42 protein-coding genes (2 of these 42 only partly in view) are annotated in these 57,671 nt (G+C 41.8%); 16 read left to right on the plus strand and 26 right to left on the minus strand.

Annotated features, from left to right (window positions below; translation table 11 throughout):
* The 3 genes from sufC to K0S23_RS14825 all read left to right on the plus strand — a co-directional run.
* Positions 1–35, plus strand: partial view of a Fe-S cluster assembly ATPase SufC gene (gene sufC, locus K0S23_RS14815; protein WP_300358945.1) — the 3' end only. The gene continues 718 nt to the left of window position 1, outside the view; only the last 35 of its 753 coding nucleotides appear in the window; its start codon lies off the left edge, out of view; its stop codon occupies positions 33–35.
* Between the two features lie 14 nt (positions 36–49).
* On the plus strand, positions 50–1,318 hold the full coding sequence (gene sufD / locus K0S23_RS14820; RefSeq protein ID WP_300358947.1) for a Fe-S cluster assembly protein SufD: 1,269 nt from the start codon (positions 50–52) through the stop codon (positions 1,316–1,318).
* Between the two features lie 110 nt (positions 1,319–1,428).
* Positions 1,429–2,160, plus strand: a complete 732-nt coding sequence (locus K0S23_RS14825; protein ID WP_300358949.1) for a TlyA family RNA methyltransferase — start codon at positions 1,429–1,431, stop codon at positions 2,158–2,160.
* 142 nt (positions 2,161–2,302) lie between these two features.
* On the opposite strand, the gene K0S23_RS14830 is transcribed toward K0S23_RS14825, so the two are convergent.
* From K0S23_RS14830 to K0S23_RS14845, 4 genes are all read right to left on the minus strand, one after another.
* A complete protein-coding gene (locus K0S23_RS14830; RefSeq protein WP_300358952.1) occupies positions 2,303–4,303 on the minus strand; it encodes a S8 family serine peptidase in 2,001 nt (666 codons plus the stop codon).
* A 238-nt stretch (positions 4,304–4,541) separates the two neighbouring features.
* Complete coding sequence (locus K0S23_RS14835) at positions 4,542–5,918, minus strand: hypothetical protein (protein WP_300358955.1); 1,377 nt, start codon at positions 5,916–5,918, stop codon at positions 4,542–4,544.
* Between the two features lie 2 nt (positions 5,919–5,920).
* Positions 5,921–6,439: a sigma-70 family RNA polymerase sigma factor gene (locus K0S23_RS14840; protein WP_300358958.1), complete on the minus strand. Its 519-nt coding sequence runs from the start codon at positions 6,437–6,439 to the stop codon at positions 5,921–5,923.
* Positions 6,439–7,092 carry a hypothetical protein gene (locus K0S23_RS14845; RefSeq protein WP_300358961.1) on the minus strand — a complete coding sequence of 218 codons (654 nt, stop codon included), beginning with the start codon at positions 7,090–7,092 and terminating at the stop codon, positions 6,439–6,441. The genes K0S23_RS14840 and K0S23_RS14845 overlap by 1 nt, the downstream gene beginning before the upstream one ends.
* 98 nt (positions 7,093–7,190) lie before the next feature.
* On the opposite strand from K0S23_RS14845, the gene K0S23_RS14850 reads away from it, so the two are divergent.
* From K0S23_RS14850 to fabF, 4 genes are all read left to right on the plus strand, one after another.
* Complete coding sequence (locus K0S23_RS14850) at positions 7,191–8,426, plus strand: cysteine desulfurase (protein ID WP_300358964.1); 1,236 nt, start codon at positions 7,191–7,193, stop codon at positions 8,424–8,426.
* Between the two features lie 13 nt (positions 8,427–8,439).
* On the plus strand, positions 8,440–8,859 hold the full coding sequence (locus K0S23_RS14855) for a SufE family protein (RefSeq protein ID WP_300358966.1): 420 nt from the start codon (positions 8,440–8,442) through the stop codon (positions 8,857–8,859).
* Positions 8,860–8,862: 3 nt separating this feature from the next.
* Positions 8,863–9,168, plus strand: a complete 306-nt coding sequence (locus tag K0S23_RS14860; protein WP_300358969.1) for an SUF system Fe-S cluster assembly protein — start codon at positions 8,863–8,865, stop codon at positions 9,166–9,168.
* Positions 9,169–9,346: 178 nt separating this feature from the next.
* The gene (gene fabF / locus K0S23_RS14865) at positions 9,347–10,588 is read left to right on the plus strand and encodes a beta-ketoacyl-ACP synthase II (protein ID WP_300358972.1); all 1,242 of its coding nucleotides are present in this window, start codon (positions 9,347–9,349) and stop codon (positions 10,586–10,588) included.
* Positions 10,589–10,622: 34 nt separating this feature from the next.
* Here the strand turns inward: fabF and K0S23_RS14870 are convergent, their stop codons facing one another.
* From K0S23_RS14870 to dacB, 15 genes are all read right to left on the minus strand, one after another.
* Positions 10,623–11,459 (minus strand): prolyl oligopeptidase family serine peptidase, encoded by an 837-nt coding sequence (locus K0S23_RS14870; protein ID WP_300358975.1) that lies wholly within the window; start codon positions 11,457–11,459, stop codon positions 10,623–10,625.
* A gap of 29 nt (positions 11,460–11,488) precedes the next feature.
* Positions 11,489–12,364, minus strand: coding sequence for a DUF2279 domain-containing protein (locus tag K0S23_RS14875; protein ID WP_300358978.1), 876 nt, complete (start codon positions 12,362–12,364; stop codon positions 11,489–11,491).
* Between the two features lie 56 nt (positions 12,365–12,420).
* A complete protein-coding gene (locus tag K0S23_RS14880; protein ID WP_300358981.1) occupies positions 12,421–13,959 on the minus strand; it encodes a YceI family protein in 1,539 nt (512 codons plus the stop codon).
* A 157-nt stretch (positions 13,960–14,116) separates the two neighbouring features.
* The gene (locus K0S23_RS14885) at positions 14,117–14,860 is read right to left on the minus strand and encodes a CpsB/CapC family capsule biosynthesis tyrosine phosphatase (RefSeq protein ID WP_300358983.1); all 744 of its coding nucleotides are present in this window, start codon (positions 14,858–14,860) and stop codon (positions 14,117–14,119) included.
* A 3-nt stretch (positions 14,861–14,863) separates the two neighbouring features.
* Complete coding sequence (gene rfbB, locus K0S23_RS14890; RefSeq protein ID WP_300358985.1) at positions 14,864–15,922, minus strand: dTDP-glucose 4,6-dehydratase; 1,059 nt, start codon at positions 15,920–15,922, stop codon at positions 14,864–14,866.
* 317 nt (positions 15,923–16,239) lie between these two features.
* Entirely contained in the window at positions 16,240–19,302 is a 3,063-nt protein-coding gene (locus K0S23_RS14895; RefSeq protein ID WP_300358987.1) for a T9SS type A sorting domain-containing protein, read from the minus strand.
* A 139-nt stretch (positions 19,303–19,441) separates the two neighbouring features.
* Entirely contained in the window at positions 19,442–21,070 is a 1,629-nt protein-coding gene (locus K0S23_RS14900) for a hypothetical protein (protein WP_300358989.1), read from the minus strand.
* Between the two features lie 61 nt (positions 21,071–21,131).
* A complete protein-coding gene (locus K0S23_RS14905; protein ID WP_300358991.1) occupies positions 21,132–24,650 on the minus strand; it encodes a PKD domain-containing protein in 3,519 nt (1,172 codons plus the stop codon).
* A 171-nt stretch (positions 24,651–24,821) separates the two neighbouring features.
* On the minus strand, positions 24,822–26,123 hold the full coding sequence (locus K0S23_RS14910; RefSeq protein WP_300358993.1) for a nucleotide sugar dehydrogenase: 1,302 nt from the start codon (positions 26,121–26,123) through the stop codon (positions 24,822–24,824).
* A complete protein-coding gene (locus K0S23_RS14915; RefSeq protein WP_300358997.1) occupies positions 26,101–27,141 on the minus strand; it encodes a Gfo/Idh/MocA family oxidoreductase in 1,041 nt (346 codons plus the stop codon). Before K0S23_RS14915 ends, K0S23_RS14910 begins: the two co-directional genes overlap by 23 nt.
* An 84-nt stretch (positions 27,142–27,225) precedes the next feature.
* Positions 27,226–27,795 carry an acyltransferase gene (locus K0S23_RS14920; RefSeq protein WP_300358999.1) on the minus strand — a complete coding sequence of 190 codons (570 nt, stop codon included), beginning with the start codon at positions 27,793–27,795 and terminating at the stop codon, positions 27,226–27,228.
* Positions 27,796–27,901: 106 nt separating this feature from the next.
* Positions 27,902–28,900 (minus strand): UDP-glucuronic acid decarboxylase family protein, encoded by a 999-nt coding sequence (locus K0S23_RS14925; protein ID WP_300359002.1) that lies wholly within the window; start codon positions 28,898–28,900, stop codon positions 27,902–27,904.
* A 1-nt stretch (position 28,901) separates the two neighbouring features.
* On the minus strand, positions 28,902–30,218 hold the full coding sequence (locus tag K0S23_RS14930) for a UDP-glucose/GDP-mannose dehydrogenase family protein (RefSeq protein WP_300359005.1): 1,317 nt from the start codon (positions 30,216–30,218) through the stop codon (positions 28,902–28,904).
* Between the two features lie 3 nt (positions 30,219–30,221).
* On the minus strand, positions 30,222–31,355 hold the full coding sequence (locus K0S23_RS14935; protein ID WP_300359007.1) for a DegT/DnrJ/EryC1/StrS aminotransferase family protein: 1,134 nt from the start codon (positions 31,353–31,355) through the stop codon (positions 30,222–30,224).
* A 173-nt stretch (positions 31,356–31,528) separates the two neighbouring features.
* On the minus strand, positions 31,529–33,052 hold the full coding sequence (dacB, locus tag K0S23_RS14940; RefSeq protein ID WP_300359010.1) for a D-alanyl-D-alanine carboxypeptidase/D-alanyl-D-alanine-endopeptidase: 1,524 nt from the start codon (positions 33,050–33,052) through the stop codon (positions 31,529–31,531).
* Positions 33,053–33,265: 213 nt separating this feature from the next.
* Here dacB and K0S23_RS14945 point away from each other — a divergent pair, with 213 nt between their 5' ends.
* Genes K0S23_RS14945 through uvrA form a run of 7 tightly spaced genes read left to right on the plus strand, consistent with a single transcriptional unit; the run spans position 33,266 to position 43,011 of the window.
* Complete coding sequence (locus K0S23_RS14945; RefSeq protein ID WP_300359013.1) at positions 33,266–34,444, plus strand: glycosyltransferase; 1,179 nt, start codon at positions 33,266–33,268, stop codon at positions 34,442–34,444.
* Positions 34,434–35,204, plus strand: coding sequence for a polysaccharide biosynthesis/export family protein (locus tag K0S23_RS14950; protein WP_300359016.1), 771 nt, complete (start codon positions 34,434–34,436; stop codon positions 35,202–35,204). The genes K0S23_RS14945 and K0S23_RS14950 overlap by 11 nt, the downstream gene beginning before the upstream one ends.
* Positions 35,205–35,259: 55 nt before the next feature.
* Positions 35,260–37,563 carry an exopolysaccharide transport family protein gene (locus K0S23_RS14955; RefSeq protein WP_300359018.1) on the plus strand — a complete coding sequence of 768 codons (2,304 nt, stop codon included), beginning with the start codon at positions 35,260–35,262 and terminating at the stop codon, positions 37,561–37,563.
* Positions 37,564–38,112, plus strand: coding sequence for a dTDP-4-dehydrorhamnose 3,5-epimerase (gene rfbC, locus K0S23_RS14960; protein ID WP_300359021.1), 549 nt, complete (start codon positions 37,564–37,566; stop codon positions 38,110–38,112). It begins immediately after the preceding gene.
* Positions 38,113–38,117: 5 nt separating this feature from the next.
* Positions 38,118–39,182 (plus strand): MraY family glycosyltransferase, encoded by a 1,065-nt coding sequence (locus tag K0S23_RS14965; protein WP_300359023.1) that lies wholly within the window; start codon positions 38,118–38,120, stop codon positions 39,180–39,182.
* A 34-nt stretch (positions 39,183–39,216) separates the two neighbouring features.
* A complete protein-coding gene (locus K0S23_RS14970) occupies positions 39,217–40,140 on the plus strand; it encodes a lytic transglycosylase domain-containing protein (RefSeq protein ID WP_300359026.1) in 924 nt (307 codons plus the stop codon).
* A gap of 24 nt (positions 40,141–40,164) precedes the next feature.
* On the plus strand, positions 40,165–43,011 hold the full coding sequence (gene uvrA, locus K0S23_RS14975) for an excinuclease ABC subunit UvrA (protein WP_300359029.1): 2,847 nt from the start codon (positions 40,165–40,167) through the stop codon (positions 43,009–43,011).
* A 55-nt stretch (positions 43,012–43,066) separates the two neighbouring features.
* Here uvrA and K0S23_RS14980 read toward each other — a convergent pair whose 3' ends face one another.
* The 4 genes from K0S23_RS14980 to K0S23_RS14995 all read right to left on the minus strand — a co-directional run bounded on the left by K0S23_RS14980 (position 43,067) and on the right by K0S23_RS14995 (position 52,512).
* Positions 43,067–43,447, minus strand: coding sequence for a DUF5684 domain-containing protein (locus K0S23_RS14980; protein WP_300359032.1), 381 nt, complete (start codon positions 43,445–43,447; stop codon positions 43,067–43,069).
* A 122-nt stretch (positions 43,448–43,569) separates the two neighbouring features.
* Positions 43,570–45,771 carry an OmpA family protein gene (locus K0S23_RS14985; RefSeq protein WP_300359035.1) on the minus strand — a complete coding sequence of 734 codons (2,202 nt, stop codon included), beginning with the start codon at positions 45,769–45,771 and terminating at the stop codon, positions 43,570–43,572.
* Position 45,772: 1 nt separating this feature from the next.
* Entirely contained in the window at positions 45,773–46,705 is a 933-nt protein-coding gene (locus K0S23_RS14990) for a type IX secretion system membrane protein PorP/SprF (protein WP_300359037.1), read from the minus strand.
* A 134-nt stretch (positions 46,706–46,839) separates the two neighbouring features.
* The gene (locus tag K0S23_RS14995; RefSeq protein ID WP_300359040.1) at positions 46,840–52,512 is read right to left on the minus strand and encodes a gliding motility-associated C-terminal domain-containing protein; all 5,673 of its coding nucleotides are present in this window, start codon (positions 52,510–52,512) and stop codon (positions 46,840–46,842) included.
* A 383-nt stretch (positions 52,513–52,895) separates the two neighbouring features.
* Here K0S23_RS14995 and K0S23_RS15000 point away from each other — a divergent pair, with 383 nt between their 5' ends.
* The gene (locus tag K0S23_RS15000) at positions 52,896–53,579 is read left to right on the plus strand and encodes a TIGR00730 family Rossman fold protein (protein WP_300359043.1); all 684 of its coding nucleotides are present in this window, start codon (positions 52,896–52,898) and stop codon (positions 53,577–53,579) included.
* 143 nt (positions 53,580–53,722) lie between these two features.
* On the opposite strand, the gene K0S23_RS15005 is transcribed toward K0S23_RS15000, so the two are convergent.
* From K0S23_RS15005 to K0S23_RS15015, 3 genes are all read right to left on the minus strand, one after another.
* On the minus strand, positions 53,723–54,928 hold the full coding sequence (locus tag K0S23_RS15005; protein ID WP_300359046.1) for a glycosyltransferase N-terminal domain-containing protein: 1,206 nt from the start codon (positions 54,926–54,928) through the stop codon (positions 53,723–53,725).
* Positions 54,929–55,687: a hypothetical protein gene (locus K0S23_RS15010; RefSeq protein ID WP_300359048.1), complete on the minus strand. Its 759-nt coding sequence runs from the start codon at positions 55,685–55,687 to the stop codon at positions 54,929–54,931.
* A gap of 86 nt (positions 55,688–55,773) precedes the next feature.
* The gene (locus tag K0S23_RS15015) at positions 55,774–57,480 is read right to left on the minus strand and encodes an FtsX-like permease family protein (protein WP_300359050.1); all 1,707 of its coding nucleotides are present in this window, start codon (positions 57,478–57,480) and stop codon (positions 55,774–55,776) included.
* Here K0S23_RS15015 and K0S23_RS15020 point away from each other — a divergent pair.
* Positions 57,479–57,671: the 5' portion of a DUF1343 domain-containing protein gene (locus K0S23_RS15020; protein ID WP_300359053.1), read on the plus strand. It continues 1,100 nt past the right edge of the window; 193 of the gene's 1,293 nt are visible here — the first part of the coding sequence; it begins with the start codon at positions 57,479–57,481; its stop codon lies beyond the right edge, outside the window. The two genes, K0S23_RS15015 and K0S23_RS15020, sit on opposite strands and share 2 nt — an antisense overlap.

The following is a 57,671-nucleotide window of genomic DNA, read 5'->3' on the forward strand; positions in this document are numbered from 1 at the left end:
GTTACGATTGGATCAAAGCAGAATTTGCTAATTAATATAAATCATGCAGATGCAAACCATTGAAAAAGAATCGGCAGCAAGTGTGAATTGGCAATTAAACGGCTCTTTTCTGTTACATCCCGAATTGCGAAAAAAAGCACTTGATGTATTAGATAACACTGCTTTCCCTACGACTAAAACAGAAGCATGGAAATATACACGTGTTGCTAAAATCAAGAACAGTCATTTATCTGTCCAGGAAAATCCGGTTTCTCTAATCGGGAATTACGGTTTGTCCGCGGATCATATTCAGTATGTTTTTATAAACGGACATTTTTCAGAGGAGCTTTCTTCCAAATCATATCCGGAAGGCATGAAAATTCTTCCGCTCTCTAAAATGGATGAAGCTGAAGTTCGTGTTCTGGGTGGAAATGTATTATTGGATGGAGAAGTTTTTTCTGCAATCAATACGGCTTATGCAACGGATGGATTATATGTTCATGTTTCTGCCAAAATGCAGATCGAACCGGTAATTGAAATCATTCAAATTAATACCGAAAAGAATATCCTGACGAATTTACGTCACGTATTGGTTTCTGAAGCATTCTCGGAAGTTAAATTCATTCAGCGATCTCTTTCTGTTGATGGTTCGGATAATTTCACGAATGTAATTTCAGAAATTCATGTCGGAAAGAATTCAAAAGTGACGATTGACAAACTGCAGGAAGAACACGAATCCTGTTTTCAGATTTCAACTGAATTGGTTAATCAGCACCAGGATTCCAATTTCACGATCAATACTGTTACTCTAAACGGTTTATTGGTTCGCAATAATTTAACGATTGAGGTCGATGGCCAAAATTGTGAATCAAATTTGAATGGCGCCTATATTCTGAATGGAAATCAACACGTTGATAATCATACGGTAGTAGATCATAAAGTAGCAAACTGCGAATCCAACGAATTATATAAGGGTGTAATCGACGGAAAAGCAACTGCCGTATTCAACGGAAAGGTTTACGTTCGTAAGGACGCTCAAAAAATCAATGCCTTCCAATCCAACGCAAATGTATTGCTGAGCGATGACGCAACGGTTAACAGCAAACCTGAATTGGAAATCTATGCAGATGACGTAAAGTGTTCGCACGGATCAACCACCGGTCAGTTAGACGAGGAAGCCGTTTTTTATCTGCGTGCAAGAGGTTTGAGTGAGGCGAGTGCAAGACAATTAATGGTAGGTGCTTTCATCGAAGATGTTATCCAAAAAATAGAAAACGAAGTATTTACCGACCGTATTCATACTGTACTGAAAGAACGTTTCAATTGGGTTATTGAATAATCCAATCCGAATATTTTGAAGATCCAGTGGCAAAAACTACTGGATTTTTCATTTTACATTCACCCCACTGTGAGGAACACAATTCGCAATTAATAAATTACTTTTGCATTATGGAAGAACGTTTGGATAAAATATTGGTCGACCGGGGCTTGGTAACCTCCAGAACACGTGGTGAAGAGCTGATAAAAAACGGGGACGTCCTTGTAAACGGTATTTCAATAGAAAAACCCGGGAAGAAAATTTCGGTGGATTCCAAGATCTTACTCTTAAATGAAGAATTAACCTGGGTTTCAAGAGGCGCACTAAAGCTGCTCAAGGCTATCGAACATTTTCGAATCCCGGTTGCGGATCTCACGTTCATTGACCTGGGCGCTTCAACGGGTGGTTTCACCGAGGTTTTGTTGAGTAAGGGTGCACAACACGTTTTTTGTGTAGATGTTGGCCACGGGCAATTGCACGAACGAATCCGGTCAAATCCTGCCATAACAAATATTGAAAAAACGCATATCCGCGAATTAACTAATGCACATATTCCCGAAACGGTAGACGGGATCGTGATCGATGTTTCATTTATTTCCCTGGAAAAAGTACTTCCCTTCACCGGAAATTTTGTAAAACAGGGTGGAGTTTTGGTTGCTTTGATCAAACCGCAATTCGAATTGGAAAAACGCTTCCTTAACAAACACGGTGTCGTTAAAAGTGCTGCTGTTTACCCAGAGATCTTAAAACGAATCGAAAAATCGGTGCATGATTCACATTTTGAAGTACAGGGCATCATAGATTCCCCGATCATCGGCGGAGACGGAAATAAGGAGTTTTTGTTGTTCGCAACGAAGAAGTAATAACCATTTCCCGCAGAACGCTTACGCCTTAGCTTCAGCGTTGGCGCATTGCGCGGATTACGCAAATTTTAATGGAATAAAAAAGTCCATTCGAGAAGCGAACAGACTTTTAATAAAAATTACTCCAGAAAGAAAGCAGGTGTTATCTCACCAATTTTGAATTAGCACTCAAAGTACCTTTTTCATATAAATTGAGAATATACATTCCATTGCTATAATTCTCAAGTGAGATTAGTGTAGTTGTCGAATCTAAAGTTCCGGTTTCCCAAACCAATTCTCCCAAGGTATTGTATAATTTCAAATTTTGATTCCCTGTAAGTTTATCCATCTTCAATTCATATAAATGTTCACCTACTCTGGACAAGATTAATTGATCCAAGTCAACTTCCGGTAAACCTACCACTTCATTTAAAGAATTTATGCAGCTAACTCTTCCGTAGAACATGTAAGGGTCATATCCAGGCGTGCTTGGGAAAAAATTATAATCATATACTCCCGTTGGAGAGGGCAATGCGTGAACCTTTTCAGCTCCATCACGAAGTACCTGAGTGACTTGTGCACTTGTTAAATTCGGATTTTTCTCCAAAATCAGTGCGGCAATTGATGCAACTATTGGACTAGATACTGAAGTTCCTGTTTTAATAACATAATCACCTGAATTATCACCATTATTTCCTTGAAGATCGATAGTTTGAATTAATGTGCCTGGCGCAACAACATCATAACCATATGAAGGATCACCACCAATAGAACAATATTCAAAGGTTCCAGACCAATCGTTAACCAAATAAGTGGCTACCATTAAATCGTCTGGGTTAGTCATCCCAACTCCAATAACACCTAATTGATTTGCTGGGAAATTACTAACATAACTATTGGTATTGTCTGGGTCATTTCCAGTTGTGGCAACCATTATGATGCCTAAAAATCCGCCATTACCATCCGGTCTCCCAACCAAACGTGCATTGTTCAATTCATTCACAATGTTTGAACTATACTCAATTACAAAGCTCATATTAATAATGTCAACCTCATCCTCAATTGCCTTTTGCAAAGCAATTACTATTTGAGCAGATGAGATTTCAGTCCCAACAAGATATGGATGAATCTCTGCGTCAAATGCCACTCCAACCGCTATTTTTTCTCCCGTATCATGATTATTAGGAGTTGCTCCAATAACACCAGCGACTGACATCCCATGCCCATCGTAATCGGAATACGTATTGGTAGTAAAATAAGTTCCGTTATTCATAATACAATCATAACCTGGTGCAAGCGTGCTTAGATCCGGATGGTCATATTCAAATCCTCCCACATCAATAATTCCAATTTTAATCCCTTCACCCGTAAATCCTTCTTGCCAACATTCACAAATATCTGCATCTGCATCTGCCGTTCCATTCATTCCATTCCATATTAACCCACCACTATTGTCAATATGCCAGGTTCCATGGGTCGAATTGGGATTTAGTGATGTTTCAACAACCAATTCACAGTCCATCGGCTCACCACCAATAATGTTGGGTTGAGCAATCTTTACGTATGCCTGTTCATACATATAAAGCATGTTAGCCAAAAGCATACTATTCATAATTGTATCCGGTTTCCCGACCATTTTAAAAATATAGGTCCAGCTTACATCATCATTTAAATTTGGAGATGGTCTATGGACCAATTCCAAACTATATTCACTCATCAAACTATCTATAACTAAAGAATCGATCAAAGGATTATGAAAGGTTACCAATATCTGGTCATCCGTCCGGTAGTAAAGCTGTTGCACATTCGGATCATAGGGATATTGTGTTAAAACGGGGGCGAAAATGCTTAGCTGTCCCGAATTAATAATCGAGTCTTTGATAGCTAACAGATCCTGAAGTGTTGCATTGCTATTGAACAAAATCTCATTAAAATTCACGAGATCATCAAAATCAAAATTTAGTTCTTCAATTACAACTGTGTCTAAGTATCCCGTATAAGCACTATCATTCTGACATCTGAACAATAGTACATCCGGCTGAAGATACCACCAACTCTTGGTTCCATCTTCATTGTAATAAAAAACGCTGTCTATATTTTGAGAGAATCCAAAATTGGAATTACCAAAAAGAAAAAGCAGGCTGATAAGAATAGTTATTTTCATGTGATTCGTAAATAGTGTTTATTGATTACGAATATAGTAACAAATGTGTGAAATACAAATTTTACAAAAATAAAAAAGAGGACCTAAATCCTCTTCTTTTTCAAGCCAGTTCTACCTTGCCTCGACTATTTCGTTATCGCTTGAGTTGTAGTAATTTTTCAAACTCCTTTGGAGAAGTTGACAACGAAATAAATATCTTTCTACCTCCTAGATGACTTACTTATTAAAAGGTTGGAAATTAAAATGAATATTTTATTTGGAGCTTCACTCCCTGGATATCATCAAACACCGCATTCTCACTTTTTAGCCTGGAAACAAACTGATACTGAATACCCAAGCCTAGTGCTGTTCTATTCTTAAACGGCGTAAAATGGTAATCTATTCCCGCTGTTGCTCCCAGCTGAAGTTTATTTGAATTGTATACATTTGTAATGGCTGTTCTGCTTTCTTCGTAACCATTCAGTAAACGATTCAATGCAACTCCTCCGTAAACGGTCAGCCCGCCTTTAAAGGTATAACCCACAGAAGAACTCAGGTGGATCGTATTCAATTTTTGGTTTGAACTGGTGTAACGGCCATTGACATAACTTCCGTTCGACTGTGCATACTGACTAAATCCAAGATCCTGTGTAAATCTCACTTTTCCTAAGTAAGCATGATACTGGAAATCTCCGGCAATTCCCATGGAAGGGATTGAACTTGAGAAGGCGCTTCGGTTCTTCTCGTTGATAAAGGCAAACTGTCCGCCCACCAATACACTGAATTTCGGTCTGAATACCGGCTTATAAGGTAAGAATGTAAAGTCTCCGATCACACCCGGAACAAAAGGAATCTCTTTCCGTGCAAGCACATCCAAATCGGCTTCATCCGTATCAACAGGAATCAGTGTCTGCTCATTAGAGGTATTTACAAGCTCCTTGTTCTGAACCAAATTCGGGTTGACATTCAACTCACTGCTATGCAGACCAATTTCATTGTTCTTAACAACTGCAAAATCTTCCGGTTCCTTGTTTGTAACAAGCAATTCCTTCTGAACGTTTTGCTGAATTTGCACTTTATTCAATCCCGGATTTTCAGAAACCATCATTATTTCCTCGTCAGCAGAAGCGTTGTTTCCAGCTGGATTCGAGGATGCAATAACTTGATCTTTATTTTCCCCGGAAACAGTTCCGTTTTCAGCAGTGTTGAAAGCAAAAGAAGTTCTCTGCTCCTTATTCGAAACCATGTAATGATCCGTATAGAATGCGAGGAATACAAAAATTACCGAAGCCGCTGCCATTTTCATCCACGGAATCCGTGTAGATACCGGGTAACTTAATGTGCTGTTCAATCGGTTCCAGACACGCTCCCTGGAAAGCTGTTCTTCGAGTTTCGACCAGCCATCACCGGAATTATTCGGCGACCAGTTTTCATAAGATTCCACTAAGCCTTTGTCTGCGGAACTTCCGCTTGCCTCCAGGCTTTCATCCAAACGGTCCCAAACAGCGGAAACAGCCAGATCGGCCTCCAAATTTTCCCAGACATCAGAAGACGGTATACCCGCATCCCAATTTTCAAAGGATTTTTGAAGAGACTGAAACTCCCGGTTTGAATTATTTAGATTTTCCAAAGACATCTTTAAGAAACCAATTTTTGTTTTAGTACGGAACGCGCATAATTTAATTGAGACTTGGAAGTCCCTATCGAGATTTCCAGTTCCTCAGCAATTTCAGAATGCGACCATCCTTCCAATGCGTATAATTTCAATACCAAACCTGCTTTGGTCGGCAATAAATTAATTTCTTCGAGCACTTTCGCAAAAGGAATTCCTGTTTCCAGTTCGCTTTCCTCCTGATCCACGAAAGGAATATCTCCCAATTGGGTGAAATTCTTTCTTTTTCGCAGTGTCTGAAGACAGCAATTCACAGTTACTCTTCTCATCCAGCCCTCAAAGGAGCCAGTAAAGGTATAAGAGCCAATATTTTTGTAAATATGCATGTACGCATCGTGCAGCATGTCTTCCGCGTCCTGTGTATCGGAGCCGTATAACTTGCAGACTTTGAACAAATCCTTGGAGAAAAGACGATACAAACGTTCCTGTGCAGATCGTTCCCAATTTGCACAGCCTTCAATGATATCTTTATACTCCGCAGACATTATTCAACTTTTAACACCAATGCATTTGGAATTTGTTCGGTGATTTTGTTAAACATCTGAACGTTATAATCCTTACTAATTACCACCGTTGGGGTACCATTCTGGTTCGGCTTTGCCGGATCATTTGACAAACTACTTGGAATAGTTGAAAATAGTTTATTTATGTCAAATCCAATGTAAACCTGGTAATTTTTCTTCTTTTGAAGGAAGAATGGATTCAGTATTTTGAAATTCAAATCATCCAAATCCGTCCATTCAATTACCATAGGAAAAGTTTCACTTCCTTTTATATAAATTCCTTCTAAACGAATTGATGGGTTATTCGATTTATCTATAATCGTTTTCAATGAAAATTCGGTGTAGTCTCCCATCGGAACATCCAGGGAAATTGCCAGGTTATCCTGGGTTGAAAATTGGACCTTCTGAACAGGTAAACTTTTGGTGATCTCTACTGCAGAACCTTTCTCCCGTATCCCTGAAACAGTGAACTCCTTGGAGTAAAAGAACCCTTTGTTTATGACATAATTCCCCTGACCATTGCAAACAGAGTGAAACCTCCAGTTCAGGTTCAGGTAAGCAGGCTGTTTGAGGTTGTATTTTTCACAACCTGTGCCAACGGCCACCAATATCAGTAATAGGTATAAGACCCTCATTTGTAATCAATTTAAAGCTAAGATACAGCTAAAATAAAAAGGTTGGAAATTAATCTTATTTAGAACCTGTACAAATAGCATTTAACTATCTTTGTATTATGGAAAATGCATCAACAAGAAAATTCAATGTGCGTGAGATCCGCCAGGACTTCCCTGCCCTTCGTCAACAAGTATATGGAAAGAATCTCATTTACTTTGACAACGGAGCAACATCTCAGAAACCGCAAATGGTATTGGATGCAATTAACCAGTATTACAGCATGGACAATGCGAACATTCACCGTGGTGTCCATCATTTAAGCCAGAAAGCTACTTCCGAATACGAAGATGCCCGCGAAACGGTTCGCCGTTTTATCAATGCTGAAAAAAAGGAGGAAATTATTTTCACCAAGGGAACAACAGACGGAATTAACCTGGTTGCGAGTTCTTTCGGGGAATTATTGAGTGCCGGGGATGAAATCATCATTTCGGCAATGGAACATCACTCGAACATTGTTCCCTGGCAAATGCTTGCTGAACGTAAAAAACTGATTTTAAAAGTAATTCCGATCAATAAACGCGGTGAGTTACTTTTGGAAGAATATCATAAGCTCCTTTCACCGAAAACAAAACTGGTTGCCGTAACACATATTTCAAATAGTTTGGGAACGGTGAACCCGGTGGAACAAATCATTGAAGCGGCTCATGCTGTCGGGGCAAAAGTACTGATCGATGGAGCTCAGAGCGTTCAGCATACCAAAGTCGATATGCTGGCTATGAACTGCGACTTCTTTGTCTTTTCGGGACATAAGGTTTTCGGACCGACGGGGATCGGGGTGCTTTACGGGAAAGAAGCGATCTTAGAGGAAATGCCGCCTTACCAGGGTGGTGGTGACATGATCGCGAAAGTAACTTTCGAACGGACAACTTATAATGAATTGCCTTTCAAATTCGAAGCCGGAACACCGCACATTGCCGGAGGTATCTGTTTAGGTACTGCTTTAAATTATCTGAACCAGTTCGATCCGAAAGAATTAGAGGAATACGAACGCGACTTAACGGAATATGCCCAGGAAATGCTGGAAACTTTCGAGAATATTACTTTGATCGGGACTGCAAAGAACAAAACTTCCGTGGTTTCTTTCGGTGTTCAGGGAATTCATCCTTTTGACATCGGAACGCTATTGGATAAACAGGGAATTGCTGTGAGAACCGGGCATCATTGTACGCAGCCTTTAATGGATTTTTACCAGGTACCCGGAACGATCAGGGCTTCTTTTGCATTTTACAATACACGTGAAGAAATAGACCAATTTATAGCGGCAGTCGAGAAAAGTATTTCGATGCTGGGTTAGGAGAGAATAGATCATGACAATCGAAGAAAAACAACAGGAAATTATTGACGACTTTGCCATCTACGATGACTGGATGGAGAAGTACGAATACATCATTGAACTTGGAAAAGATTTGCCATTGATCGATCCGGACAAAAAAACGGAAGACCGACTGATTGAAGGTTGTCAGAGCCGTGTTTGGTTGGATGCAACGATCGATCAGGACAACAGAATAAGATTGACAGCTGATTCCGACGCGATCATTACAAAAGGAATTATTGGTTTGCTGATTCGTGTTTACGATAACGAAAAACCGGAAGATATTGTAAGAAGCGATCTGTATTTCATTTCGGAAATCGGACTGCAGGAACATCTTTCACCAACCCGGGCGAATGGCTTGTTGAGCATGGTTAAAAAAATCAAATTACTGGCATTGTCCGCATTAGCAAAATAAAAAATGGAACATTTAGAAGATAAAATAGTTGACATATTAAAAACCATATTCGACCCGGAAATTCCTGTTGATATTTACGAATTGGGCTTGATCTATGAGGTTCGGATTTCGAAAGAAGGTGTTGTTGAAATCGATATGACCCTGACTTCTCCGAACTGCCCGGTTGCGGAATCTTTACCGAAAGATGTGAAGGAAAAGGTAGAAAGTGTTGAAGGAGTGACAGAAGCTCATGTCAATATTGTATTCGATCCGCCTTGGGACAAAGATATGATGAGCGAAGAAGCTAAATTGGAACTCGGATTCTTATAAGAATTGAAAATGGGACTTCGACTACGTTCAGCCTTCTTTTCAATTTAAGATTTTCTGAACGAAAAGTGATCGAATCAGCCGCAATAGAAACCCATTGAACTTTTCAACAAAAGGTGACTGAGCGGAGTAGAAATAACCTTTTTAGAATAAATTTATACTATTAATCGAAACATTTGTTATGACAAGAAGAGTTGTGATTACCGGTTTGGGAGCCCTTACACCAATCGGGAATAACGTTCCTGATTTTTGGAACAACATAAAAGCAGGTAAAAGCGGTGCAGCACCGATTACTAAATTCGACACCTCAAAATTCAAGACAACTTTCGCTTGCGAAGTGAAAGGATATAATCCCTCAGAACATTTTGATGTAAAAGAAATCAGGAAATACGATCCTTTTTCTCAATATGCACTTGTAGCCGTTCGGGAAGCTGTTGCGGATGCAGGAATAAATTTCGAGGAACTGAACAGGGACCGTATCGGGGTTATTTGGGGTTCCGGAAATGGTGGGATTCAAACTTTCCAGGACCAGATGAAAGAATATTCAGCCGGAGACGGAACTCCGCGTTTTACTCCTTACTTTATCCCGAGAATCCTGGTTGATATTGCTTCAGGGATCATCTCAATGGAATACGGTCTTCGCGGAATCAATTATTGTGCGGTTTCGGCCTGTGCAACTTCCAATACGGCAATGATCGATGCTTTTAACTATATCAAATGGGGAAAGGCTAACATGATCATCAGCGGAGGTTCTGAAGCAGCAATTACCGAATCAGCAATGGGCGGATTCTCTTCTGCGCAGGCTTTATCCAAACGCAATGACTCTCCTGAAACGGCATCCCGCCCGTTCGATATTACCCGCGACGGTTTCGTTATGGGTGAAGGCGCTGCAGCATTGATTTTAGAGGAATACGAACACGCTATTGCCCGTGGAGCGAAAATCTACGCAGAGGTTGTCGGTGGCGGAATGGCTGCGGATGCTTATCATTTAACAGGAACTCATCCGGAAGGTGACGGTGCTGTACTTGGAATGGAAGAAGCGCTTCGCGATGCGGAGATCACTCCGGATCAGATTGATTATATCAACATGCATGCAACTTCTACTTCCCAGGGAGACAACAGTGAATTAATCGCTTTGAGACGGGTATTCGGAGAAAGACAATCGTTGAGTGTTTCCGGAACGAAATCCATGACAGGTCACTTATTGGGGGCTGCAGGAGCTGTTGAGGCAATTGCATGTATCCTGGCAATCCGGGATTCCGTTGTCCCTCCTACCATCAATACCACAGAGATCGAACCTGATTTCAAAGATCTGTTTGATTTTCCATTGCAAAAAGGGAAACCACAGGAAATCAAATATGCTATGAGCAACACTTTTGGGTTCGGCGGGCACATTGCCACGGTGATCTTTAAGAAAATATAAGACAGTAAGGGCGGAAAATTTTCCGCCCTTACTGTTAACCCACAGTTTTCATCCAATCCACCACCTGTTCACAGAAGAACCGCAGTTCTTCCGAATCTCGTTTCATGGGGTGTGCGGTATTCAATGTATGTCCCGTATTTGGAATCGGCAGAAATGCATTTAACGGATTATTTTTATAAACCCAGGAGAAAATGGTTCTGCCATGCTCAAAAGGCACTGCTTCGTCATCCACCGCATGAGCCACAAAACAGGGAATTGAAAGCTTTTCCATTACTCTTTCCATATTGCAGGTCGTATCACTTGCCAATGTTTCGGCTAAGAATTCCGGACCTTGGGGCAGATCTTGCTTCGTACGCATATTCGGTCTGAAATAAACTCCCTTTGCTTTCCATTCTTCCATGATTTCCGGAGTTCTTACATCCAGTGTTCGGAGTGAATTCAATAAAATAATTCCTGAGAGTTCTATCCCGGCTTTTCTAATAGATTGAGAAGCAAACACCGCCGAAAAACCACCCATGCTATGACCGAAAAGAAACAACTTCTCCGGTTTATGAAATAACGAATTGCTCGTTATTTCTTTAGCCATGAAAGTCAGGTCTTCTGCTTCCAGTCTCCGGCAATTGGTTTTGTATTTGTCCAGGTCATTGAAATAATCACCGTCATCTGAAATACCGCAGTGGGAATAATTAAAGGCAACAGAAGAAATTCCGTTCTCGGCAAAATAATGCTGAATAGTAGGAAACATACCGAAATGGTAGAAACCATTGTGACCGCAAGCCATTAATACAATCGGGGAATCGGTCCCGCAGGAGACGGATTTTCCTCTTAATATCCCGTTCGGACTCTCGATCTGAAAAAGGTCAGTTTCCATGTTTCATTATTTGGTAAGCAGTAATTTACCTAAAACATTCCGAAATAACAGACTCCGTTTCTCCAAAACACAGCCGGCAAAGGTATTTTAACAGCATTTAAGGGCTTCAGCAACTTCTTTAACCAGGGTTTTCTAATGGGAAGCTGCGACCAGTCCAAATCCAATGAAAGGGCGTACTCCTGTTTGGCAAAGTAGCTTTTCCCGGTATTCGGATCCTGGTAGGTATTGGATTCTCCGTTTAGTTTTGCATCGATGCTGTAACCAAACCCGATCTGGATCCATTTGGGAAATTTCGATTCTTTGAAAAAAGTTCCGGGGGCTACACATAGCCAGTAACTTTGGGCGTTGTAATCTTTCAATAATCTTTCAGGAAAATTGGAACCTAAGGTGTTTGGCCGGATTTGAGCATAGGGTGATGGTTTGTACCCGAACTTCAGTTGAAAGCGCTGCTCATCCCACCCCAGTTGCTGGCCGATAAACAAACCCACTCCGGCAGTATTTGCCGTCAGATCTGCCCAGGAAAAACCCCATTCGGCACTGAAACCATCCAGGACTTCCACCGAAAGCTGATAGGTCCAGGCAATTCCGCCGGAAAGGAAAATTGCTTTTCGTTTAGGCATTCTTGCCCAGCGCCAGGCAGCGTAATTCACCGTTGACAATTTATAAGCTGTATAGGAATGTCCCAGTTTATCCATGTAAAGCCATTCATTCGAATCATCGAACGAATGGAATGTTGATTTCGGATATTCCTGGTACCAAACTGCGGAAAGTAAAACTATGCTTCCACCTCCTAATGCAAGATTAGTTCCACCTACCAGGTAGGATCGCTTGTTCCAGGTGGTATCTGTTAATTGGGCAGAAACACCGAAGGCAACAAAAAAAAGACAGTAAAGGAGCACTTTCACGCGGGAAAAATACAACTTTCTGTCTTTACAATTCCGGGAAGGGATATAAAAAACACTTATCGGGACACCGCAACTTCAAATGTTATATCCACCAAATCGCCTATTTTCGAATCGGATGTCATGCCGTGTTTTGTTCTATCCACGACAGATTTACCTACAAAGACCAGGACTTCGTTTCCGTCTTTATTCACCTTTGAAACAAAGCGCAGATTCAGGATTACTTCAGCCTTCTCTCCCGCGAATTCCAGGTCGCCGCTTATTTTATAATCTTCACCCGTTTTTTGAATTTCCCTGGAACGGTAAGTTATTTCGGGATATTTCTCACATTTTATAAATTCATCACTCAAAACAGATTCATCCCGGATATCATTGAAGGTTGTCAAACTGTTACTTTTCATTTTCACATCCAGGCTTTTCAAAACTCCCACCTTATCCAACTGAAGATCAACACTGAAATCCTTGATTGCTCCTGCAGTTCGGCTGGCGGGCGGACCTACTTCGAATTCCAATTTTGAGTTTGCAGCGATACTTTTCCAGGCTCCGGCATCACCCGCAGAAAGTGCAATTGCCGGTATATCCATCACATCTTTTCTCGCAGTGGATTGATTGTTCGAATTATCCAAAAGTGTTTCCACTTTCAATTTCTCGCGCTGGAATATAGAATCCACCGGATTTGTAAACCCGATCAGAATTAGTGGAAGCAGCATCCCATGAAAAGGTTTTTCAGTACCCGGCTCCTGTTCGATAAGAGCTAGTGCCAGTGAAGTCCCGATAATTGATCCCAGCATTGTAGGCATACCCCCGAAATTCTCATTGATAAATCCGAAACTTACCAGTATTCCGATAACCAGCAGGGGAATAAATAAGCTTATGAAAATCCGTGCCTTCTCTCTTTTAATGGATTTACACGCCCACAAAGAACCTAATCCGGCCAGAATTCCCATCCATAAATTCCCTTTCAGGAGTGAATCTGAAATCCCATCCAATGAATTGAGGGAAAAGAAGACCCAGACTACTGCGAAAAGTAAAATCCCCAGTTGTAAACCGGTATTTGAGCGCAGCCCCATATTAGCTGCAAAATATCCGGTAGCAAGCAAGATTACTCCAAAGGTTGATACAAAAAATGAAGCCGCGAAGACAAAGATTCCCAAAAAGATAAGAGAAACTGCGGTGTTAAATTCAGATCCGTCAGCACCAAACCAACGCACGGCAAACCAGTCCTTTATTTTGGCAAAAAGAGGAATCAGTGAACCGACAATCGCAAAGGAAGCTACTTCCATCGTCCAATCAACATCAAAACCCTGGAAGTTTGCCTTTGCTCCGATTGGAATTACGGCCAGGAAACCGACAAAGTAAGGTGCCACCTTTCGAACCTTTTCGGAAAGCAGGGAAATCAGGTATCCCAAAGCAATGATTCCAATCAAAGTAAAACAGATCATTTCCAGTGAAGAATCTGGTTCAAATCCACTGGTCAAAGTAACAATTAAACAGATGATTGCGATGCTCAGCGAAGTTTTAAAGAGAAATGCCGAACGCACTAAAAAGGCGGTTATAATTGCAATAATTCCTACGCCCATTCCCAGATAATTTTCCATAATAGCATTTTTACAAGGATACAAATAACCTATTTACCGTGGTATGTATTTCTTTTGAAATTATTCCGATCCTTATCTGTATAAAGGGAAAATTTAAATTAAAAAAACGAGCTTTCCAAAGAAAGATAGAATCCGCTAAGATTTGAGGGCTCTCCTTTTAGATATATGTGGGGTTTTTGACCTTTAGTTCCATTAATTGATGGAAGACCGCTTCCTTCAAAGAACTTTCCAATAGTTCAAGATGTTGGATCCGGTGGCAATCACTTCCCAAAATATCAATCAAACCGGCTTTTAAAAGCCTGAGTGCTTGATTTTTCACATCCGGACCATAATGTCCGGTAAAGGAATTCAGATTCACCTGGATATAGCAACCACGTTCCCGAAGCGATCTGGCAACTTCGACGGATGAATGAAAATAGACGTACCGCTCAAAATGAGCCAGAACAGGTTGGTAACCAGCAGATTTCAATTGAAAAACGACCTCTTCCACCTGAAGAGGTTGATTTCTGAAGGAAAATTCAAACAGGATGTGGTTCCCCTGAAATGGTAACAGGTCCTTATTCCGGATACGTTCAAACAAGGTCTCATCGAAGTAATATTCTGCGGAAGCTTCCAGGATTAAGTTTAGCCCCAAATCCGCACTTACCTTTTTTACTTCTTCCAGTTTACTCAGAATGATTTCGGAAGTGTTATTGTAAACTCCCGACATAATATGTGGGGTCATGATCAGTTTTTGGTAGCCCAATGCTTCAAACTTTCGGAGCATCCCGATCGTATGATCCATCGTTGGGGCACCATCGTCTATTCCCGGCAGTAAATGACTGTGTATATCAACTAAAAGTTTTCCTCCCAGATCAGCCGCCTCTTTTTTTTGTCGGTTAAACGCACCAAAAATCCCCATGTTTTAACGCTGATTATACATGTTTTTATAGTAATCCTGGTAAGTCCCGGAAGTTACTTCCTTTACCCAATCCTGGTTGTTTAAATACCATTTAACTGTATTTCGAAGACCTTCCTCAAACGTTATACTTGGCTTCCAGCCTAATTCATCAAACAATTTTGTTGCATCTATTGCATAACGAAGGTCATGTCCGGCACGATCTTTCACGTAACTGATTAATTCGGCGCTTTCTCCTTCCTTACGACTCAATTCCCGGTCCATAATCCGGCATAGTTCGTGGATCAGGTCAATATTCCTCCATTCGTTCCAGCCACCGATATTGTAGTTACAACCGATCGTACCTTGGTGAAAAATAAGGTCTATCGCACGTGCATGATCCTCAACCCACAGCCAATCTCTCACATTGATCCCTTCACCATAAACAGGAAGTGGCTTTTTATTCAATATGTTATTGATCATTAAAGGAATCAGTTTTTCAGGATGATGATGACTTCCGTAATTGTTGGAACAATTTGATCGTTTTACCGGGAATCCGTAAGTATGATAATAAGCCGAAACAAAATGATCGGAAGCTGCTTTTGAAGCGGAATAAGGACTTCTTGGATCGTAAGGTGTCGTTTCGGTGAAAAATCCTTCTGCACCAAGCGATCCGAAAACCTCATCTGTGGAAACATGGTAAAAAATATGTCCTTCCAACGTTTTCCAATATGCTCTTGCCTGGTTCATCAGGTTAACTGTTCCGACAACATTGGTGTGCACAAATTCCATTGGTCCTTCAATCGAACGGTCAACATGAGATTCTGCAGCCAAATGAATAACATCTGTGATCTGATATTGTTCAAATGCTTCTTTCACATCTTGTTCTGAAGTAATGTCTCCCTTAAAAAAAGTGTGATTCTTCTTGTCCATAATATCTTTCAAATTGGACAAATTACCCGCATACGTAAGCGAGTCAAAAGTTACGATTTGATACGAAGGGTATTTATTTACCAGGAGGCGAACCAAATGTGATCCGATGAATCCCGCACCACCCGTTACCAGTACATTTTTCTGTGTTGTCATACAAGAAGTAAAAATAACCAATTATCGCCTTCCGGGAAAATTTTCCGGACTTATGTAAGAGAAACTTACTTTGACGAAGGGAAGGCCGCTGGACTTTACTTACCTCCTATTCCATATTCAATGCATATCTATGGCATGGATAATAGATATAGTCTACCGTGGCGGATATAAATTTAACAATGAGGATGTGCATTTAACCAGGTCAATTCCGGATCAAAAAAAGGGTGGAAACTTTCATTTCCACCCTCTTTAAAACTGAGATTATACCTAAAAAAATTACCAACTAATCAAATTGATAATTGCGTTTAACTCGTTTGTTATTCTACTACTAATTTGATAATGCTCGTGTTTTCTTCACTTTGAAGGTGTAAGAAATAAACTCCCGGTGTCCAGTCGTTAACAGATATTTCTGTTTTCGCTGTAAAACTGTCGATCGTTTTCACTAAAGATCCTGTCGTATTAAACACGGAACCTGTTACTTGTGCCGAAGACGGCAATTCAACGATTACACGCTCACTAGCAGGATTCGGATATACATTCAATCCTTCGATGCTGTTTGTTGCAACATCAGCAGTGCTTGTTACCACAACTACTGCAATAACCGTTTCAGTACCACACTCATTTGTTAAAGTAACGGATACTTGTTTCGGACCAGCTGTTGTATAAGTATGTGAAACTGTTCCCGGTGCATTTGCAATTGTTGTTCCGTCTCCGAAATCCCATGAATACTGGTTTGCATTTTGCGGATTCAGGATTGTAAATGTATAAGTCGGCATATTGTTCTGAACATAGATCGTTGAAGCTGTTGGTGCTCCCATTACATCTACGTTGATAGAACCTACTCCTACACACCCGTTAGCTGCCGTAACATTTACCACGTACGGACCAGCCTGTGTTACCACTCTCGTTTGTGTTGTGATCTGTGAATTACTCCAAACATAAGATGCTCCTGCATTACCTGCATCCAGGGTCAATGATTCACCCTCACAGATTGTTGTATCGTTACCCAACAAAACCAATGGATTTGTATTCACGATCTCAACTGTTTCGATTTTCTTAGCACAAGCTACAGATCCGTTGCTGCTAACCCAAACATCGTAAGTTCCGGGCTGTACGTCTGTAAATGTATTTGATGATCCCCAGGTTGACGGAGTTGTATTTTCAGCTACCAATGCATATTGTACGGTTGGAGCTGTAATTAGTACATCCTTGATTGCATGTCTCATTGCGTCACCTCCTGTAGCAGCGCCGAATACGTGTTTCCATCCTGTGGTATTCGCATTCAAATAAGCTGCCGGCATTTGGATATTTTCAAACACTGTCGTCCCGTCAACAGTTAAACTTGCTTTTCCAAGCGTGCTGATTGTAAGTACCACAGGAACATCTTGCTTCAATTTCCACAAAGCGATATTTCCTACGTGAATTAATGTTCCGGTACCTGCAGGTGACAATGTACCTGTAACGTTGTAACCTAAATAGATTCCTGCGATGTTCGGGCTGTTGTCATTCGCATCAAAAGAAAGTCTGAGTTTAGAACCGGAACCGTTTTGATTTCCTGCCACTGCTACATCATTTCCAAAAGAATAAGAAAGACCATCAGCACCACCTGTACCAAAATTATTGATTGGCTGATCAGCTGTCATCTTGAATGAAACGGTCATTGAGTTGTTTAATCCGGTATGGAAAGCCGGGTCATTAATTGTAAGCGATCCGTTGATCCCCGTTTGTGATGGAGTTAATACCGCTCTACCACCAGTCATTACAGCACTTCCGCCTAAAGTAGTCATACTTGTAAGATCCGTTGAGGCTCCAAAAGGATTTGTAAATAAAGTTTCAACAGTTGGTTGCCCGAAAACAGAACTCAAAGTAACAGTACCTCCCAAGTTGATACAATCGTAATCAATCACTGCAACATCTGCACCGAATCCTACTACAACTGAAGTTAAGATAGAATCAACCGCATCAGTACAAGTATTGGATCTGAAATCAGTATATACTTTGTAAACACTGTCAGCTGCCGGAGTGAAATTGTATGTATTGGAAGAGCTCCAGTCTTGTAAAATAGCACCATTCGCACCGATAAACTTATATTCGTAAGCTCCGCCACCGTTAATAGCAGCAGGTGCCGCAGTTGAAGTAAGTGTTACCAGTGTTCCAGGAGTACAAAGAGTTGCTGGAGTGTAAACTGCAGATTTTTGAATTTTAGTAAGAGGTGTAACCATTACAGTAACAGTATCTTTACATCCTGCCAAATCTGTACCAATCAAAGTATAGGTTGTTGGATTTGAGGGACTTGCCGAAACAGTATCGTTGTTTGTAACGTTCAATCCAGTTGCAGGCGTCCAGGCATATGTGTTGGCACCGCTCGCAATAACTTGCACGGGGCTTCCTGCACAATATGCAACAGCAGTTTGGTTGGTAGAAAGCGTTGGAGCTACATTGTAAGTAACTGTCGTCTCTTCAGAAATATCAGTCAAGCCTGAGTTATCACACGTCACTTGTGCACGCACATTCATTGTCGCAGTTGGAATAGTTGAATAAACAGAAGTATCTGAATTCGCATATGGAACCCATCCTGAACCATCATGGTATTCCCACTCGTAACTGTAACCGCTCAAAAACGGCAATCCGCTTAGGGAAAGGTTTACTGGAGTTCCCGTGTTTGAACAAACAGATGCAAGAGATGTTATAGCAGTTGCATGAGCCGGTGTTCCTGTACACGGACCTGATGGCGCATGTACGAACTGAGCTTGGGGAACATAAGAGAATCGCGCATTATTTGTTCCTGCCGGAGCAGCGGGGTCAACGTCCGTACCGTCACGGCTGATGTACAAAGATCTATTTGCTCCGGTATCATACCGGCGCCAAGTCAAATTAACAAATCCGGGAGCATTCTCATCCACAGCTACTACTACATTACTTACACCATCCCAAAGAAATGGAGTACTAAGTGTGATTTCTACCCAGGAATTCGCAGCCGGTGTAGGCAACGTTCCTGAAAAAACTTGTGTTAAACTTCCCACAGGAATCCAGGCACTGTTACTTGCAAAAGAAGCAGTTGCAGTATTCCCCATATAAACATTCCAATTGTTTGAAGATCCAAGAGATCCTGTTACATTGAAAAAGCGAACTTTTGTAATATAATTTGGCTGTCCAGCTACTGCAACATTGAAGTCAGTTGCCAGGTAAATTTGTTGTGAATACGAATAATCGTAATTACCATGTATTGGGACATTCGTCGATGTACTCGTTCCTGTAGCAAGACTCGTTGTTACAGTCTGCGCAAAAGAAAGCAAAGAACCCATCGACATCAATAATCCCATTGCGAGATTTTTTGAGATCTTTCGATTCCTGATTTTTAAAGTTGTAAGTTTCTTCATAAGATTATGATAAGTTTAATTTTAGGCTAACTTATGAAGAAATGCATGTTTTTACTAAATGATTAGTGAGACAAAAAAGGGACAAACAACATTCTGTGAGATGTTTAACAAAACCTGTTTTGAGACATGATAAATTACACTAAATCCCTTTGATAAACCGGGTTAAATCGTCTAATGACTCAATATTTAGCTTTTTCCTTAAACGCAAATTTGTCTTCCTGACCGAGTCAGGTGAAATAGCAAGTGTCCTGGCCATCTCCAGATTCGATAAATTCAGTTTGATTAGGGCTGCAAGACGTATTTCTGCTGAAGTGATCTCAGGAAATTTCTCATGGAAGAAATCAAAAAACCCGGGGTTCAGCTTTTCAAACAATCTTTTGAATTCGATCCAGTCATTTTCTGTCAATAGTGAAAAAGATTGCAAATCATTTAGCATGGTTTCTTTTTCGGAATCAGTTTTGGAATGTTTGTTTTTTTCAAAGGATTCTACCTGTTCCTGCAATTCAAAGATTACTTTGTTTTTATCAAACATCGTCGAAAGCAGCGCTCGCATTTCCCGTTCTGTCGCATGCAATTCGTCCTCCATTTTTTGAGCACGCAGGGTCAGCAATTCTTTATCCTGGAATCTTTTTCGCTGGATCTGTTTGATAATTATGAAACTTGTCAGTCCTACAATAAGACAAATGACAAAAAGCCCCAGAATGATAAGGTCATCCTTCTTCTCTTTCTCCTTGTAAATAATATTTTCTCCTTGCTTTCTTTCAAATTCAATTTGAAACTCAGCATTCTGGATGTTGAGAAACTGCCTTTTTTCGTCATTGATTTCTTTATAGGAAATGTATTTTCTGAAATTGAGCAAGGCTAGTTTGTATTCCCCCAATTTCTCATAGTAGGTAATTTTAGTTCGATACAGCGTTCCTAACAATTGAGGATTCTTTTCATTAACCATCAAACTATCAAACACCTTCATTTTCACAGCCGATTGAGCCAGTTTATTTTCCTTTAAATCCAATTCAATCAATAATGCCAATGCATTAATCTGGCTGTTAGTCTGTTTGTTCTTCGTGCTGATCTTGTAGTCAAGTTCCATCAGTTCCCTGGCTTTTGCGTTTTCCTTTTTTGACAAGGCAATGTAACCAAGGTTCCCGGATAAGATTCCTGTCCAGGCTTCATCCTTTAATTTTACAGCTTGATTGTAAGCTTTTTGAAGATACCGTTCGGAGGTTTCGTTGTCCAGCTTATCCCGATAAATCAAACTCAAAGTGTTGTAAATTTTGATTTTACTTATCTCACTTACTTGCGGATGATGCAAAGCGATTTTTAGATGTTTTTCGGACAGATCGAAACGCCTGAAAAAATAGTACACCTGACCTAACACTTCGTGAAAGGTTGCAAGGTAAGGTTTTTGAGAAGTATTTATATTTTCTTCCTCCTTTAATGTGATGTATAAAAAGTAATAGGCTTCCCGGTATTTTTGGACCTCATAAAATCCATGAGCGATCTTAAAACACAATTCAGGGTAATCAGAATCAGAAGTAATCTTGTCTTCCTTGGACAATTTCTTTAAAAACCGGTTCCATTCACTATTGCCGGAAAAATCTTCACTGTGATAGTGGTCAAATAATTGAACATAAGAAGTTTTTTTGCTGTCGTGCTCAGAAATAATCTTTGCGACTCCCTGGTCCGCGCTTAACTTTGCTCCAAAAGAAATTGAAGTTAAAACACAAGAGCAGAATAAAAGAAAAAGACTATAGCAAGTTTGTTTCAAGGTTTTTTTTCTAGGGGTACTTTTACAAAAGTAAGCTATTTATTGCTTAGAGCAAAAATGCTTATTCCATCAAATTTACATGCCCTGAAAATTCATACTTTTCATCGTTGTCGTCGTCCTTGAAACGAATAAGCCAAGTATATATTCCTGACTGAACCGAGCTTCCTGCATAAGTTCCGTCCCACCCGGTTTCAGTGTCTTTAGATTCGAACACCAACTCTCCCCAACGGTTATAAATGTAAAACTCATAGGTCGCCGGTGAAAAGCCTGCAGTCATTATCGGAAGGAACACATTGTTGTGCTGGTCTCCGTCGGGAGTAAATGCATTCGGAACATAAAACAGTAGCTGGTCTCTGACAACTACAATTCTGTAAGTGGTATCTCTGCATCCCTGATCGGAAATCACTATTAATTCTACATTGTAGTTTCCTATTTGCCCTATTGGAAATTGATGCGTCGGACTTACTTCCTGGGAACCTGTACCATCATCAAAATTCCAGATATTCTGATCATTGAATATGGATGTGTTTTCAAAATTAGTTGTCGGATCAATTGAGAAAACTTGTTGCGGATTGTAATTGAAACTTGCAACCGGCAACGGGTCTACACAAATCATATCCGTAATTGTTTTGCTTGTCGTACACAAATTATCAGCAGTAATCGTCAGGGTTACGTCAAAACAATCAATTCCTGTATACTGATGGTTTACGATAGAGTTGCTGGAAGAAATTGTCCCGTCCCCTAAATTCCATTCCACAACTGATCCCGGGTTGGAAATACTTTCATTAATAAACTGGACGTCGAGCGGGAAGCAACCTTTGATAACATCGGAGGAAAATGCAATAATCGGATTTTCCGTAATTTGAATCGCCACTTTCACAGTATCGTTCACACACATTGTATCTGCCGGCAACACATAGGAGAAATCATAATCTCCGTTCGGAAGAAGAGACAAGTCTAAAACACCTGTTCCTGCATCAAATTGGTTTGTTGGGAAAACAGATGTTTCGGTCCAGTAAGGAGCCAATGTCTGAAGTGCTCCGGTGGTATACTGATCAAGGTCAACCGTTGAGCCCGAAGAATTACATAAGTGCAGGCTTGTCGGGTTCACCGAAACCGGCTGACTGTTTACCTGAACCTGGAATCTGCTCGTATCATTCAAACAGTAAGTTCCATGAACAACATATTCCAGTAAATGTGAGCCGATCGCCCCGCTAACTGTTAATTGTCCTCCGGCTGTTAAACTGGCCCCCAAAACATTATTTACGTCCGACCAGGTTCCTCCGGCTGTAGTTCCCGGAGAAAGCAAATTAGTTAAATCCACAATCCCGTTCGTTTCACACCAAATGGCAAGACTGTCGGCTCCCGCATGTTTCTGGTCTTCTACCGAAACCGTAATAGCGTCTACCGTAGAACATTGAGCGGCATTTTTTACAGTTACCTGGTACGTTCCGGCATTGGTGACATTCAGGGTCTGATTGGTCGAACCATCGTTCCAGAGATAAGTTAAGCCTGGATTTTGTGCATCAAGAACCAGTGTGGTTCCTTCACAGATCGTGGTGTCAGGTCCCAGATTTACTACCGGGAAGGTACTGTAAGAAACAACTACCGTATCGTAAGAATAGCAAATCGGCTTGAATGTAATATCGTCTATAACAAAATCATTGCCAGCCGGGTTTATATTTTGATTCGTAATACAGATTTGGGCGGAGTTATTCAATCCCGAATTCCAAACCTGGAAATACTGCTGCCAAGAACATCCGATCGTTGGAGTAGAAAAAACAGGCCCTATGAGTGAACCGTTAATGGTAAATTGCAATTGAGCAACATTCACTTCGTTCAAAGCATTGGAAACCCAGGAACCAAATTGATAATCCGTGTTGGCCTGAACAGGCACATTCTGACACCAAACGTCAATTCCCGATGTTCCAGAACCGTTAACCACCATCATTTGATTTCCGGGTGCCGGTGTGTGATCCGCACAAGGAGTGAAGTTACTGTGAGCTGCAAATGGAGACGTGACAATAGCATAAGTCCCAGGATTGGAGACCAATCCCCAGGTTCCGCCTGTTCCAACGGTATAGGCAGTCGTAAATCCGGTATTCCCGGATTCAAAGTCGCCATTCACGATTTGGTTACTTCCAAGTTTACCCACTTTCACGCTATAAGTACCTGCACTGGTAATAAACCTTGTCGGTGAGGTTGAATTGTTATTCCACTTGTATGAATCATAAGGTCCGGAAGTTGCAGCATTCAGTGTAATTGTTTGTCCGGTACATAAAGTTGTATCCGGCCCAAGATTCACTGCAGGAATATTTCCGATCGTTATTGTAAAATTCGAAACATCATTGGCACACCCACCCGTTCCGCTTACCGTATAAAGGAAAGTGTATGTTCCGGGATTCAGTCCGTTTGTATTGAAGACCGAAGTCCCCGAAGTAAAATTCCCGGAAACCGGGCTTGTCGTTTCGCTCCACACACCACCTGTTGTTGATCCAGCCGACAAGAATGAAGACATCGTAATTGACGGACCTGCACCACAATAATAAGCCCCGTTATCAAATCCGGCGGATGGTGGCTGGGAAATTGTAACGGTAAACATTTCTTCATCGGAACAACCGGTACCACCACCAAATGCATAGAGTGTTTGAGTAGTTGTAATGGTTTGTCCTGCATTCAATACTGTTCCCGTTCCACCAGGACCTGAATAATATTTCTCATTTCCTGTAAGATTCGAACCTGTGATTGCAGGCAACACATAAGATTGACATGCCTGTACATTTGGAATCGGATTCAAAACAGGTGTATTTACATAGGAGACTGTCACTTGTGCGCTTGAATCGGCACAACTTCCTACACCATCAATGGTATATGTGTACATGCCATTAGAGTTCGTTCCGGGTGTAAAACTTCCCAGGTAACCATTGGTTAATGCAGAGGCACCAGTCCAAATTCCGCTTTGAGATAAATTGGATGAAAACAAGGAATAAAGATCAATTCCACCGGAACCCACACAGGAACTGTGATTAAACACAAGTGGTAATGGCTGGCATTGCGACAGTCTCAGATCATCAAAGCCTATGTCATTTCCAGGACCTCCGGGAATATTTGTAAATATCTCAAAGTAAATCGTTGAAGTTGATGCTGTAAATGAAGGCATTGTAATATCATTCCATACACTGTTATTGATCACATTCTGAGTAGCAAGAACAACTCCGGAAGCGTCTTTCACGCTGAATGTCACATTATTGGTGCTTGAAAATGCATCTCTTGTAGAAAAACTGAAACGGTAATTCTGACCAACACAAAGATCCGTGAATGGCTGCAGATAAATTGCTCCGAAAAAACCGTCAGTTACATTCATATACAATCCTCTGCTTCCTGTTCTGATACAACCGGCAAAGGTTTGAGGAGTGTTCTGGTACGTCCCCCCCGGAATAAGGTGGGGAATAACGGTGGTATATTCATAAGAATCATAGAAAACAGAAGTCCAGTTGCATTGAGAAAAACTATTGAAGCTAATCCCCAGGCTGATTAAGACATAGAGTTTAATTGATTTGGAGAGACTTTTGAATATCATTGTTTTGTTCATTTAGATGATAAACTTCAAAAGTAGAGGAACGTTGCTTTATATAGTGGGACAAAAGCGGGACAAAACGAATAAAAACGGACAAGCCGTTTTTATTTTAACAAATGAATGGGGGATTTAGTTGATTTTCCACCCGAATCTTATATTAAGCAATTAGCCCGGTTACAGACTCCAATATTCAAGGTCTTTTATTTTTCCTTTATATATTCCTTTTATATCTACGAAAACCCCTTGATTATCTTTCATCAATGATTTGAAATACGCTTCATCCAGGTTTTTATAATCTTTATGATTGACCGCTACAATAATTGCATCGTAGTCTTTCCCGATTTCAACTAAACCAACACCGTATTCGTGTTCCATTTCAGCAGAAGAAGCGTGCGGATCTACCAAATCCACTTTTACCTGGAACGATTTCAACTCATTCACAACATCAATCACTTTGGAATTACGGATATCGGAAACGTCTTCTTTGAAAGTTGCTCCCATCACCAAAACCTTTGCATCCTGGATGTGTTTTCCCTGGGCGATGATTTTCTTCGTGGTTTGTTTTCCAATATAAAAGCCCATCGAATCATTTACATAACGTCCGCTGTTGATGATCTTTGCATGATAACCCGCCTGCTGGGCCTTGTGGGTCAAATAATACGGATCAACTCCAATACAATGTCCTCCGACTAAACCGGGTGAAAAACGCAGGAAATTCCACTTGGTCCCTGCAGCTTCAAGTACATCATAGGTGTTAATTCCCAATCGATTGAAGATAATTGACAATTCATTGATCAATGCAATATTTACGTCGCGTTGTGTGTTTTCAATGATCTTGGCTGCTTCCGCAACTTTGATCGATGCGGCACGGTGAACACCGGCGCTAACCACCAATTCATAAGTCTTTGCTATTTCTTCAAGTGATTCTTCAGAACATCCCGAAACTACTTTAACAACATTTTGAAGCGTGTGTTCTTTATCTCCCGGATTAATTCTTTCAGGTGAGTATCCTACTTTGAAATCTTCTTTAAATTTCAACCCAGATAATTCCTCCAGGACCGGGATACAGTCTTCTTCTGTACATCCGGGATATACTGTTGATTCAAACACAACATAATCTCCCTTTTTTATTACTTGAGCAACCGTTTTGGAAGCCCCCAGTAAAGGACGAAGATCAGGCAAGTTTGCATCATCTATCGGTGTGGGAACAGCAATAATATAGAACTGAACATCTTTCAGATCATTGATGTCTGCTGTAAAATGAATATCACAGTTGTCAAAATCACTTGATGTTAATTCGTTGCTCGGATCTTTCTTATTCCGCATTAGTTCCACACGGTCCCGGTTGATGTCGAATCCAACAACACGGATCTTCTTTGCAAATTCCAATGCGATCGGCAGACCTACATAACCAAGGCCGATTACTGCGAGTTTAGCTTCTTTAGCTACTAATTTATTGTAAATTGAGTTGCTCATTTCTTACCTTATAAATGCGTTCAATAATTTCTACCACTTTCAATCCTTCCAGGGCATTTGTAGTTGCTGAGGTTCTTCCTTTTAATGTGTCAATTACATTTGTAATCACATAATGATGATTGGCTGCGGAACCCTTATAAGCTCCGTAATCATTCCCCGGATTGGTTGGTGCCAGATCAGGCATCTCATATCCCGGGATATTACACACTTCCACTTCATTCATATACTGACCACCAATTTTCACACTTCCGTTTCGGCCGACAATCGTCATGGAGCTCTCCAAATTTCTATCGGCAACAGCTGTTGAATAATTGATTGATCCCATTCCACCGTTGATAAAATCAAAACTTACAAATCCGGAATCCTCAAAATCCGTTGAATCGCGGTGAGTGAAGTCTGCAAATTTTCCCTGGATATTATCAATATCACCGAACAACCAGTACATAATATCTATAAAGTGAGAAAATTGCGTAAACAAGGTTCCCCCATCTAGATCCTTTGTCCCTTTCCAACCTCCTGCTTTGTAATAGCGCTCATCGCGATTCCAATAGCAATTCAGTTGAACCATAAAAATATCACCTAATAATTTTTTCTCAATTAATTCTTTAATCCACTCGCTCGGAGGAGAATAACGGTTCTGCATAACACAAAAAACGTGCTTGGATTGCTGTAAAGATTTAAAAATGACTTTTTCACATTGATCTTTGGTCAGACCCATCGGTTTTTCAACCACGACATGTTTTTTGTTCTCCAACCCGGTTAAGGCCTGGTCCGCATGCAAGCCGTTAGGAGTACATATATTTAGAACGTCAAAATCGATACCTGAAGCTAAAAGTTCGTCCAGTGTCTTAAAGAAAGGAACATTAAAATCTGCAGCTGCGCATTCTTCCATTGAACGAATATCGATCATCGCAACTAACTCTGCTTCGGGATCTCTTCGAATCATCTCAGCATGTCTTTTACCGATATGGCCGGCTCCAAGAATAGCAAACTTTACTTTTTGATTTTCTGGTATCATGTTCTTTCTTTTGATATAATCAATAATTCCTGGCAGGATTTGAGGCGCAAAAGTAATGAAATTTGCCGCTTAAACAGGTTCGGATCAAAGGACTTTCACTTGATTGTTTGACAATTGATAGCGTTCATTACTTTCCGGACAAGTTGCAAATCCATTTTCATCAAATGTCAATCTGTGACCAAAAGCACTCATCCAGCCAATTTGTCTTGCAGGATTTCCAACCACCAAAGCGTAGGCCGGAACTTCTTTTGTTACGACAGATCCCGCTCCAATAAATGCGTATTCCCCAATATCATTTCCACAGACGATCGTAGCATTTGCCCCGATAGAAGCCCCTTTTTTCACAATCGTTTTCGAATACTGATCTCTTCTGTTAACTGCCGAACGCGGATTCATTACATTGGTGAAGACCATCGATGGACCAAGGAAAACGTCATCCTCGCAAATAACTCCTGTATAGATAGACACGTTATTCTGAACCTTTACGTTGTTTCCCAGGATCACTTCCGGAGAAACCACTACATTCTGACCGATATTACATCTTTCCCCGATTGTGCAATTAGGCATGATATGTGAAAAATGCCAGATCTTAGTTCCTTCACCAATGGTACAACCTGCATCAACTACGGCTGTTTCGTGTGCGAAATATGTCATTTTTTAAATTGAAAAGTGAAAATTGAAAATTGAAAAGAGTTTTAAAAGGGGCCTAGACTTCATTCAGCCGCCTTTTCACTTATCAATTCTCCATTTTCAATTAATACTATCGAACAATATACTTTTCAAAATCAATATGATCCGATTGGTATAATTCTTCCTTGCTTAAACTTTTAAAATAAGCATAAGTCCGTTTCAAACCCTCGGCCCGTTCAATTTTCGGCTCCCAGTTTAACAGCTTCCTTGCTTTTGTGATATCCGGCTGACGTTGTTTCGGATCATCTACAGGTAAATCCTTGTAAACTACTTTTTGAGTTGTCCCGGTCAATTTGATAATTTCTTCTGCAAACTGGCTGATGGTTATCTCATCAGGATTCCCGATATTGACCGGATCGGAACAATCGCTATGCAATAAACGAACAATTCCTTCTACCAGATCATCGACGTAACAAAATGAACGCGTTTGAGAACCATCTCCAAAAATGGTCAGATCCTCACCGCGAAGCGCCTGACCGATAAAAGCAGGAAGAACTCGCCCGTCATTCAAGCGCATACGTGGTCCGTAAGTATTGAAAATACGTACGATCCGGGTTTCAATCCCATGAAATGTATGGTATGCCATCGTAATTGCTTCCTGGAAACGTTTTGCTTCATCGTAAACACCTCTCGGTCCTACAGGATTCACATTCCCCCAATATTCTTCTGTTTGCGGGTGAACTGTCGGATCTCCGTAAATTTCAGAGGTGCTGGCAATGAGCACCCGTGCATTTTTAACACGCGCCAAACCCAGGCAATTGTGAATTCCAAGGGATCCTACTTTCAATGTTTGAATCGGAATTTTAAGGTAATCAATCGGGCTTGCCGGAGATGCAAAATGAAGGATGTAATCCAGCTCTCCACCTACATGAATAAATTTACTGACATCGTGATTATAAAACTCGAAGTTTTCCAAATGAAATAAGTGCTCGATGTTTTTTAAACGTCCGGTGATGAGATTATCCATAGCAATCACATGGTAATCGTCTTTTATAAAACGATCACACAAATGAGATCCTAAAAACCCGGCTGCACCGGTGATCAATACGCGTTTTCTGCTTGTACTCATATTACTTCGATACTATGGATCTGCCAATTGAGCTATAGTAAAAGCCCTTATTATTCATTTCAGAAATCTCAAATAGGTTTCTTCCATCGAAGATAACGGAATCTTTCATCAACGACTTCATTTTATCAAAATCAGGGTTTCTGAACACTCCCCATTCCGTGCAGATCAGCAAGGCATCGGCATCATTCAATGCATCGTATTCATTTTCAACAAATGAAATTTTAGTTCCAACCAATGCTTTTACATTTTCCATTGCCTCCGGATCATATGCCGTAACAAGCGCTCCTGCTTTGGTCAACTCATCAATCATGTACAAAGCCGGAGCCTCGCGAATATCATCCGTATCCGGTTTAAATGCCAAGCCCCACAGCGCGATCTTTTTTCCCTTCAGATCTCCTCTGAAGAAGTTCTTCATTTTAGGAAAAAGGATTGTTTTCTGCGATTCGTTGACAGCCATTACGGCTTTCAGTATCTCGAATGAAAATTGGTTTTCGGAACCGGAATTCACCAATGCATGAACATCTTTCGGGAAACAGGAACCTCCGTACCCGATGCCCGGGAACAAAAAGCGCTTTCCAATCCGTTCATCCGAACCGATCCCGATTCGTACCTTGTCCACATCTGCCCCTACCAACTCGCAGAAATTAGCGATTTCATTCATGAAGGTGATCTTGGTAGCCAAAAATGCATTTGCGGCGTATTTTGTGAGCTCTGCAGACTTCTCATCCATAAAGATGATGGGATTTCCCTGTCGGACAAATGGTTTGTACAATTGTTCCATAATGCGCTCAGCACGTTCGGAAGAAGTGCCTAAAACAACCCTGTCAGGTTTCATAAAATCATCCACAGCAAACCCTTCTCTCAAGAACTCAGGATTGGAAACCACATCAAAATCCACTGTTGCATTTTTCGCAATGGCGGCATGAACTTTCTCTGCGGTTCCAACCGGAACCGTACTTTTATCTACAATGACTTTGTAATCTTTCAGTAATTTACCCAAATCATCTGCAACTCCCAGGATGTATCTCAGATCGGCTGATCCGTCTTCTCCCGGAGGAGTTGGTAAAGCCAAAAAGATAATCTCTGCATCTTTGATACCTTCTTCCAGATTAGTAGTAAATGTCAGGCGATTTGCTTTAATATTTCGTTCAAAAAGAACATCCAGATGGGGTTCATAAATCGGAACCTCTCCGTTACGCATTCTTTCTACTTTTTGGTTGTCAATGTCTACACAGATGACTTGATTACCGGTTTCCGCGAAACAGGTTCCTGTTACCAAACCAACGTAACCTGTTCCAACAACAGCAATTTTTTTCATGTTCTAGTGAGCGTTTACGAAATCTAGAATTTCAGAACAGATAAATGCCTGTTGTTCTTCTGTCATTTCTGTATGAATAGGGAATGAGATTACCCGTTTTGTTAATTCTTCCGTTACCGGAAGGTCCAGATCTCCAAGCTTAAATGATTTAAACATCCCTTGTTTGTGTGCGGGAATTGGATAGTAGATCATCGAAGGAATATCTTTTGAAGCCAGGTAAGCTTGTAAAGCATCTCTGTCAACACCTTTCAACTGAACGGTATACTGATGAAACACGTGTTTCGATTTCCCGTCCCTGTGAGGAGTTTCTATTTTTTCAGATGTCCCCAGAAGACGATCATAGGTATCGGCTACTTTGATCCGGGCAGCAATGTATTCGTCCAGTTTTGGGAGTTTTACATTTAATATCGCAGCCTGGATTGCATCCAAACGGGAATTACAGCCTACAACATCGTGCTGATATTTTACTTTCTGACCGTGATTGGCAACCATTCTCAGCTGTGAGGCTAATTCATCGTTATTGGTGAAAATTGCTCCTCCATCTCCGTAACAACCCAGGTTCTTTGACGGAAAAAAGCTTGTGCATCCAATGTCACCGATAGTTCCGAGCTTTCTGTTTTCACCGCTTTCGGAATAGTAATCAGAACCTATTCCCTGGGCATTGTCTTCTATCACGAACAAGTTGTGTTTCTGCGCTATTTTCATGATGGCATCCATATCGGAAGCCTGACCATACAAATGAACCGGGACAATTGCTTTTGTCCTGGAGGTAATCGCAGCTTCAATTTTCACAGGGTCAATGCAGAAGGTAAGCGGATCAACATCCACAAAAACCGGGGTTAATCCAAGTAAGGCAATCACCTCTGTTGTAGCAATATAGGTAAACGAAGGAGTAATCACCTCATCACCCGGTTTTAAACCAAGCGCCATCATAGCAATTTGCAGGGCATCCGTTCCGTTTGCACAGGGAATTACATGTTTAACATTCAAATACGATTCCAATGCATGTTGAAAGCGTTGAACAACCGGACCACCAATATACACAGATGAGTCTAAAACTTCCTGAATAGCTGAATCGATATCGGATTTTATTGCCTGGTACTGGGTAGCCAGGTCAACCATTTGAATTTTTTTCACGCGCTTAATCTATGAAGATTACTTTAAATAATTCTATTCCTACAAAATTAATAAAAGGACTGAATTATTATTTAACCACATTAGAAACATAGACCACATAGTTTTTAAGTTTTATAAAATCCAGAAAGAACATGACATTAATCAATCTTCTATGTGTACTATGTGGTTTTATATCACTCCGAAAGAACCATCGTATTGAAAACCTTTTCCATTTGTTCTACGGTGTATTCGGACGAGCAGTTAAAATTGTTAATGATCAATGAAAAGCAGATACGCTTCCCGGAATTTGTTTCCACATAACCCGAATAGGCCTTAATTCGCTTCATGGTGCCGCTTTTTGCATGAATCTTCCCCTCTCCAGGCTGGTTTTTACATACGGAAGACAAGGTTCCGGAAACTCCCGCAACCGGTAAGGTAGCATAAAAGGCATCAAACTCTTTGGCAGTCGTCATGTATTTCAACATTTCACAAAAATGACTTGCCGAAATCGCGTTGCTCCTGGACAGGCCGGAGCCGTCGGTGATGTAAAGTCCGATCGTATTGATCTTACCCGACCAATAACTCATCATTCTTGCAATACTGTTATCTATAGATCCGTTTCCGGATGTTCCGTATCCGATCCAGCATAATACTTCCTCAGCAAACAAATTTACTGATTTCATGTTTGTCCACCAGGCAATTGAGTTCAGTGTTTTCCCTTTATATGTAAAAAACAACTTCATAGTTGCGTATCGCGTTGCTGCCGGTAAGAGGCTCAAATTTCGCGCTGCACGGGCAGTCTCTTTTACCTCGATACCTTTTATTTTTAAAACACGGGTGAATTCCTGAGAAAAACTCAGTTCCGAATCGGGTAAACTTCCTTTTACGGTAAATCTTCCAAGCCCGGCACCTAAAGTCCCTGTCCCGAATCGATCCAAAGAATAAGGAGCCCCATAGATATATGAATTATCTCCGGAACCACCTGTTTGAATGTAATTGGCATATTTTAAGCCTTCGACCTGCGGAGTCGTTCCTAAAAAACTGGTCTTGCTTCCGCTTTTAGCACCGACCTGAAAATGATAGCGTAGCATGTTATCGTAAATAGGAAGTCCTGAAGCTCCTGCCCCATAATAATTTCCCATGTCCCCCCAATTCCAGCCATCCGGCGCTCCTTCATAACCGAACTCAGAACCGTCAGCCACAATGGCTCCATTGATCTTTTTAATTCCCAGTTTAATCAATGTATCGGCCCATTTTTCAAGAAATTCATTTTCTCTTCCTTCCCCGTTATAGTAACGGCTTCCAAGTGCCACATCTCCACCGCCCCGGATCCATAAGTTCCCATTCAGGGTTCCGTCCTTTGATAATTCACCCTCGAGGTAAATACGTGTCTGAGGAGCATAATTTTTTCCAAGCAGTTGAAAAGCCGTTGCGGTCGCAAATAGCTTGGTTGTAGATGCCGGCGATAAGGCAAGATTCGGGTTCTTTGATGCGAGTATTTGACCTGTAGAGCAATCCATTGCCATAAAACCGATGGACGCATTCGCAAAATATGCATTGGAGGAAAATGCATCAATAGCGGTTTGAATAGTGTTCTGGGAAAAACTAAAATTTCCTGCAAAAAACAAGACTAACCCGGTTATAAAAATGCGCGACATCTGCTTGAAATGAATCATACTATAAAGTTCTGTTTTCTCTGCTTGCAAAATTTCTGCCACTTAAAAACTTTTGAACAGTTCAATTAGGAAAGTTTCTGTTTATCGGATTCCAATTAGTATCTTACAGAAGATTTTAGTTAGATTATATGTAATTTTGGGTTAGTTCAAATTACGTTAAACTAGGTTCAAAGAGTTTAAAAAAGTTCAGTTTGATTCGCCATAGCGGGAGCACTTGAACATTTAAACTTTAAACTTTAAACTTTAGATTATATAATGCCAAAAGTGCTGAGGATCATTAACCGGTTCAATATCGGTGGCCCAACTTATAACGCTACTTTCTTAACGAAATTCATCTCGGAAGATTATGAAACGCTCTTAGTTGGAGGATTGCCTGAAAAAGACGAGTCGGACTCCCTGCACATCCTGGAAGATTACGGTGTTAAACCCCTGCTGATCACAGAAATGAAACGGATTCCGAATTTCCGTTCAGACCGGGAAGCTTATCGAAAGATCAAACAAATCATTCAAGAATTCCAGCCGGACATCGTTCATACGCATGCCGCCAAAGCGGGTGCACTGGGTAGAAAAGCAGCCAAAAAATGTGGTGTTCCGGTAATTGTTCATACGTTTCACGGGCATGTCTTTCATTCTTATTTCGGAAAAACAAAAACCTGGTTATACAAACTTATTGAACGCCGGCTCGCTAAAATATCCACTGGAATTATAGCCATCAGCCCACTCCAGAAAGAAGAACTGAGCCTTGTCCATGGGATTTGCAAAGCGGAAAAAATAAAGGTCATTCCACTGGGTTTTGATTTGATGAAATTCCGGGAAAATCTTTCTGAAAAAAGAAGTGAAACGAGAAAAAAATGGCATTTGAACGATGAAGAGGTTGCCGTTGCAATTGTTGGTAGATTGGCCCCGATCAAAAATCACTCCCTGTTTTTGGATGTCATTGAATTACTTGCTCAAAAAGGAACCAAAGCACGTTACTTTATTGTTGGCGACGGACAGGAAAAGTCTTCCGTCGAACAAAGGGCAAAAAAATTGGAAGAAACTTATGGTTTGAAGATCGAACTGACGAGCTGGATAAAAGATATTGCAACTTTTAATGCGGGGATGGATATCATTTGTCTGAGTTCCGATAATGAAGGAACACCGGTTAGTTTAATTGAGGCGCAGGCTAGCGGAGTCCCTGTAATTTCAACGGATGTAGGGGGTGTAAAAGACATTTTGGAAGAGGGTAAGACAGGTTTTGTTGTACCAAAAAAAGACCGGGAGGCTTTTGCCGAAAAACTTCAGCTGCTGATCGGAAACAAAGAAATTCGCCATAAAATGTCACAAAATGGCTGGAACTTCGTAAGAGATAAATTCCATTATACTACTTTGGTGAAAAACATGGAAGATTATTACATGGAGCTAATTGAAAAGACTAGAAAAAATGCAAAATAAAAGAGTACTGTTTTCCTTACTTGTTGGTTTGTTCTTACTGCAATCTTGTGGGATCAATAGTAATCTGATGTTCAAAACACCAAAAGGTGTTAAGGAAATAAAGGACAGTATTCCTTTAAAACCCGTTGCAGAATACACCATCTCAAGAGATGACAAATTCACATTTATGCTTTATACCAATGAGGGAGAACGCATTGTGAACGAAATGGCAGGTATGAATAAGGAAGCTGTCGCAAAAGCAGAAATCGAATATGTCGTAAGGCCGGACGGAACTGCTGACCTTCCTATTCTTGGAGCTACGCGGGTTTCAGGTCTTACAGTGAAACAATGTGAAGATACCCTGGCACATCTGTTCGAGCAGAAAAACGGGTACAACAAACCCTTTGTCCAGGTTAAACTTACCAATCAACGTGTCATTGTCTTTCCCGGAAACGGAAGTGCCGCAAAAGTTATACCGCTCCAAAACAACAATACCACTTTAATGGAGGCAATTGCTCTCGCCGGTGGTATCGCTGAACGTGGAAAAGCGAATACGGTGAAGATCATGCGTGTTGTTAATAATGTCCGGACTATGTATGTCGTAGATTTGTCAGTTATTGAGGGACTGCAGTATGCGGATATGATCGTTCAGGCCAATGATTACATTTATATTGAACCCAAAGAACAAGTCGGACAAGAGTCACTGAAGGTCATTGCTCCCATCGTATCGCTTGTATCCAGTGCCCTGGTAATAATTACAGTATTCTCAACATTGAAGTAACGTGAATAGTCCAAACTCATCCATATTTATAAACAAGGATTACAATCCAATTATTGTGAGTGTAATTCTGCGCCGCTATTGGTGGTGGGTTCTGCTCTTGGTCGGACTTTTCATGAGTATTGCATTTTTCTATCTGCGGTACACTAAACCGGTTTATGATTCAAGCATGATTATTCAGCTTGCTGAAAAGGACCAGGGAAAGGAATTACTCGAAATTGACAACGTCAGTAAGAACGATGATATTTCAACAGAAATAGAATTACTCCGTTCACAGCTTTTATTTGAAATGGCTATTTCAAAAATGAATATGAACGTTTCAATCTTTGCTGAGGGAAAAATTCTCACCGAAGAAAAATACCACCAAAGCACCTTTACTATCCTTCCTTACGCACTCCGGGACAGCAGTCTTTGCGATGTGCCGATTTGGGTTGAAACAACTGAAAATGGAAAGGTTAAATTGTTTTACACATTAAACAATCAAAATTATTCCAATATCTCTGATGTTAATAAAACAATCCGGACCAAACACTTTGATATTGCTTTCAAAGTCCAGAACTGGGATATTTTAAAACAAGATGATGCGGCAAATAAGCTTTATTTCACTTTTAACAATCAAAAGTCTTTGGCATCGCGGCTCATCGCAAATTTGGAAGTAAATCCGGTTGATGTAAATGCAAAAACAATCGAATTAAGATACAATGGAAACAACCCGGATTTATGCAAAGACATTATCCAATCAGTTGCTACTACTTTTTTCAGTTACGATGAAGAAATGAAACGAAAGAGTGCGGATAACATTCTAACGTTTATTCAATTACAACTTGATTCAATTTCGGGAGAATTAAAAGATTCAAAAGACAGTCTTACGGATTTTCAACGTAATACCGGGCTTACGGATCCTGAAAACACCGGCGGTTCACTCGCAGACAATATGAGTAAATTCCAGGACATGCTTTTCGATTTGGAAAATGAATTGGCTACACTGAAAATGGTTAATTCAAAATTGAGATCGGAACCGAACCGACTGGATATTTACCGTCTGATTCCTGAAATGCTGGGGAAAAGTTTTGAAATGTCCTTAACGAAACAAATTACGGACCTGAATACCTCGCTGGAGCGAAAAGAAGAACTTCTTACCAATGTTACTGAAAACAATTCGGAACTGAAAAACCTCAATTCACGGATTCAATCGAAAATCCAATCCATTCGCAGAAGTGTCGAAGTTATTCAGGAACGGATTCGGGCGCAAATCAACGTGATCAATGCAAAAATCGGTTCCATTGAAGGAGAATATCTGAAACTTCCTCAAAAGAAAATGGAGTATAATCGCTTGAAATCCCTACAGGATTTAAATGAGAAATACTACACACTCCTGACCGAAAAGAAAGTAATGTATTCTATTTCAAATGCAGGTTATACTTCCAGCAACCGGGTTTTGAATGAAGCCTCTCTAAACCCTGTTCCCGTTAGCCCGAACAGAAGAATGGTATACGCAGGTTTCGTTTTTGTCGGGTTCATTTTTGGTTTTGCGTTTTTATTCTTCAGGTATATCACCTACAACGAAATCAATACCGTTGAAGATCTGAAACAATTGTTACCGGATAAAATAACGATCCTGGGAAATATCCCGCAATTGAAGGAAAACTCAGAATTCAGTCAATTGATGGTTCACACGAATCCAAAATCCATTCTCGCAGAATCTATGCGGAACATCCGCACCAATCTGAGTTTCGTTAATGCGAATGCACAGGTAATTGCTATTTCTTCTTCCATTTCGGGTGAAGGCAAGACCTTCGTCGCATTGAATTTGGCGGGAATTATCGCACTTTCGGGAAAGAAAACGATTGTGATCGACCTGGATTTACGAAAACCTAAGGTCCATCTTGGTTTGAATGTTCCAAACGAAAGAGGAATCAGCAACCTGATCATCAAACAGGCGAAACTGGAAGATTGTATCCGGCACTCGGAAATTGAAAACCTGCATTTTATCAGTGCAGGCCCAATTCCTCCGAATCCTTCGGAATTAATTCTTAGCGATTCGTTTTTTGAGATCCTGGACATGTTAAAATCACAGTACGATGTAGTGATTATTGACAATCCACCGGTTGGTTTGGTTACAGACGGAGTCCAAATCCTGGCAAAGGCTGACGTGCCAATCTATATTTTCAAAGCACATTACTCCAAACGTATTTTTGCTGGAAGGGTGCGTGAATTATTTGACATGAACCAGATAAGTCACCTCAATATCATTCTGAACGGTACGAAAGCCTTTAAAGGAAAATACGGTTATGGATATGGTTACGGCTATGGATACGGTTATTATGAGGAAGAAATTAAAAAGAAGAAAAAAAATAATTAAATGGAATTCAAACGTACGGCGATTGCTGATGTAATACTTATTCAACCAACTGTTTTCGGGGATGACCGGGGCTATTTCTTTGAGTCCTTTCATCAGCAAAAATTCAACGACTTTATTGGCTCGGAAATTTCTTTTGTACAAGATAACGAATCAAAATCTGCGAAAGGTGTACTGCGTGGATTACACTTCCAGGCACCTCCGCATGCACAGGGAAAATTAGTCCGGGTTGTTAAAGGAAGTGTGCTGGATATTGCGCTGGATATTCGCTTGAGTTCCCCCACTTATGGCCAGCATGTCTCTTTTGTCCTGAGCGAGGAAAATAAAACACAGGCATTTATTCCCGAAGGTTTTGCCCATGGCTTTGTGACTCTGGAAGATGATACTGTTTTCCAGTATAAATGTACTAACTGGTACAACCCATCCAGCGAAGGAAGCATCCTTTGGAATGATCCCGCGTTAAACATTCAATGGGAAGAAGCAAATCCGATTTTATCCGCAAAGGATAAATCCGGAATCCTTTTCTCAGATTTCAAAACTCCATTTGAATAGTTAAGATGACAACTGAAATAATCTTGGCCTGTGCCGGTTTCCTGATAATGGGAATTATTATGAGTTATGTCTCCAACGGACTTCTTTTGAGATTTTCCCAAAGTCTTGGAATTCGCAATAACAACGACGTAATTGTACGCTGGGCGAACGAATCCAAACCATCCCTGGGAGGTATCAGCTTTTTTGTCGCTTTCTTTTTTGGAACAGTCGCTTATTCCGTCATTTTTAACAATGAAAATATTTTTCAAAACAGGCAGTTCGTAGGGCTTCTTACGGCAGGAACAATTGCTTTCATAATGGGCTTGGCGGATGATGCGTATAATACCAGGCCTTTTATAAAATTGTTTGTCCAGATCTTCTGCGGAGTTATTTTTGTCTACACGAACAATGTCATAGAATTAACTGAAATCAGCTGGCTAAATGCGTTGATCACGGTTATTTGGGTTGTAGGGATAATGAATTCTTTAAACATGCTTGACAACATGGATGGAATTACCGGTACAACTACCTTATTTATTCTGATTTCATGCTTAGCATGTAACGTTATTCTTTTTGATTGGAATATGAATATCTGGACCCTGACGATGTTGATTCAAATCGGGGCAACATTGGGATTCCTGAGCTTTAACATTCATCCTTCCAAATTATTTATGGGCGATGCCGGAAGTCAGTTCGTAGGCCTGTTCGTTTCTTTCTTTTCGATCCATGAATTATGGAATATCGGAAGCAATACTCATTTGAACCCGCTGACTGGCGGAGCCATAACTCTTATTGCTTTTACTCCTGCTATTTCCGATACGCTTACCGTAGTGATTAACCGTTTGAGAAAAGGAAAATCTCCTATGGTCGGCGGGAAGGATCATACGACGCATCATTTGGTCTATTCAGGATTAAATGACCGACAGGTTTGGCTCGTTTTCCTGGGAATCGGATTAATGGCAACTTTAATAAGCATCCTGGCCGCTGTATTCGCAAAAATGGGCAATCCGTGGATGTCTTTCTTCCTTACAAGCTACTTTTTTGCAGTATTTTTTGTTTTATACCGTAACACACTTATTCACAAGAAGTAGATTGCTTAATTTTGTAGTGCTCTAATTGCATTACATGAACAGACTTTTCCTTTTCTTATCCCTGGCTTTCTTGGTGGCTTGTCAAAATCAAACACCGCAGCAGAAAAGCTCAAAAAAACAAAAAGCAGTCAGCTCTGCCGCTGCCGTGGTATTTCCTGATTTGCCGCAGAGTATGGAATTCGCCGGAACAAGGATCAATCTCCAGGACGAAGACCTGCGGGAACGTTTGGACCGCGAAGTACTCATGACAGCTTATTATCAAAGTGCCTGGATCGGGGCTGTAAAAAGAGCGAACCGTTATTTCCCGGAAATAGAGCGTATTCTGAAAGAAGAAGGAGTTCCTGAAGATTTTAAATACCTGGCTATTATTGAAAGTAACCTGCAGCAGGCCGTTTCGCCGGTTGGTGCACAGGGTTTTTGGCAATTTATGCCCGCAACAGCAAAATTATATGACCTGGAAATGAATGCTGAAATCGACGAACGCTTGAATATTGAAAAAAGCACACACGCAGCATGCCGGTATTTAAAAGATGCGAACAGAACACTTAACGATTGGGTGATGACAACCGCAGCTTACAATCGCGGAGTTGGAGGTGTGCTGGAAGATATGGAATGGCAGGGAACCGAACATTATTTTGATACCTACCAGAACAGCGAAACAGGAAGATATGTTTTCCGTCTGCTGGCTACCAAACTCATTTATGAGAACCCGGAAGCTTACGGATTTTATCCGGACAAAATGGAATTATATGAGCCATTCCGCATCCAAAGGGTGATTGTGGAGGAATCTATTCCGAATTTGGCTGTTTGGGCAAATGATCAGGGCTTTAATATCAAAATTCTTCGTAAATTAAATCCCTGGTTAAAAACAACCAAATTGACAGTGAAAGGCCGGAAATTCACGATAATCTTACCGGCAGCATCCGAAAATCTGAAACCTTATAACGCATACAAATAACATTTAAGATCACACATTTTTGACATGAGTCTTGACGAACAAACAAAAAAAATTGAAGTTTACGGAGCCAGAGAGCATAATTTAAAGGATATCCATTTAGAAATCCCAAGAGACAAGCTTGTTGTTTTCACCGGTTTGAGCGGAAGTGGTAAATCCTCGCTTGCATTTGACACTATTTTTGCAGAAGGTCAGCGAAGATATATTGAGACTTTCTCTTCCTATGCCAGGCAGTTTCTGGGCGGAATGGAACGCCCGGATGTAGATAAGATCAATGGTCTGAGTCCGGTTATCTCAATCGAACAGAAAACAGTTTCAAGAAGTCCGCGGTCTACTGTCGGCACAATTACCGAGATCTATGATTTCATGCGTTTGCTTTATGCGCGGATTGGAACCGCATATTCCTATGAAACCGGGGAGCAAATGGTCAAATACTCGGACGACCAGATCACGGATCTGATCATTGAACAATTTGACGGAAAGAAAGTACTGATCCTGGCCCCGAAAATTAAGGGTAGAAAAGGACATTACCGGGAATTATTCGAGCAAATCGGTAAAATGGGCTATTCGAAAGTTCGTATCGACGGAGAAATACAGGAAATCGAAAAGGGAATGCGCCTGGATCGTTACAAGATCCACGATATTGAAATCGTAATTGACCGCATCCAGGTGAAAGCAGACGACCGCAAGCGCTTGTACGATGCCATCACTACCGCCATGAAACATGGAGGGAAAAGTATGATGATCCAGGAATTTGGAAGCAATCAGGTACGTCACTTTTCCCGCTTGTTAATGTGTCCGACAACAGGAATTTCTTACCCGGAACCGGAACCGAACCTATTCTCCTTTAATTCGCCTTATGGAGCTTGTCCTACTTGTGTGGGCTTGGGTGAAATATCTGAAATTGATCGCGAGAAGGTAATCCCTAATCCGAAACTGAGTATTAAAAAAGGTGGTTTGGCTCCGATCGGAGAATACAAACGCAACTGGTTCTTCGACCGGATCGAATCTTTTCTGCAGCAGGAAGGTTATACGATAAACACTCCGATTGAAGATCTGCCGGACGAATTGGTGCATGTTATCCTGAATGGAAATGAAGGCTTGGAACAAGGCGCCAAAGAAACAACCATTCAATTTGAAGGTCTCGGGAACTTTATGGCCAGACATGCGGAAGAAAGTACTGCAGGTATCCAGCGCTGGGCACAGAGTTTCATGAATAAAATCACGTGTCCGGAATGCCATGGTGCACGCCTGAAAAAAGAAGCGCTTCATTTCAAAGTGAATGAAAAAACACTCGGGGAAGTTGCAACTCTCGATATCCAGGAACTGGCTCTTTGGTTAGAGAATATTGAAAGTTCACTGAATAACGAGCAACAGGTGATCGGAACGGAAATCCTGAAAGAGATTCGTGCTCGTGTGCGCTTCATTTTGGAAGTTGGTTTGGAATATTTAACGCTTCACCGTTCAGCACGAAGCTTGTCCGGAGGAGAAGCTCAGCGGATTCGTTTGGCTACGCAAATCGGGTCGGAATTGATGAATGTGCTCTACATTTTGGATGAACCTAGTATCGGGCTCCACCAACGGGACAATACCCGTTTGATCAATTCATTGAAACGCTTGAGAGACGGTGGAAACTCCGTAATTGTAGTGGAACACGACCGTGAAATGATGGAAGCCGCCGATTTTGTGGTTGACATCGGCCCGGGAGCCGGAGTTCACGGAGGAGAAATTGTAAATGCTGCTCCGTTTGATCAGCTCATTTCCAAGGATTCCATTACTACCAAATACCTGAGGGGCGAACTTGAAATCGAGATTCCGAAAAAACGCAGAAAAGGAAACGGTAAAAAACTGGTATTGAAAGGCGCTTCGGGAAATAACCTTCAGAATGTGGATTTAACGATTCCACTAGGGACATTGACTTGCGTAACCGGTGTTTCGGGAAGCGGTAAATCGACCCTGATCAATCACACGCTCTACCCTATTTTGAATGCACATATTTACAACGGGGTAAAAAAACCAATGCCTTACAAGAAAATTGAAGGTTTGGAACACTTGGATAAGGTAATTGAGATCGATCAAAGCCCGATCGGGAGAACTCCGCGAAGTAATCCGGCAACTTACACAAATGTTTTCACAGAGATCCGTTCACTCTTTGCAGCTCTTCCGGAAGCACAGATCCGCGGATATAAAGCCGGCAGGTTCTCATTCAATGTTGCCGGTGGACGTTGTGATACCTGTGGGGGCGGTGGTTTGAAAGTGATTGAAATGAATTTCCTGCCGGATGTTTATGTGGAATGTGAAACATGTAATGGAAAACGCTACAACCGGGAGACACTTGAAGTGCGTTTCAAAGGAAAGTCGATCAATGATGTATTGGAAATGACCATCGAAGATGCCGTGGTTTTCTTTGAGAGTATTCCGAAAATTCATCGTGTGCTGGAAACCCTGAACTCTGTGGGATTGGGTTATATCAAATTAGGTCAGCCTTCTACAACTGTAAGCGGCGGTGAAGCTCAGCGCATCAAACTGGCGGGGGAATTAACCAAACGCGGAACGGGGAATACGATCTATATTTTGGATGAACCCAGCACCGGTTTGCATTTTGAAGATATCCGGATGTTGATTGAAGTACTTCAGCGCTTAGTGGATGACGGAAATACGGTTTTGGTTATCGAACACAACCTGGACATTGTAAAAGTTGCCGATCATATCATTGACGTGGGACCGGAAGGTGGTCGCGGAGGTGGAAACATTGTTTGTACGGGAACCCCGGAAGAGGTCATCAAAAAATACGCCGACGTTTCTTACACTGCCAAATACCTGAAAATGGAAATTGAGCATATGGAGAAACTGAAAAAGGAATTGAAGAAATAAAAAATGGGACGCAAAGCATTGCGTCCCATTATCATTTTTATATCCTGTAAATCAGTTAAGCATCCAACAGGTCATTGCTTGATGCTGATCTTACCCTGTTATCAACGTACTGAGCACTTCCGAAAGCTAAGATCGGCCAGAATACGACTCCCAAAAGAACCATCCCGACAGTAAATCCTTCGTCTTTTCCAAAATTCTTGGAAATAGCATTCAGTGTCATGATCATAAAGACAATGTTGGCAATCGGAACAAAGTACATAGCAACCCACCAGGTAGGTTTCTTAGCTACTTCGAGCATAATAATGATGTTGTAAATAGGTACGATAGCAGCCCAGCCGGGTTGGTTCGCTTTTGTGAAAACTCTCCAAATGGAAGATATCATCAAAACGATAATTCCAATGTAGATCAGTACAAATAAAATTGCAGCAATAATCATAGTAATAATTTTTAAGTTGAACCAAATATACTCTTTTCACTCAGATCCTATTCCTGATTTTAATCAATGAAAAAGGGCAGATACACATTCGAATCTACCCTTTCCAATTTGGTGAAGAGATATTAAATCTTCACAACCAGGAATTCTGTTCTGCGATTCACAGAATGCTGGGATTCCGTATACTTGGGCTGTTTTTTCGGCCCTTCACAGGTACAACCGTTTAGTATTTTTGTCTCACCGTATCCTTTTCCGGCAATGCGGTACGGATCTTTAATTCGCGCTTTGATGTAATTCGCAGAAGCATCTGCTCTTTTCTGGGATAATTCCAGGTTTTTACCTGCCGTCCCCCTGCAATCCGTGTGAGAACCAAGTTCTACAACCATGGTTGGGAATTCATTCATGATCGCTACGATCTTATCGAGTTCCACCGCTGCATCAGGACGGATATCGTATTTCGCCAGGTCAAAGTAGATCGGTTTCAAATCAATTGCTTTCGCAAGGTCGGTTCCAACTTCCATTTTCTCAATAGCCAGGCTCAGATCCTTGGAAATGTCATACACCCCGGGAGCCGTCAGCTCTTTGTTATAAGTAGTTCCCCTTGGTAAATAACCCGTTTTCTCCATGCGAATGTTATACGAGACGCGGTCGTTCAGTTTCTTGTCGTAGATCGGTCGTTTGATCATTCCGTCTTTGTCGGTATAGAAAACTTCTTCCTTACCGGTCATGTTATTGACCAGGATTACTTTGACACTATCCAAAAGGGCATTCGATTTTTTATCGGATACTTTAACCAAAAGCATAAATCCGGGATCTTTCTCAAGCACCAGGTCTGCAGCTAATAATTCAGGTGATTCATCTGTGATCTTCACCTGTGCTTTTGATTCGAAGTAATCTTTTTTCGAACCGTCCAGGTTGAAGGATCCGGTTTCTGATGTCTCATAGACTGCTTCGGCGTTTTCATTGGTGCTGAGTGTTGCAAGTTCTTTCCCCAAATGATCTTTCAGGATGATCTGAACACCTGCCAGCTTGTTTCCTTTCTCATCCTTGGCCGTGATTTTAATTGCCCGGGCAAAGGTGAATGGTTTATCCATTGAGAAGGTATACAAATCGTCATTTCCTTTGCCTCCTGCCCTGTTCGAAGAAAACATTCCCGTAACTGCATCTTTGTTCATCCAGACTGAAAAGTCGTCTCCGGAAGAGTTAAAGGGTGCTCCCACATTTCGGGTTTGCTTAACCTCATCGTCTTTGTATTGTCCTACGAATACGTCCAACCCGCCGTAACCTGCATAACCGTCGGAAGAGAAAAAGAAAATTCCCGACTCATGGAAAAAAGGAAACATTTCGTCACCGCTGGTGTTTATTGAAGCCATGTTCTCAGGAACCGACCAGTTCCCATCCTGCCATCTTGAACGGTAAATGTCCACTCCGCCTTTTCCTCCGGGCATGTCTGAAGCAAAGAACAAGGTCTTCCCGTCAGGTGAGAAGGTTCCATGACCCACACTGTAATCGTTGCTGTTAAAGATGATCGGTGTTGGCTCAGACCAGGTTTCTCCTTCCAAATTGGAAACGAACAGGGAAAAATGCCTGGTTCCGTCTATTGCCTTTTCCGCATAATTGTTTCGGGTAATAAATGCCTGCTTTCCGTCGGGTGAAAATGCAACAGGCCCTTCGTGGTATCTATTATTAACCTTCTTGTTTTTGATCGGTTGAAGATTCGTGATGTTATTGTCTGAAGGATTAATATCCGCCCGGTAGAGGTCTAAAAAAGAAAGACGGTTCCCCAGCCAGGTTCGGTTAACTGCTTCGTTTTTCTTTCTGGATGAAGTAAAATACAATTTCCCATTGTGGATTGCCGGTCCAAAATCCTCTTGTTCCGTATTGATCGGAGAATTTTGAACCTTTATAGCAACTCCCTGAGTAGAAAACTTTTCCAACGATTCGTTCAATAAATTGAAACGGTCCATCTCGCTGTCCTTCGGATTTAACCCGGAATAGATCTTTAATTGGGCTTCAGCCTCTGCGTATTTTTGATTTTTCATCAATATCCGTGCATACTCCAAATGATCATTCGGAATCCGGTCAGTGCGTTTGCTGATACTTGCATAGCAGGCTTCCGCTTTCGCATAATCTCCTGTTTTATCGTAACCCGTTGCCAGTTTGCGCAGTACTCCTGCATCTTTTTCCTTCACTTTTTCAAGTGTTGCAACTGATGCATAATAATCGTACTCATTCAATTGAGTTGTTCCGATAATTTCATTTTTCTCCTGTGCTGATACCCAATTCATAAGGATGCATGAAACAGCAAATAGTATTGTTCTTTTCATATTAGAAGTATCTGGGTGACTTAATTTTTCCATCATTGTTGAAGAGCAGGTCATAACGCAGCATGATCTCGTGACTTCCTCCGTTATACTTGCCGGTTCGAACTCCTGTTGACCAATCGAACGAATAACCGAAAAGCAGTTGTTTGGAAATGTGAACTCCTGCCAAAGCACCTACTCCATCTCCTGTCCGGTACATAATCCCGAGGTCAATCAATTCTCTCAGCATAAATGTTCCCGTGACGTCAATTTGAAAAGGAGCATTCTGTACAATTTTCCCCAATACTGTGGGTTTGAATTTCACAGAGGGTGAGATATTAAGGACGGCACCTGCAATAATATAGTAATGGCGTCTTTCCTTCGAAACATCCGTGGTACCATTGCTCCCGGTCGCAAATAAATTGTTCTCTAGGATTGAAGGAACGGATGCGCCCAGGTAGAAGTTGGTCATCTGGAAATAGATCCCGGCTCCTAGGCTTGGAAGCATTTTCCCTCTTCTGTTTTCCATAAAGGAGGCATCGTTCGGATCTGCCAGGGTAAGGGAATTCACATCTGCTGAAAAGCTGTTAAATCCACCGTTGATCCCGAAACATAAACGTGCTTTTTCAGAAACTTTCAAACGGTAAGCAAAATCAACATCCACCGAAGTATTGTTTGTTGGTCCGATTTTGTCGTTCGTAAAGCTCAGTCCAAGTCCGATATTCTTTTTGGCTATCGGTGTATGGGCTGTAAAGGTTTGAGTAGTCGGAGCGCCTTTAAACCCAACCCATTGAAATCTTCCCAATGCAGTAAAGGTAAGTGCGTCACGGCTTCCGGCATAAGCAGGATTTATCACCAGTGTATTGTACATATAATGGGTGTACGCTGCTTCCTGCTGTGCATGTAATTGATTTAATCCTAAAACAATCAATGCGGTAATTATGAATCTTTTTTCCATTTGTTCTCTTTTTTTATGAGAATTTGCTTTTGTTTTCTCAATGAATCAGCTTGTGAGCTTACTTTAACTTGCATTTGACCAATCATCAGCTTGTGAGCTGATTAATTAAATCGAAAGCTTCGCTTTCTCTTCTCTTACCTTGTTAAGTAGATATAACCTTTAACCACATTATCTCCGTCTAATTCCAGGATGTAGAAGTAAGTACCTTCAGGCAGTACATCTTTTCCAACTGCCATTTTACCTTGCATTGTTCCGTCCCAGTCATTGTTGTAAGGACTGGCTTGGTAAACTTCCACTCCCCAGCGATTGAACACTTTGAATACGTGATCCGGGTAGTTGTCCAGGTTCGGAATGATTAGTGTTTCATTCGAATTATCACCATTTGGGGAGAATCCTTCCGGAACCTTTACATCTGCTCCGTCATTGTCTCCTGATGTATTACAGGCCGGAGCATTCGGAAGCGGATCGCACGGATCAAGCGGATCCGATGTCCCTGTTGGAACGTATGGTGTGGAAGGATTATCAACTCCGTGAACTTCTTCTCCGTCTGAAACACCGTCTCCATCTGTATCGGGATCATTCGGGTTGGTTCCGTTTGTTGCTTCGTCATCGTCTGAAACTCCATCTCCGTCACCGTCACAAGCCACACTGGTAGGCAGTGGATCGCATGGATCAAGCGGATCCGATGTCCCTGTTGGAACGTACGGCGTGGATGGATTGTCAACTCCGTGAACTTCTTCCCCGTCTGACACGCCGTCTCCATCTGTGTCGGGATTATTCGGGTTGGTTCCGTTCGTTGCTTCGTCATCGTTTGAAACCCCATCGCCGTCACTGTCGCAAGCTGCACTTGTTGACAGCGGATCACATGGATCAAGCGGGTTTGATGTTCCGGTTGGAACGTATGGTGTGGATGGGTCATCAACTCCATGAACCTCTTCTCCGTCTAAAACACCGTCTCCGTCTGTATCGGGGTTATTCGGATTGGTTCCGTTTGTTGCTTCATCACCGTTTGTTAATCCGTCTCCGTCCATATCGCAGGCAATACTCATCATATTTGGATCGCACGGATCCAATGGATCGGTACCTGAATCGACTTCATATCCATCGTTGAATCCGTCGCCATCTGTATCCGGATTGTTCGGATCTGTTCCGTTTGTTGCTTCATCACCATTCGATAATCCATCGTCGTCGCTGTCACAAGCCGGACTCGTATTGATCGGATCACATGGATCTAAAGGATCTGATGTTCCCGTTACAACATAGGTCGTAGAAGGGTCATCCTCTCCATCAACTTCTTCTCCATCCAAAACACCGTCTCCATCTGTGTCCGGGTTGGTCGGATTCGTGCCGGCAGTTCCTTCTTCTGCATTCGTTAGGCCGTCTCCGTCCTGGTCACACACCGGATTGGAAGGATTCGGATCACATGGGTTCAGCGGATCGGAGCCGAAATTCACTTCGTCGCCGTCATCATAACCATCACCGTCTGTGTCCGGGTTATTCGGATCCGTACCGGTATCCGTAACTTCTTCAAAATCTGTTAATCCGTCTCCGTCTGTATCCACATTACAATCAACTAAAGTAACCGAAACCGGTGCGGATGCTTGTGAAGAACAGCTTCCGTTTGAAACCGTAACGGTAAAAGAACCTGTTGTCTGAACCCAAATGGATTGGGTAATGGCAGCATTTGACCATAAGTAACTCGTTGCGGTTGATGATGTTAACTGTACTGAATCTCCCGCACAGAAATTCGTTGGTCCGCCTGCAGTTATTGTTGGTGTTGCTGGGCTTGGATTAACTGTTACTGTGGTTGAAGTACTTGTAGCTGAGCAACCTCCGCTCGTAATTGTTACGTTATAAGATCCCGCACTGGAAACTGTTATTGCTTGTGTTGTAGCGCCATTCGACCACAAATAAGAACCTCCTGTTGAGGATGTTAAAGTAACCGATCCGCCCGAACAAAAGGTGGTTGGTCCGCCCGGGGTAACTATTGGAGGAGCAGGGCTGGTGTTTACCGTTACTAATGTAGCTGCACTTGTAGCACTGCACCCGCTTGTTGTTACAGTAACTGTGTATGATCCGGAAGTGGATACGGTGATTGTTTGTGTTGTTTCACCTGTTGACCATAAGTAAGCTCCACCAGCAGATGCTGTTAAATTCACAGAACCGCCCATACAAAATGATGTTGGTCCGCCCGGAGTTATTGTTGCTATCGGTAATGGGTTGACAGTTATCATTATCGGTGCACTTGTTGCAGTACAACTGCCGGAACCGACACTCACAGTGTATGAACCACCTGACGTAACAGTAATTGCATTTGTAGTTTCACTCGTTGACCAGGTATTTCCCGCAGGAGCTGATGATGTTAAAGTCACAGAACCTCCGCTGCAGAAAGTAGTTGGGCCACCTGGGTTAATTGTTGGTGTCGCCGGCGGCGGATTGACAGTAACTATTGTTCCCGCGCTCGTTGAAGTACAGCTTCCGTTGGATACACTTACGGTATAAGTTCCCGACGTGGAAACGGTTATTGCCTGTGTTACGGCAGTAGTTGACCAGGTATTTCCTGTTGCTGATGAAGAAGTTAAAGTCACTGAGCCACCTGTACAGAATGTGGTAGGTCCGCCTGCTGCTATGATCGGCACACTTGGTGTAGCATTCACGGTCACGGCCGTAGCAGAAGAAGTTGCCACACAACCTGATCCGTTTCCAACTGTTACTGTATAGGAACCGCCGGAAGAAACCGTGATCGAAGAAGTAGTTTCTCCTGTCGACCACAAATAAGTTGTTGCCGGTGACGAAGTAAGTGTTACAGAACCTCCGGAACAAAAAGTAGTTGGTCCACCGGGTGTAACTGTTGGAACAGCCGGTGCACTTGGTCCGCTAAGTGTCTGCGCCAGGGAATTTGATGAACATCCTGACGCCAGTACCAGCGTAATGGTATACGATCCTGAACCCAGATTCGGAATAGTCACCGGAAGCGTTACTCCCATTTGACTTCCCGAAGAGGTTCCTGTCCATAGTATGTTTCCGCTTGCCGAACCTGTAACCTGGATACTTCCGTCTGTGGAAGCACAGGTAGTGGGATTTGAAACGGTTCCTAAAGCAATTGTTGTGCTTGGATTAATAACAACCGAAGTTGAATTTGCAGATGAACTGCATCCGTTTACGATTGTGGTAACAGAATAAGAACCGGCATCAGCAGCTTGTGCATTTGGTATAATCGGATTTTGATCCGTACTTGTAAATCCATTTGGTCCCGTCCAGGAGTAACTTGCTCCTGAAACGGTTGTTGCAGTTAAATTAATGCTTGTATTCTGACAAACCGGCGAATTGCCTGAAGCGGTCGCCGCTGTTGGCGTGGGATTCACAATCACATTCGTTGTGCTTGCAGCCACAGATGTACAGCCGCTAACTGTAATTTGCAATGAATAGGTTCCTGCATCGCTTAAAGCAGCCGATGCAATGATCGGGTTTTGTGCAGTCGAACTGAAACTTCCTGGTCCTGACCATTGATAACTTGCTCCTAAAACCATTGGGGCGCTTAAATTAATAGCTGAACCCTGACAAACCGGGGAATTGCTTGAAACCGACGGTGCTGCCGGAGCCGGATTGACAATAACCGAAGTACTACCTGCTGACGAACTGCATCCTGAAAGCGAGATCGTGACATTATATGTTCCGGCGTCCGCTACCGTAATATTAGGGATAGAAGGGTTTTGCAGAGAACTGGTGAAACTGTTCGGGCCTGTCCAGGAATAACTTGCTCCCAAAACCGTTGGTGTTGTCAAATTCAGTGTTGCTCCTTCACACAATGGACCATTGCTCATCGCGGCCGGTGTGGAGATTGGAGTGCTCTGATTGATTGAAACCTGGTCTGAGGAGGAATGACATCCGTCTGTGTAAATTGTCCAGCTGTAAGTGTTTGTCCCTGTGTTCAATGCAGATACACTTGCATTCGCAGCATGAATATTAGTAAATGAACCTGCACCGGAAACAACTGACCAATAGCCCTGACCCGAAACCGGGACATTCGCTGCCATGATATAACTTGTTCCACAACCGCTTTGATCATTTCCTGCCGCAGCAATTGTAGGAACGCTATTTTCCCTCCAGTCGGGAAGTCCATCGTTATCCGAATCCTGTCGTGGGGCAGTTGTGCCACCGTTATCAGGATCGTATGCATTATCCAAACCGTCATTATCGGTATCGATATTTAATAAGTTGAAGTCGGCAACACAGTTGTGATTGGCGTCATTGCCTTCCAGCTGGTCGGAGAATCCATCATTATCGGAATCCAGGTCGATGTAATCAGGGTTATCGTTTCCATCTGTATTGACTGCTACAATTAAAGTTCCTCCGGTACTCACGTCGTATGCATTATCTAATCCGTCGCCATCGGAATCTGATCCGCTTGGGGGAATAAATCCTGCGGAAGTCTGATATTCATGTAAGTCAAGGATCCCGTCATTATCCGAATCCTGGTCTTTCCAATCTGGTTTTCCGTCATTGTCGAAATCCTGGGAAGAAGCAAGAGGCGAACAGAACATGATCTCTCCGATTCCGTAACCCTGGTTTCCTACTGCAGGATCCATATTGTCGTATATGAATTGAACGGAATCCACCAAAACAGGAAGGTTTATTGCGATTGTTCCGTTTAGCTCCGTATTATCCATTGCAACCAAACCGAGAAATTGGTTGTTTCCATTGTACATATTGAAGTTCCCTGTTCCAATCGTATAGTCCGCAGCAGTAAGCTGGTATAATTGACCGAATGAATAGGCATTTACTGTAATTCTATCCTGGAATTGCCCTGCAGCAACGTCTATATCCTGCAGTTTAAAAGATAAATCACTTACGGGTTGACTGAATCTCAGTACCTGGATTGATTGATCTGCAGCCGTCGCCACATCTTGTTCCGTATATATCTCCAAACCTGTAATTGCCGAATAGTTTTCCGAAATATTGAAATTAGCTATTCCTGCTCCTGCAGTGCTTCGTATCATCACATTGGCAGACACACCTGAAATTGTAGGGTAATACAAGGTTGGATCAGATTGTGCTGTTAAGGGTAAAGTAGCAGTTGCCGTACATGGCAGCAACTCGGCATTATTCGCTACTCCGTCTCCATCCCAGTCTATATCGGAAATATCCTGGATTCCATCATTATCAGAATCGCTTGACGGGATATAGTAATAAACCCGTATCCGCACCGCATCAATGTAGGAGATCACTGTCGGAAGAAGTAAACCTGCTGCACGTGATTCTATGGCGATTGCCACTCCGAAACCATTGCTGCTTACATCCATCCCATTTAAGCTTGTTCCCCACAAATCTGCATTTGTACCGTAAGTGAAAGCAGTTTCGGTGGTGGGCCAGTTCACTCCCGTATTGGCGTGATTGGTTCCCGTAATCTGGTTGTTCTTCAACAGGCGGATGTCCAGATCTCGTGTCCAGTTTGATCCGGTATTGTCGGAACTTAATTTCCTGATTTCTACCTGTACACCACAAACCTGGGCATTCATCGGGATATTCAGGTTTAAATTCCTGAGAACCAAAAAATTGGAGCTTCTGACCGTTCCACCGATAAGTAAGGCCGCATTAGCCATGGTGGCGTAACTGTTGTTATCAGTTAAAGCGTTTCCGGGGTTGTTCCATGGATCTGTTCCACCTGCAGCATTGTTTATACTTACCTGAGCATTGACATACCCGGTGTTTGATCCGGGACATTGTCCGAAGGAACTTGCGATGAAAAGGGAGCTTAAAAGTAAGGACATAGCTATCCTGGCTCGATTCGAGTAAATAATGGTCATAATTAAATAGTTTTTAAGCCTTATTTTACTCTAGCTACCAAAATACAAATGAAAAATTTGGGAGTGATATGCGGTCGTAATAAAAGGTCAGAACAACGTTATAAAAAAATTTAACAACTTCCAAATATTTAACATCAAAATTTAATGAATCGTCGATTAAATAGGTGAATCGATCGAAACTAGTGATAATTTAAACGATTGCTAATCAATGTTTTAACTAATAATATAATTAAAAATTATTCCTTTCGTTTTTTTGTGGAATTCGTAACCGAATTGCTTATAAACTATGCCAGGTTCATAATTAATGACGCAATACTACATTATTCTGGTTCAGGAACTTTATTTTTACCGAAATAGCATTTTTAGCTACTTAAACCATTCAAATGAACGCAATACGCAAGGACTGGAACGAGATAAAAACAAACGACAGCTGGGCAATTTTCAAAATAATGTCTGAATTTGTAGAAGGTTATGAACGAATGGCGCGAATTGGCCCGTGTATTTCCATTTTCGGATCTGCCCGGACCAAGGAAGAAAACAAATACTACCAGTTAAGCGTGGAAATAGCTGAGAAACTTGCCAGATCCGGTTACGGAATCATTACCGGCGGGGGACCCGGAATCATGGAAGCCGGAAATAAAGGTGCACATCAGGGTGGTGGAAAATCAGTTGGATTGAATATTGACCTGCCATTCGAGCAATTCCACAACAAGTATGTCGACCGGGAAAGTCATTTGAATTTTGATTATTTCTTTGTCCGCAAGGTGATTTTCGTGAAATATTCTCAGGGATTTGTAGTATTGCCGGGTGGTTTCGGGACAATGGATGAGTTATTTGAAGCGATCACATTGATCCAAACCAAGAAGATCACAAAAAGACCGGTTGTACTGGTCGGAAGGGAATATTGGACAGGATTGGTGGAATGGGTTCAAAAGGTAATGCTTGAAAAGGAACACAATATCGCAGCGGAAGATATGCGCTTCTTAACGATCGTGGATACTGCCGATGAAGCCGTGAAGTATGTGGATGATTTCTACAAAACACACGACCTCAGCCCGAATTTCTAAGATCAGACTTTTCTCTTTTCACCGCTAAGAGTGAACGCTTACGCCGAAGCTACAGCGAAGGAGCAAAGAACGCAAAGAAGAATTATTAAAACTTTGCGCCTCCGCGTCCTTTGCGGTTAAATAAAAAGCGTGATCTCATTTGACTAACTCAATGAAGCAATGATCTTCTTCGCTGCTCCCTGATTTCTGGCGAAAATCTCAGCAAGTCTTTCATTGATCTGGGCTCTTTTTCCCATGGCTTCTTCCACTGCTTTCTCAAAACTGAAACTGTCTTCGATTGTGAAGGCCACCTCGTGATCCAGGAACAACTGCGCTTCGGGAAAACGGCTGTGCTTCGGACCAAAAAAGATGGGAATACCAAAAGCGCCGGGCTCCAAAATGTTATGTAATTTCCCTGTAAACCCACCTCCGATGTATGCCAGATCAGCATATTGATAGGCATTGGTCAGCTGACCTATTGTATCGAGTATCAAAATGTCTTTCCCCAGGTTCCGGAAATCAGTGTAGCGCTCTACTTCATGATCGAATTCGGCAGAGATTTGTTCGATGTGCTTCTCTGAAATGTCATGCGGAGCAATGATTATCCTGAACTGTTGGCGTAATTCAAATAATGCCGGAATCAGTATTTCTTCGTCAATGGTCCAGGAACTCCCCAGGATCAAAACAGGTTTTTCTTCTATGAAGGTGCGAATGATTTCGTTTGGCTGGCTCTTTGATTTCACTGCGAGCATTCGGTCATAACGGGTATCTCCGGTAACTGTAACTTGTTGGATTCCGATACTGTTTAACAGGTCTTTTGAACGCTGGTCTTGTGCATAAAAATGGTCAAATAAACGTAGCGCTTTCCGGAAAAAACCTCCGTACCATTTAAAGAAGCGGTGGCCTGGTCTGAACAAGCTGCTCACTCCGTAAATTTCCGCACCCTTCCTCCTGGCACACTTCAAATGGTTGTACCAAAATTCGTATTTGACAAAAAAGACTTTTTGAGGATTGAAATGAGCTACAAACTTCCGGGCATTGATCTTGGTATCGAGCGGAAGGTACAATGCCAGGTCTACCTGGTGGTCGCGTTTATTGTAAAACTCCATTCCCGAAGGACTGAAAAAAGTAACGATCAGGAATGAGTCGGGAAAGGCTTCCTTGTATGCGTTCATAACGGGCAAACCCTGATCAAACTCACCCAGTGAAGCACAGTGGAACCAGACAACAGTTCTATTGCCGGGAATTTTGAATGTATTCAGCGGAACCCGTCTGCCAAGGATCCATTTTTTTGCTTTGGGATGAAACAGGGAAGCAATCCACATGACTGCATAGAAAGCCCGGATCCCAAATCCGTAGAATAATCTCATTTACTCAAAATAATAGTCTTTCGGTTTACGCTTATAGACAGGAACAAACCAACCTACTTTAAATCCGTATTGTAAATCTAATCTTTGTGCTTTGGAAACCGGAACATCCGGCTGGTCAAAAAACACATCTCTTCGATTGTAAGTTAATCCTTCCTGGATATAAAACCCGGCATAAAAGTTTACAAATCCCTGGTTGGCCATGAAGGCATATCCTGCAAACTGGTGGAAATTTAATCCCGTAGTATAGCGGTCATAACCTTTGCGGTATTTTAGTTCCAGTGTCGGAACTACCTGGTCCTGGGTCTCGACGCGTATTTTATACTGCATATAACCGAGTCCTGCGTGGACATAGAGCCCGGAATTCTTATTAGGGCTCAGTACCGGGATTACTTTCCCGACCATTACGTTGGCGTTGAAACCACGCATGTTTACAACTACTATGGCCACATCTCCGTTAACATCGTTGATATACCCGTGGGAATCCGTGATACTGGCAAACAGGTTGGGAGTCCTGATTTTGTTTCCGAACATGAAGTTCCCGTCCAAACCGTAAACCCAGTTCCGGGAAGTTTTGTATCCGGCCATCGCGCCTACGTGATTAATCGCCCCGAAGCGTTCTTTCAGATCACCTCCCGGAGCATTTAACCCGTAATGAAGTGCAATCCAAGGTGTAGCGATCGCGCTGTCGCGTACATTTCTCTGACCGAATCCGTAGAAACCGGTGAAGATCAAAAAAGCAAGTATGATAGAATTCCTCATATGTTTATAGTCTCTCAAAAATAACCATTTATCACTGCTTTAAATGCTAAATTATCCCGAAGTGGGTGAATTATCGATTAAACTGCTTATTTGAAGCGAATCGATTTGGCAGGATTTATCCGGCTGATCAGCAATGATGGAACAAATAACGCAACTAAACAGACGCTCAGGGTAATGCCGTTCAGCAAGACGATTTTCCAGATACTGAATTCGATCGGAACAGTATTCAGATAGTAAACTTTTGGATCAAGCGGGATAATATGGAACTGGTACTGAAGCCAGCAAAGCCCGATCCCGATCAGGTTCCCCCAAAACATTCCTTTCAGAATAAGTTGCCCGGTGTGCACCATAAATACTTTTCGTATAAATAAGTTACTGGCACCCATGGCTTTCAGGATTCCTATGAAATTTGTCCGTACCAATATTAAAACAAGGAGGGCCGAACCCATGTTGACGATCCCGATGATCAGCATCAGGATAAGCACGATGGCCAGGTTTACATCCAGGAAACTTAACCAGACAAACAGGTCGTGCTGGTTGTCTTTAATGCTGTTTACTTTGACCTGCTGCCTGAAATCGGGATTAAATTCCACGGCTCGTTCTATTTTCTTCTTTTGGTTTTCGATATCTGAAAAGTCGGCAACTGTGAGTTCGTAAGACCCGATGTATTCCCTGTAGGAACCATTGCCGGGGAAAAACTCCAGGTCTACGGTCTTGGAACCGGCCTTCAGTTCATAATGAAGACCATCCGCACTTAAGAATTTCTTTTTTAGGTTTCCTTCCGCATCTTTTTCAAAAGGATTCAAAGCCAGTTTGTCTCCTTTCAACCTGATCTGCAGGTAAGCTGTATCGGGAATTGCGGTTTCGCCTTCCCTGCTGTCCGGGTTCCCCACCGGTTCGTCCATAAAGGTCCAGTAGTCGGCTGCAATTAAGCGGATCACGGTATCTTTTTGCGGGTACATGGCAAATACGGGAGTATTCTCAAATCCTTCTCCCCAGTCATAACGGTAATTTCCGTTGCCCCCGGTAACCTGGGCGCGAATGATCAGGTTGTCGTGATAAAGGGAATCTTCTACTATAATCTCAGCGCTGATTCCCCAGTCGTTCAATTGCTGAACCTGTGGCAGGTAGCAAAAAACCAGTTCCTTGTCAAAATCTTCCAGCCCGGTTTCGTAAATACCTGTAATTTGAAACTGCCGCTGAATAGGTTTCTGTTTTACGAAATAAGCGTTGATCGTATCTCCCAACTGGTAGTGCAGATCGTTCGCAATGCGCCTGGAAATAAGTACTTCGGTAGATGCCGGGTCTTTGAATGCGGGAAGATGGCCTTCTTTCAGGTATGTTTTGAAAAAAGACCAGTCATAATTTTTATCAACACCTTTTAAAACAACTCCGAGGATCTCCTTTTGCTCTGTATTTCCGCGAGATTGAAGCAATGCAGGCTTGTAAGCAACTGATTGAACATGCGTTACACCTTCGATTCCACTAAGCGCTGCCTCAAACTTTTTGCTCTTCATCAGGGGGGCAGATTCCATTAAAGAAATTTCTCCCGACTTCTGAATGGAGATATGTGAACCAAAACCTATAACTTTACGGCTCACTTCTTGTTGGAACCCTTCAACCACTGCAATTGTAACGATGTTTACAACCATTGCAAGCGAAATACTCAAAATAGCAATTCTCGTAATTGGTTTTGCTGCTTTTTTATTGCCTTGCAATGAGTCATCCGTAACATTTTGCTTACGTTGGAGTTTTTTAGCGATGAAATAGATATAATTCCAATTATTACTCATGCGAATACGAAAGTACATAAAGCTTTTGGCGTTGAAAAGTATTATTTTGCTTTTCCTGGCTTCATGTGCCCCGAATAAAAACACTTCCGGGACTGTAGCCGCTAACCCGAACTCGGAAAAAACAAGAGAATATCCTGTCATTCAACCCATTGATGATGAGATCCGCTACGATGCCTACGGGGTGGAAAAAC

This window comes from Fluviicola sp., assembly GCF_029266855.1.
In the GTDB taxonomy this organism is placed as follows: Bacteria; Bacteroidota; Bacteroidia; order Flavobacteriales_D; family Crocinitomicaceae; genus Fluviicola.

Excerpts from the sequence above, each read along its gene's own strand:
- sufD (WP_300358947.1), top strand. The coding sequence starts at position 50 with ATGCAAACCATTGAAAAAGAATCGGCAGCAAGTGTGAATTGGCAATTA.
- K0S23_RS14825 (WP_300358949.1), top strand. The coding sequence starts at position 1,429 with ATGGAAGAACGTTTGGATAAAATATTGGTCGACCGGGGCTTGGTAACC.
- K0S23_RS14830 (WP_300358952.1), bottom strand. The coding sequence starts at position 4,303 with ATGAAAATAACTATTCTTATCAGCCTGCTTTTTCTTTTTGGTAATTCC.
- K0S23_RS14835 (WP_300358955.1), bottom strand. The coding sequence starts at position 5,918 with ATGTCTTTGGAAAATCTAAATAATTCAAACCGGGAGTTTCAGTCTCTT.
- K0S23_RS14840 (WP_300358958.1), bottom strand. The coding sequence starts at position 6,439 with ATGTCTGCGGAGTATAAAGATATCATTGAAGGCTGTGCAAATTGGGAA.
- K0S23_RS14845 (WP_300358961.1), bottom strand. The coding sequence starts at position 7,092 with ATGAGGGTCTTATACCTATTACTGATATTGGTGGCCGTTGGCACAGGT.
- K0S23_RS14850 (WP_300358964.1), top strand. The coding sequence starts at position 7,191 with ATGGAAAATGCATCAACAAGAAAATTCAATGTGCGTGAGATCCGCCAG.
- K0S23_RS14855 (WP_300358966.1), top strand. The coding sequence starts at position 8,440 with ATGACAATCGAAGAAAAACAACAGGAAATTATTGACGACTTTGCCATC.
- K0S23_RS14860 (WP_300358969.1), top strand. The coding sequence starts at position 8,863 with ATGGAACATTTAGAAGATAAAATAGTTGACATATTAAAAACCATATTC.
- fabF (WP_300358972.1), top strand. The coding sequence starts at position 9,347 with ATGACAAGAAGAGTTGTGATTACCGGTTTGGGAGCCCTTACACCAATC.
- K0S23_RS14870 (WP_300358975.1), bottom strand. The coding sequence starts at position 11,459 with ATGGAAACTGACCTTTTTCAGATCGAGAGTCCGAACGGGATATTAAGA.
- K0S23_RS14880 (WP_300358981.1), bottom strand. The coding sequence starts at position 13,959 with ATGGAAAATTATCTGGGAATGGGCGTAGGAATTATTGCAATTATAACC.
- K0S23_RS14885 (WP_300358983.1), bottom strand. The coding sequence starts at position 14,860 with ATGGGGATTTTTGGTGCGTTTAACCGACAAAAAAAAGAGGCGGCTGAT.
- rfbB (WP_300358985.1), bottom strand. The coding sequence starts at position 15,922 with ATGACAACACAGAAAAATGTACTGGTAACGGGTGGTGCGGGATTCATC.
- K0S23_RS14895 (WP_300358987.1), bottom strand. The coding sequence starts at position 19,302 with ATGAAGAAACTTACAACTTTAAAAATCAGGAATCGAAAGATCTCAAAA.
- K0S23_RS14905 (WP_300358991.1), bottom strand. The coding sequence starts at position 24,650 with ATGATATTCAAAAGTCTCTCCAAATCAATTAAACTCTATGTCTTAATC.
- K0S23_RS14910 (WP_300358993.1), bottom strand. The coding sequence starts at position 26,123 with ATGAGCAACTCAATTTACAATAAATTAGTAGCTAAAGAAGCTAAACTC.
- K0S23_RS14915 (WP_300358997.1), bottom strand. The coding sequence starts at position 27,141 with ATGATACCAGAAAATCAAAAAGTAAAGTTTGCTATTCTTGGAGCCGGC.
- K0S23_RS14920 (WP_300358999.1), bottom strand. The coding sequence starts at position 27,795 with ATGACATATTTCGCACACGAAACAGCCGTAGTTGATGCAGGTTGTACC.
- K0S23_RS14925 (WP_300359002.1), bottom strand. The coding sequence starts at position 28,900 with ATGAGTACAAGCAGAAAACGCGTATTGATCACCGGTGCAGCCGGGTTT.
- K0S23_RS14930 (WP_300359005.1), bottom strand. The coding sequence starts at position 30,218 with ATGAAAAAAATTGCTGTTGTTGGAACAGGTTACGTTGGTTTGGTAACA.
- K0S23_RS14945 (WP_300359013.1), top strand. The coding sequence starts at position 33,266 with ATGCCAAAAGTGCTGAGGATCATTAACCGGTTCAATATCGGTGGCCCA.
- K0S23_RS14950 (WP_300359016.1), top strand. The coding sequence starts at position 34,434 with ATGCAAAATAAAAGAGTACTGTTTTCCTTACTTGTTGGTTTGTTCTTA.
- rfbC (WP_300359021.1), top strand. The coding sequence starts at position 37,564 with ATGGAATTCAAACGTACGGCGATTGCTGATGTAATACTTATTCAACCA.
- K0S23_RS14965 (WP_300359023.1), top strand. The coding sequence starts at position 38,118 with ATGACAACTGAAATAATCTTGGCCTGTGCCGGTTTCCTGATAATGGGA.
- K0S23_RS14970 (WP_300359026.1), top strand. The coding sequence starts at position 39,217 with ATGAACAGACTTTTCCTTTTCTTATCCCTGGCTTTCTTGGTGGCTTGT.
- uvrA (WP_300359029.1), top strand. The coding sequence starts at position 40,165 with ATGAGTCTTGACGAACAAACAAAAAAAATTGAAGTTTACGGAGCCAGA.
- K0S23_RS14980 (WP_300359032.1), bottom strand. The coding sequence starts at position 43,447 with ATGATTATTGCTGCAATTTTATTTGTACTGATCTACATTGGAATTATC.
- K0S23_RS14985 (WP_300359035.1), bottom strand. The coding sequence starts at position 45,771 with ATGAAAAGAACAATACTATTTGCTGTTTCATGCATCCTTATGAATTGG.
- K0S23_RS14990 (WP_300359037.1), bottom strand. The coding sequence starts at position 46,705 with ATGGAAAAAAGATTCATAATTACCGCATTGATTGTTTTAGGATTAAAT.
- K0S23_RS14995 (WP_300359040.1), bottom strand. The coding sequence starts at position 52,512 with ATGACCATTATTTACTCGAATCGAGCCAGGATAGCTATGTCCTTACTT.
- K0S23_RS15000 (WP_300359043.1), top strand. The coding sequence starts at position 52,896 with ATGAACGCAATACGCAAGGACTGGAACGAGATAAAAACAAACGACAGC.
- K0S23_RS15005 (WP_300359046.1), bottom strand. The coding sequence starts at position 54,928 with ATGAGATTATTCTACGGATTTGGGATCCGGGCTTTCTATGCAGTCATG.
- K0S23_RS15010 (WP_300359048.1), bottom strand. The coding sequence starts at position 55,687 with ATGAGGAATTCTATCATACTTGCTTTTTTGATCTTCACCGGTTTCTAC.
- K0S23_RS15015 (WP_300359050.1), bottom strand. The coding sequence starts at position 57,480 with ATGAGTAATAATTGGAATTATATCTATTTCATCGCTAAAAAACTCCAA.